Raw genomic sequence first — 57,671 nt, 5'->3', positions numbered from 1 at the left:
AATCCGGTGTTGTAAATTCATTCTTTGCAATACCAACTATAGGACATTTTCCTTCCAATACTTCATACAGATGGCCCCCTAAGCCAATTTTCCCATCATTATCTAAAGTGACATATCCATCAACGATAATTATATCTTCCGGCTTTAATGTTATTTTCTTCAGGAGGCTTACAATACAGGGCAATTCTCGTTTATAAAAGGCTCCGCTTTCATATTCTGAACTTACAGAAGTTTGTTCTATAAAGATCTCCACTTCTTTTTCAGAGGTCCAGTCTTCAAATGCAATACACACGGTATTGGCATAATCCTCATAATAGTAGGTATCAAACGCGTAAATCATATTTCTTTTCTTAAAAAAACTCACCAAAATGCCACAAAATCCCGGACGGATCATGTACAAAACACTCTTTTCCCCAATCCATCGTTCTTACAGGAGTAAGTTTTACATTTTTATATTTATCCGTAAGTCCTAAAGACAGAAGCTCTTTCCAGAATTCGTCGGTATTGGTAACTTCCATAAAAATCATGGTATTATCAACCCAATCTTTGGCATAATAATCCTGAAGATAAAATCCTATCTCTTCACGGATAAACAGTGATAATTTAGGTTCCAGCACAACTTCTTCAAACCCCAGATCTCTGTAAAAGTTTCTGCTGATTTCAAAGTTTTGTGCCCCGATAAAAGGTCTGATGGATTTCAGTTTTGGTGTCATAGTCTTTTTATTTTTCCAGTTTTCATAAGCCATTTCAAACCTGACTTCTCCTTTTCCATGGGTTCCGGCTTCCTTCCATCCAGATTTTTTGTAGAAGATCTCAGCCCTTGTTCCAGGTGAAGTACCCAGCCATACGGAGTCTTTATTTTGTTCAAAATACCAGTCGAGCATGATGTCATGAAGTTTTCTGCCGATTCCCTGATCTTCAAAATCAGGATGTACGAAGAGTGCCCAGATATTATTCTCTTTCAGGTCTGCAATGGAAAAACCAACAATCCGATCTTCTATCTCACATACCCAGCCCTTTCCTCTTTGAAACAGAAACTCACTACAATCTTCATTGGTAACCAATCCGGGATCCGAAAGTGTATTTTCTTTCACTGAATTTCTTACATTCTGTATTTGTCGAATGTCTTCTGGCTTTGCTTCCCGGATTACTATATTCATCGTGATTATTTTTGTTGATAAGCTCAAGGATGTAAAAATATTTTTTTTCTTACCCCTTGAACCAATCCGAAATAAAACTGGTGATTATTTTCTGTCAACTACAATTCTTTCTTCTCTGTTAGCAATGTCCCAGGCTGTCGTAAAAACAAGCTGAGTTCTTTTTTCCAACAATTGATAATCAATCTTTTCAGGATCATCACCTGGCTTATGATAGTCTTCATGAATACCGTCGAAGAAGAATGCTACAGGAATATTATGTTTGGCAAAATTATAATGGTCTGAACGGTAATATAATTGTTCAGGATCATTCAAATCATCATACTTGTAATTAAGTTCCAGATTATTGGTTCTTTTGTTTGCAGCTTCATTAATTACCTTAAGCTGAGAACTTAGCATTTCTGAACCAATTACATAAACATATTGCTTTCCCCTGTTGGCAGGGTCATCACGCCCGATCATATCAATATTAAGATCAACAACAGTATTAGCTAATGGGAAAACAGGGTTTTCGGAATAATATTCTGAACCAAACAGTCCATGTTCTTCTCCTGTAACGTGAAGGAAAAGAATAGATCTTTTAGGTCCTTTTCCTGCTTTTTTGGCCTGCTGAAACGCCTTGGCAATTTCCATTACAGCTACAGTTCCGCTTCCATCATCATCAGCTCCATTGTATACTACTCCATTTTTTGTTCCTACGTGATCATAATGTGCAGAAACCACTACAATCTCTTCAGGTTTTTCACTTCCTTCAATAAAAGCTAAAATATTTTCAGAATCAGGAAGGTTTCCACCTCCTCTTTTTTTCATAAATTCAGACGGCACTTTCTGATAATATGAGCCTAATGCTTTAGGTCCTGAAATGCCCAGGTTTTTATAATAATTAATCATATACTCACCCGCCTTTTTCTGTCCTTTGCTTCCGGTATCACGCCCTTCCATATCATCTGCAGCAATCACATACAGATTTTTCTTTAAATCTTCAGCATTGATTACTTTATATGCATTGTCAAATGCTTTGCTATGTTTTGTGGATACAGGATGAGAAGTACTCCCGTCAGATAGGTTTGCCGTTCCACAACTGGTCATTACAGCCATGGCAAATAACGGAATAAGTATTTTTTTCATAAAGAATAAATTTCTTAAAAATAATAAATTTTATTGAATAGCAACATCAATAAATCGGACAATAGAAGACAAAACCCAATATAAACCTAAATATCCATTGATTTTAAATTAAATATGATATTAAAATTTTATTATATTTGATTTAAATACAAAATAGGTGGATAAAATTTATGGATTTACTCATTATTCCTTTTTCACGGAAATGTCCGAACTGGCAATCAGGCACGGAAGTTTTGATCTTTCTCTAGGACTCCCCGATTTTGATATTGATGAACGCCTGAAAGTATTTTTAAAAGAAGCTGCAGAAAAGGATACTCACCATTATGAGCCTCTTGCCGGAAATCCTCTTCTGATTGAAAGCATTGTCCGTTTCAATGCCAAAAGGGCTAACAGTATTTCTACTACAAATAAAGAAATCACCATTGTTCCCTGTGCAACCTTTGCTTTATATACTTCTCTCAAATCTATTCTGAATCAGAATGATGAAGTCATTATTATTCAGCCGTCTTATTACACTTATGGGCCTGCTGTTGTGATGAATGGCGGAATACCTGTCTATTATGATCTTGATAGCAACTTTGCAATCAACTGGGATGTATTCAGAAATTGTATTAGTGAAAAAACTAAAGCGGTTATTGTCAATTCTCCCCAGAATCCGACCGGAAAAGTATGGAAAAAAGAAGACTGGAATCAACTTTACGAATTGATCAAAGACCGTGATATTTATTTAATTTCCGAAGAAATATATGATACTTATTGCTATGATGAAGCAGAGCATTACAGTTCTTTCATCCATCCTGAACTCAGAGAAAAGACTTTTTGTATTTTTTCTTTTGGCAAAATGTTTCATACTTCCGGATGGAAAGTGAGTTACATGCTGGCTTCTGAAGCTTTAACTAAAAGATTCCAGTGTCATCAGCAGTACATCTCTTACAGTGTCAATGCTCCGGCACAATATGCTGTGGCAAAGTATCTTGATCTATTTGATCCGGACATCAGTAAAAAAATCATGCAGAAGAAAAGAGATATTTTTAATGAACTGATTAAAGAAACGCCTTTGCAGGTAGAACAAAAATCGGAAGGAAGTGTTTTTCAGGTTGTTAATTTCAGGAATATTTCAAAAACGATGACAGATGTGGATTTTTCAAAATGGCTTACGATTGAGAAAAAGGTTTCCTGTCTTCCACTTTCTGCTTTTTATAATTCCAGAAATAATTCTGATTATATCAGGTTTAGTTTTGCTAAAAAAGATGAGTTGATTATTCAGGCTTTGGAGCATTTGAAAAGGAATCTTTGATGTTTTTGCTGTTGTTTTTCCCACAAATCGCACAGATTTTCACAGATGATTGTGGATATTTTATTTGTGCAGGTTTTATTTTTAAGGGTAATCAATAAAAAAGCACCGCCAGGGCGATGCTTTTCTAGTTTTTTTTGATTGATTTTAAAGAGCTAACACTCTTACATCAATTCTTCTGTTTTTTGCTTTACATTCGTCAGTATCATTCGCTTCACATACAGGATGCTGTGATCCGTATCCTTCTGCTTCAATTCTGTCTGCCGAAATACCTAACTCAAGAAGTTTCAATTTTGCTGTTTGCGCTCTCAGATTAGATAATTTGATATTGCTATCTTCATTACCACTGTTATCTGTATATCCTCCTAATTTTATTTTCAGATCCGGATAGGCATTTAAAATTTCAGCCAAAGTATTCACCTGGAGTACGGATTCTGCTTTCAGATCACTTGAACCTGTTTCAAAATAAAGGTTTTCAATGGTGTACCATTTATTCGGGTCTAATGCAGATTTGTCTTTTTGTTTAACTACATTATAAAGCTGATAAAGCTGACTTCCATCTCCAATGGCAATTGTTTTTCCACCATCCAGCTTTATTTTCTGAATATTTCCTGTTTCATACACAAAATCTCCACTTTCATTAAGGTGTCCTTTAATTTCTCCCGGAACAGCAGTAATGATTTTCGTATCTCCATTTACACCTGTTGCAGCGGTAGTAATCCCTGTCAGACTTTCAATTTTTGCTTTTCTGTTGGCTTCAATTTTATCTTTATGCAAAACAGCCAAAGTGGGTGCAATCACCAATGAAACGATTGACATTAATTTGATCAAAATATTCATAGACGGTCCTGATGTATCTTTAAATGGATCTCCCACCGTATCTCCTGTTACGGATGCCTTGTGAGGTTCTGAACCTTTGTAGTAGGTCTGCCCATTAATATCAACCCCTTTTTCAAAGGATTTTTTGGCATTATCCCAAGCGCCTCCTGCATTATTCTGAAACATACCCATCAAAACACCACATACTGTAGCTCCAGCAAGGAACCCTCCCAACACTTCAGGTCCGAAAATAAATCCGATTAATAGGGGTGAAATGATTGCAATAGCACCTGGTAACATCATTTTTCTGATGGATGCATCTGTAGAAATGGCTACACATTTTTCATATTCCGGCTGTGCTTTTCCTTCCAGAATTCCAGGAATTTCGCGGAACTGTCTTCTTACTTCTTCCACCATCGCCATCGCAGCCTGTCCTACAGCTGTAATCGCCAATGATGAGAAAATAAATGGAATCATTCCTCCTACAAATAATCCTGCAAGAACGTCTGCTCTGTAAATATCAATCCCGTCAATTCCAGCAATTCCTACAAACGCTGCAAATAAAGCCAGTGCTGTCAAAGCAGCTGAAGCAATTGCAAATCCTTTTCCGGTAGCTGCGGTTGTATTTCCTACGGCATCCAGAATATCTGTTTTTTCTCTTACTTCTTTAGGAAGTTCACTCATTTCAGCAATACCACCGGCATTATCTGCGATAGGCCCAAAAGCGTCAATCGCAAGCTGCATTGCTGTAGTAGCCATCATTCCTGCTGCTGCAATAGCTACTCCGTAAAGTCCGGCACACAGATAAGAACCATAGATTCCACCTGCAAGTACAAGAATGGGGAGCAAAGTGGATTCCATCCCCACGGAAAGTCCACCGATAATATTGGTTGCATGGCCTGTGGAAGACTGTCTCACAATACTGGAAACCGGTCTTTTACCCATTGCCGTATAATATTCAGTAATAATACTCATTAAAGTTCCTACTACCAGCCCTACCATAATGGCTCCGAATACTCCCATTTTAGTAAATTCATGGCCTCTGAGAACCATTTTTTCAGGAAGGATATACGTTACCAGGAAGTAAGAGGCGATAGCGGTAATCACAATACTTCCCCAGTTTCCAAGGTTTAATGCATTTTGAACGCTGGAAGTAGATGAACCTTCGTTATCATTAATTTTTACAAATAAAGTTCCGATCATGGAAAATATAATCCCGGTTCCCGCGATCAGCATCGGTAAAAGTATCGGTGCAAAACCTCCGAATGCATCATCAGAAATTGTTTCTCTACCTAACACCATCGTTGCCAGAACCGTTGCTACATAAGATCCGAAAAGATCGGCTCCCATTCCCGCAACATCTCCTACATTATCTCCTACGTTATCTGCTATCGTTGCAGGGTTTCGGGGATCATCTTCAGGAATTCCTGCTTCTACTTTCCCAACAAGGTCAGCCCCTACGTCTGCAGCTTTTGTATAAATACCACCACCTACTCTTGCAAAAAGTGCAATAGATTCGGCTCCAAGAGAAAATCCTGTAAGAATCTCAATGGTTTTTTCCATTTCATGAGAGTCTACTGTGGCTTCGGGTGCAAAAATCTGCTTAATAATAAGAAATAAAGCTCCTAAACCTAACACTGCCAGCCCGGCAACTCCCATTCCCATTACGGAACCTCCTGTAAAAGAGACTTTAAGGGCTTTTGACAGGGAAGTTCTTGCTGCTTCTGCAGTCCTCACATTTGCTTTGGTAGCGATTTTCATTCCGATAAAACCTGCTGATGCAGAGAAAATAGCTCCAACAGCAAAAGCAATTCCGATACTCCAGTGCGAGTTAGCATTTGTAGATCCCATCACTGCCAGTAAAATAGCAACTACTACAACAAAGTACGTTAAGATTTTGTATTCAGCCTTTAGAAAAGCCATTGCACCGTCTGCAATATGGCCGCTGATTATTTTCATTTTTTCATTTCCGGCATTCTGTTTATTAACCCAATTGCTCTGAAGAAATGTGTAAAGTAAAGCCACGACACCAAAAATTGGCACTAACATAAATAGATCCATAGTTTAATATTTTTTTGGTAATAGAAAATTAAATATAATAAATAATTACTATCAAAGCGTTAAAAATTTTAACAGTATGATGTTTATCATCAAAAAAAATAAAAATACCGCAATGAAATAACAAGGATCTAAATCTATTAAAAACGGTACTGAATAGAGGTTTCAGGAGGAATTATCTGAACTAAAAACCATTGAATAATTTAAACATTTGAGGTTTAGCAGATAAGTGATCTTTCAAATATCAAATTGCTTCACATTCTGTTCGTAATGACGGTTTTATATTCAAATAATTGTTTTAATTAAACAAAAAAAAGGATAAACAGAAACCTGTCTACCCTTTTGTTGTATTGAATTAAGAGAATCTTATCCTCCGAATTTATCTGCATAGTCTGTTTGAGAAGCTTTAATCACTTTTCTTGCGTGCTCAGCTCCATATACTTCCTGGATTCTGCATTTTGCTGGTTCATCCGGTAAGTTTTTATATGTAAGGAAGTAGTGCATTAATCTTTTTACTTCTGCTTCTGGTAATTCAGCAATATCTCTGAAGTGTCCGAAAGCGTGGTCATTAATCATTACTGCAACAATTTTATCATCAGCTTCTCCTCCGTCAATCATTTTGAAACCTCCAATTGGAATAGCTTCCATCAATAAACCTCCGGCATGGATGTTGTGAGAACTTAAAACACAAATATCAAGAGGATCATGATCTCCCATAGTAACATCAGTAGCTCCTGATTCTACAGCCAGTCTCATCACTTCTTTATCACAGTATGTTCTTGGAACAAAACCGTATAAAGCAGGGATAATGTTAGAGAATTTCTGCGGTCTGTCTACCTTTAAATATCCTGTTTCTTTATCTACTTCATATTTAATAGTATCTGAAGGAACAATTTCCACAAATACGTTTACAACATTTGGCGCATCTTCTCCTGCAGAAATTCCGTGCCATGGATGTGCTTTAAAATTTGGAATCATTATTTATCTGTTATTTTTTAAGTTATTATTAAAATTTCTTTTCTTAGATCTTCTATTGTTTCGACGATATAATCGTTACCTTCCATATAGTTCATGATGAAAATCGTTTTGAATTCATCCAGCTGAACTTCTCCTTTCAATCCGTCATAGGTCTTGTGAAGTAGCTCTATGATCGCATTTTTCGAGTCTACAATATTCTTCCAGGAATTTTTTGTGATGTATAACTGTTGTGAAGAGTTATATTCAAATTCTTCGTTAATGGTCTTTTCTGTAAGGAAAATAAACTCATGAACGGCAAGATCTCTGTCAAATCTGTGGATAAGGTTTGACGGCTTCATTCTATCCAGAAAAAGGGTCATTCTTTCGTAGGAATGTGCCTTATTCTCTGAATTCGACTTTACACTAAGCAGTTTGATTTCCTGGTTTTTAAGGGTAATGTACGAGTGTACAAATTGTCTGAGCAAAACCAGAAAAGGAATTGCAATAATCAATGCAAATGCATACGGTAGATATCCTGAGAGACTCGTCATAATTTTAGACTGCAAAATTACTAATTATTTTCCGTCTTCTAAAGAGTTTTTAAATATATCCACTCTAGAACTTTGTATATAAATTAATGCCAGCATAATTATGAGATAAAAGCCCAGCATCATCCTGTTTACCAGAGATGGAAAAACAAGAAATCTTAACATAACTGTGACATAAATAATCGCAAAAAACAATACCTGAGCCTGATTCTTTTTGCTGTAAAAGGAAAATTTATTTGCTAGAATAACAACTATAAAGATCAGCAAAAGCGGAAAGAATGAACCGTTAAACTCCAACATTATATTGCTTTTAATAAAATGAATATACTCTGAGAAGGAGAACGGATCTGGATTTGAAACAGGATAAATCTGAACTTTAGTAAACTGATTCATAAAAAGTGTAGACCAGGCAACCTGATTAAAAGCCTGTATCAAAGCGAAGGATAGAAACAGATATCCATATGATATTAATAAGGGAGCTGTTTTCACCTCTAGTTTTTGTCTGTAAAGATAAATCAGACCATACAGGAATGAATAGAAAATAAAATATTCCGGCCTTGTAAGAATACACAGCATGGCAAAGATTCCTGCAAGAAAGAAATTTTTTCTGATCAAAAATATATAAAAGCTCAAAAGCAGCATTAGGCATGATAAAGTATCTGCAGAAACATGTCTGGTAGATTCCGGAAGAGGCTTGAACATCGAAATCAAAATAACAATAATGAAGGCCAGACTATAATTTTTCAGGATTTTTATCAGAAAGCTGAAAATTAAGATCAGGATGAGCGCATAAGAAATTATCGAAATTAAAGAGGTTGAAGCAGACGCGCTAAAACCCATTTTAAAGAATGACCAGTTGATAAAATTATAAAAAGGTTTTACCACAAAAAGCTGTAATTCTTCTTCGTAGGCTTTGGGATTTTGTGATATAATTTTATAGTAAGTACTCTCCCCTTTTGCTACTTCTTCCACCATAGGGTTTACAGGGCCTAATCCTGCAAAATCGGGATTTTTTTCCCTCAGCTCATCATATACCTTCTTATGAATTTCTTCAATCTTCATATCGGGATATTCCGTTTTATAAATAAGCCCCATATACGCTTCCATATCAGTATTGTAATAATGGTGGGTATACAGATAGTATGACATAAAGCATACATAGATTGAAAATATAAAAACAAGAATATTTCCCCTTTTTTTCATACATGGTATTATAAGAATGCAAATGTAAAAAAACTATCTTTTAAATCTGTATTCTTATAAAAAGCTTTTATGAGAAAGCAAAACTTCTATTAAAGTTCAAATAATGCCGGTCTTTGGGTCACTTCATGATAGCAGACACTATTTTCATCAAAGAAGTGATATACAAGGCTTTTTCTTGTTCTGTTTTTATCTGTATGAGGCTCACCACCGTGAAGAATATTGGCATGCCAGATTAACAAGTCTCCTTTTTTTGCTTTAAAGACTTCCTTTTTCAAGCCCAGTTCTTTTACCTTGTCCTCAAGGAATGTTTCATAAGCTCTGTAGCTTTTCTTTCCTATTTTCAAGGCTGAACCTTCATTATCATAGTCAGAATTCAGGAAATAGGGTAATTTATGGCTTTTAGGAATATAATGCAATGCACCATTGGTCTCATCTACATCTTCTAAAGCTATCCAGACTCCCAGCAGCCCCCCCAAAGGATAAGTTGTCATGTGAATACTGTCTGAATGCGTTTTTTGCTGGCTTCCGTTAATAAAGTTGATACTTTGAAAAAGTTTGGATTTTCCGTTCAGTAAAACAGACAAAAAGTCAAGCAATTCCTTGTCACTTCCAATATTTCTGATGATTTCCGAATGGTGAATAGCAAACATCAGTTTTCCACCATAGATAAACTTCAATGTACCATCTTTCATCAGGTTATCAATCTCCATATTGATTTGGTCTGCCGCTTCCGGTTTCAGGAAATTCCTTAAAATCATATAACCGCGGTCATCATACTGAAGAGCACTTTCTTTATTTTCTTCCGTTAACTTCTTAAAAAAAGGAGTTTCCGTAAGTTTTGAATAATCTACAGTTCTTTCACTGGCAGGGAGATGAGCAAAATCTTTACTCGAAATACTCGAAAAATAATTCTTCTTAATTCCGTATTTTTTATATAGTGGAATATTATGTTTTAACTTATTCTTTTTAAACAAGTTATAAAGCATATATGATAGTTTGTACTGACGAATCTGTTGTAACATAACTGTTTTACTAAGGATTTTATAAAGTTACGGAATAATACTTAATTAGAACCAATCTAAACAATGCTTTTCATCATAAAAAAGATTTCCCTCTCATGATGAGATACCCTAATTTTTTAAAAAGATTCTTTTTTGAATTTTCAATAATTCCGTAAGGTCTCAGCTCCGGGCGGAATCCTCTGAAAAACTCTTCAATATTGGGCAATTCTCCTCCTTCAAAATCAAAAATATGAGTTTCTATATTTTCTTTAAGGATATGATCAATCAAAACAGAAGCACCTGACAGTTTCACGTAATCTTTATCGTTAAAATTACCTAAAAGGGCTACCATATTACAGTCTGTATAAGTAGCAATAACGTTGATAATCTTATTTTGATAATAAAAAGCGGTAAACTTCAGATAATTTGACTTGTGAAAACTTTCAAAAATTCTCATGAATTCACCCAGGTCATCATCTTTACTAAGCCCTATTGTATTAGCTTCAATGAAGGCTTTTGCTTTGTCATAAGAGATCGTGCGGATTTCTGATTCTTTTATAACTTCTTCACCCAGCCGAAGCTTTCTTTTCCTTTTGGGAGAATATCCGGCATATACTTTTTCATAATTATCAGGATACAATAAAAAATTTTTCTTGATTCTGATCTTTGTACGAAGCTGGTTTACATCATTAAACGGATATGCTCTGATCATGTAATTTCTTTCCAGATATTCTAAAAAAGCTTCATTAAGATCAAGATTATCTTTAACAGAAAAAACGCCAAGCTGCTGACAAAGTTTCGGGTTGTGAACAATTTTCATCCCATATTTTCTGACAAAAGGAACAGGCATCACTGCTTCGTAATCTTTATAAACGAGAATTTCCCATGGCATTGTTGAAGTGGTATCTAAAAAATATTTTGTAGCAGAATATTTTCTTTGTTCGGAATTTTCTAAACATTGAGCATATTTTACAAAATCAATTTCATGGTATTTCAATCTTCTAATCATAACAATCCTGCGTCTGAGAAACTAAAATAAGAGTTCTGTGTGACAATAATATGGTCTAAAAGCTGGATACTTAATGTATTTCCTGCTTCTTTTACTTTTTGTGTAATATGAATATCTTCCCTGCTTGGCTTTAAGCTTCCTGAAGGATGATTATGGGCAATGATGATCCCCGTTGAGAAATGATCCAATGCCATTTTATACAGAGTTCTGACATCTACAATCGACTGGCTTATTCCACCCTGTGTCAATTGTGAAACGTGAATCACTTTATTGTTATTATTCAGAAAAATAGCCCAGAATTCTTCTGTTCTCAAATCAGAAAGCTGGTTTCTAAGAATCATATAAGCGTCATTGCTGTTCCCGATAATTGTTTTTTCAGGAATTTCCTGTACAGCTCTTCGTCTTCCGATTTCCAGAGCCGCAATGATCGAAATGGCTTTTGACTCTCCAATGCCTTTAAATTTCATCAGATCTTTAGCAGAAAGTAAGCTCAATTGATGCCAGCTGTTGTTTACAGAGGCTAAAATTTTCCGTGCTAGTTCCAGAGCATCTTCTTCTCTGTTTCCACTTCCCATAATAATAGCCAGCAATTCAGAATCAGAAAGCGAGCTTTTGCCTTTCTGCAAAAACTTTTCTCTGGGTCTGTCATCTTCGGCAAGTAGTTTTATAGCCATGGAAAAATAGATTATAGATGATTTAGGATCAATTAATAGAAAGCATATAGGATCAGGGGTTTCGCCGACTGATCAATATATTTCGCGGTTTCTTTAAGAGCATTTACAGAAAGCATCGGACATCCTAAGCTCAGGCATGCGGGAGTTTGAGATTCAATATCCGGAATACATCCGTATGAGTGCAAAACTATGGCTCTTTGCATGGCATTGCTATTAGTAGAGTCCAGGCCTTTTAAGCGGTATGCTTTTCCAAATTTTCCTACATAGCTTTCTCCAATGGCATATTTTCCTAGAGATGACTGGTAGGATCCTTCAATATTGCTGAATTTCAAAGCATCCGACTTTGGAACTACAGAACCAGAGCCATGGGATACTACAGCCTGTTGTACAATTGTATTTTTTTGCAGGTTATAAATGAAATAACGGTATTTTCCGGAAGGCATCTTAAAATTGATAAAAACAGCCAGTTCCTGATTGTACTCTTTTCCTTTAATATAATTTTTAATCTCTGAAATTTTTGCCTGAGGCACACCTAATGAATTCAACTGCTGAGATTCAGCTTTTGAACAGGAAATTAAAATGAGAAAAAGAAAAATAAAGTGTTTCATCATCTGGTGTGATATACGTCTATTCTATGATCATTCCGTCTTTCATGACGAGCTTGCGGTCTGTAATTTCTGCAAGATTCGGATTGTGGGTCACAATAACAAATGTCTGGTTGTATTTGTCTCTAAGATCAAAAAATAATCTGTGAAGATCATCTGCGTTCTTGGAATCCAGGTTTCCGGTAGGTTCATCGGCAAAAATAATTTTGGGTGAATTGATTAAAGCTCTTGCTACGGCTACCCTTTGCGCTTCTCCACCTGAAAGCTGATTGGGTTTATGATTCAGTCTTTGCTCTATCTTTAAATCTTCAAATAAAGCATAAGCCTTTTCAAGTGCTTCTCTTTCATTTGCTCCGGCTATCTTTGTCGGAAGCAGTACGTTTTCCAGTGCTGTGAACTCCGGAAGAAGCTGATGAAACTGAAATACAAATCCAATATTCTGATTTCTGAACTTTGACAGCTGCTTATCATTCATGTTAATAAATGATTCTCCTGCTATTTCAATTTCAGTGTCATATTTGTTTGATTGAGTCGGATGATCCAAAGTTCCTAAAATCTGCAACAACGTAGACTTACCTGCTCCAGATTCTCCTACGATAGAAACCACCTCACCCATTTTGATGTGAATATCAACACCTTTCAGTACTTCTAAATTCCCATAAGATTTATGGATATTTCTTGCTTTAATCATGATTCAAAAATAGTAATTTGATTTTGAAATTCCATCAAAAAGTACAGTGATAATTTTCAATTATCAAATTGATATAACAAAAAAACCTCCCGGCTTGGGAGGTTTTTTATTTTTAATTCAGAAAATTACAGTAACAATGTTAATGGACTTTCTAAATAAGTTCTTAATGTTTGTAAGAATTGAGCCCCTGTAGCTCCATCTACCACTCTGTGATCACAAGCCAATGAAAGTTTCATGGTGTTTCCAACTACGATCTGACCATCTTTTACGATTGGTTTCTCAATAATTGCTCCTACTGAAAGGATTGCAGAGTTTGGCTGGTTGATGATACTTGTAAATGTCTCAATTCCGAACATTCCTAAGTTAGAAATAGAGAATGTAGATCCTTCCATTTCATTAGCTTTAAGGCCTTTACTCTTAGCTCTTGAAGCCATATCTTTTACGGATGCAGAAATCTGAGTGTACGTCATCTGATCTGTATTTTTCAATACCGGAACTACCAATCCGTCTGGAATAGCTACTGCTACACCGATGTTGATATTCCCTCTGTGGATGATCTTATCTCCTGCCCAGCTTGAATTTACCTGTGGGTGTTTTCTTAAAGCAATTGCTGTAGCTTTAATGATCATATCGTTGAAAGAGATTTTAGTATCTGGAAGAGAATTGATTTCTTTTCTAGCCTCAATTGCTTTATCCATATTAATCTCAACCATCAGATAGTAGTGAGGGGCAGAGAATTTACTTTCAGAAAGACGTTTCGCGATAATATTTCTTACCTGAGAGTTTTGAGTCTCTGTATCTTCACCTTGTACGAAGCTTACCGCAGCAGGAGCAGCACTTACTGCTGGAGCTGAAGCAGCCGTTTTCGCAGCTGGCTGATAATTTTCAATATCTTTTTTAACGATTCTTCCGTTTTCACCAGATCCCTGAACACTGTTGATATCAACCCCTTTATCCTGAGCCATTTTCTTAGCTAGCGGAGAGATTGCTACTCTATCAGAAGATGAAGAGTTGGCAGCCGGAGCAGCTTTTTCTTCTGTCTTCGCTTCTGCTTTTTGTTCAGTTGGTTTTTCAGTAGACTGAGCAGCGGTTTTTGGAGCTCCTACAGCTGAAATATCAGTTCCTGCAGGGCCAATAATTGCCAATACAGAGTCTACGGGAGCAGCACCTCCTTCTTCTACACCTTGCTTCAATAGTACTCCATTGAATTCAGATTCGAAATCCTGTACCGCTTTATCTGTTTCGATCTCAGCAAGAAGATCTCCTTCTTTTACTGTATCGCCTACATTTTTGTGCCATTTAGCTACTTTACCTTCTGTCATTGTATCAGAAAGTCTTGGCATTGTAATAACTTCTACTCCTGCCGGAACTTCTGCAGCAGCAGATGCAGCAGTTTCTGCTTTAGGCTGTTCTTCTGATTTTTTTTCTTCAGTTGCAGCAGTGGGAGCAGCAGCTCCACCTGTTAATCCTGAAATATCTTCTCCTTCATTTCCGATAATAGCTAAAACAGAGTCTACAGCAGCAGCACCTCCTTCTTCTACACCTACGTATAAAAGGGTACCTTCTATTTCAGATTCGAAATCCTGAACTGCTTTATCAGTTTCAATTTCAGCTAAAATATCTCCTTCTTTTACTTTATCTCCTACTTTTTTATGCCATTTTGCCACCTTACCTTCCGTCATAGTGTCGGACAGGCGGGGCATCGTAATTACTTCTGCCATAATTTATTTTAATTTGAAAATTTAGCAATCTGAAAATTTGAAAATTAAAAAAGGACATATTCTATCACACTTTCAAATTCTCAAATTGTCAAATTAACTCATTATCTTTTAGTTTTCTAATTTGTCTAAGAATGGATAATCTTCCTGAGCATATACATATTCGTAAACTTTCTCAGCATCAGGATATGGAGAGTTTTCCATGAATTCGATACATTCATCAACGAAGTCTCTTGACTTGTTGTCCATCATTTCCAATTCAGCTTCTGTAGCCCATCCGTTTTCTAAAATTCTGTGTTTTACAAGCTCAATTGGGTCATCATTTTTATGAATAGCAACTTCCTCTTTAGATCTGTATGGCTCAGCATCAGACATAGAGTGTCCTCTGTAACGGTAAGTTCTTGCTTCAATGAATGTAGGTCCGTCTCCTCTTCTTGCTCTTTCAATAGCCTCATAAGCAGCTTCAGCTACTTTTTCAGGATCCATTGCATCTACAGCAAGGCAAGGCATTTCGTATCCTAATCCTAGTTTATAGATATCTTCGTGGTTGGCAGTTCTTTTTACAGAAGTTCCCATTGCATATTGATTGTTTTCTACAACAAATACTACAGGAAGCTTCCAGTTCATCGCCATGTTGAAGGTCTCATGTAAAGAACCTTGTCTAGCAGCTCCATCCCCAAAGAAACAGATATTCACTGCTTTTCTGTCGAAATATTTATCTGCGAAAGCAATACCAGCTCCCAAAGGAATTTGTCCTCCAACGATACCATGTCCTCCGTAAAAACGGTGTTCTTTACTGAAAATGTGCATAGATCCACCCATACCTCCGGATGTACCTGTCGCTTTACCACAAAGTTCAGCCATGATTCTCTTAGGATCTACTCCCATCGCCATTGGATGGATGTGACATCTGTAAGCAGTAATCATACTATCCTTTGTAAGATCCATTGCATGTGTAAATCCAGCAGGGATAGCTTCCTGACCGTTATACAAATGTAAAAAACCTCTGATTTTTTGTTTTAGGTAAAGAGAACGGCATTTGTCTTCAAACCTTCTCCACATTGTCATATCTTCATACCACTTCAGGTATACCTCTTTAGAAAATTCTTTCATGTGTTAGCTCTTGCTTTTTTATGATGAAATAGTTGAGCAAAATTATGAAAAAAACTTTGTTTTTATTCTATACATAGATAACTTTTCGTTTTTTCTGCAAAATCTATTTGCGGGCTGAGTGGATTATTCTTAATTTTCGACCCTTCCAGCTCCCGATACAACAGTATTCTGTCTACTGATTTTCTAATACAGCATTTATAGAATCAGCCTATTGATGTGGATTTTATGAAATAATAAATAGAACTGAAATATCAAAAATTGATTACCCTTTCCTCATTACTTCTTTCATCTTTAATTATTATTAACATAACTTTTGGGTATTTCAACGGTTTCTTTTCAGGAAAAAAGTCGGTAATTTTTACAGTCTATCTTAATTTTACGAAAGGATTTAATAATACTTTAAAACAGTCTTTATTCTATATTAATATACTTGTACACAACAATTAAATCCTTTTCCTTGCTCATTTTGCTCCTGTATGACTTCTTGTTTTTTGAGGTTATAATGGTATATTTGGTTTTTAAACTAGATTATGGAAGAAAAGCAGTCTTCATTATTACACAAAATTTCAAAAGTCATTTCTGATTTTTTTAATCCATTAGTCTCTCTGATTCTTTATTTTGTATATATGAGTATGAAGGAGTACAGCCTTCAAGATTCTATTCTTTATTTTCTTCCTATATTATTAATGGTCATCATTCCGGTTGTTATATGGCTGGTATGGAATGTAAAAACAGGAAGATATACCAATATGGATGTTTCCAACCGGGTTCAAAGGAAGACATTGTATATATTTATTGCAGCCTGTGTAGTCGCTTATCTTGCTTTTAATTATATCAAAAACGGATATATTGATCTGGTCATGCTGTTTATTTTGGTTCTTCTTTTTGCCCTTCAGATCAGCAATCTTTTCATCAAAAGTTCCATGCACACTGCGTTCAATGTATTTGTAGCAGCATTATTTTTCACCCTGGACTGGAAAATGGGTCTGGTATGGCTGGGGATTGCTATTTTAGTCGGAATCACCCGTGTTATTTTAAAAAGACATACCGTAAAAGAAGTATTTATGGGCGCTGGAATAGCTTTTCTGGTATCTTTTATCTATCTTTATTGCAATATTCAATTTCAACATTAGAATACTCTATGAAAATAAATCATCTTACTGCCGCAGAAGAAAACTTTATGAAGCTGTTTTGGAAAATGGAATCTTTCTATCTGAAGGACGTTATGGAGCAGCATCCGGAACCGAAACCACACCAGAATACGGTTTCCACTTATTTGAAAATATTAGTTGAAAAAGGCTATCTGTCTACTGTAAAAGAAGGAAGAATCTTCAAATATACTGTGCTTGTTCCTTTGGAAGGGTACAAAAAATTTTTACTGAAAGAACTTTCGCACAACTTTTTTAATAATTCCGGGAAAGAAATTTTGGAACTTTTATTAAGCGAAAAATTAATCTCGCAGGAAGACATGAAAGGTCATTTTGATCTTAAAATTGAAATAAAACCAGCAAAAATTGAAGAACCTAAGTTTGAAATTGCTGAAGAAATCCTAAGTCCGAAAAAGGAAAAGAAAACTAAAGCAAAAGAGAAAGATAAGGACAAGGATAAAAAGAAGAAAAAGAAAAAGGATTAACCTAAACTCCAAAAACACCAAATCATGAAAACAAAATTCCAGGAAACTTTAAGCCGGGCTAATGAAGTCATTTTCCGATATCCTATGATTCTGGCAATGGCTTTATTAGCTTCTGTTGGCGCCATATGTATTGCTGAAACAGAACGCAGTGAAATTACCTCTTACATCAAATTCACCATTTGCAGCTGTCTCGGAATTTCATTGATGTTTGCCCTAAAAATGCTGTCACAGAGAATTGGAAGAGAATTATTACTACAGGTGTCCGGAATTATTTTTCTTATAGGCTTTTACTTTATCTTGCCGGATAAAAAGAATGGTTTTACGGAAGTTTATGCCTATATTATTGCAGTTACCGTACTACTCTCCCACTTATTGGTATCTTTTGTCCCGTTTCTTGAAAAAGACAGAGAACTCCGATTCTGGCAATACAACAAAAATCTTTTTATCAATATCTTTCTCACTGCCGTATTTACAGGGGTTCTAACAGGTGGTGTTGAATTAGCAATCCTGGCCATTGATAAACTTTTTGATTTTAATTTCCATGATAGACTTTACAGAGATACATTCTTTGTTCTGGCTATTTTCGGTAGCAGTTTTATTTTTCTTTTATTTAATGATAAAGGACTTAATAATCTTGAAAAAGACGGAACCTATCCTGTTGTTTTAAAGTTTTTCACTCAGTTTATTTTAATTCCGCTGCTGCTTATTTATGTAGCTATTCTTTATTTCTATTCAGCTAAAATACTGATCAACTGGCAGCTGCCAAGAGGTTGGGTTTCTTACCTTGTTTTAGCTTACAGTGTTGTAGGTATCCTAGCATTATTGCTGGTACATCCGCTAAAAGAAGAAAATGCAAAATCCTGGGTTAAGATATTTTCGAAGGTCTTTTATTATACCATTGTCCCTTTAATTGTATTACTTTTCACAGCTATTTTCACCAGAATTCTGGAATACGGCTATACAGAACCTAGGTATTTTGTGCTCCTGCTTGCCCTGTGGCTGCTAAGCATTGTTATTTACTTTATTTTCAGTAAAAAGGCTACCATAAAATTTATTCCGATCAGCTTATTTTTGTTTGGAGCTTTTGCTTTGATTTTCCCTTATCTGAATGCTTTCAGCGTTGCCAACAGAAGTCAGAAAACGCAATTAATAAAGATTTTAAATGAGAATCAGCTCATGAGTGCCAATACAATTAATTTCAACAAAAAAGTTACCGATACGATCCGTAATGAAATTGCAGACAAATTTGAATTTCTGGCTGAAAGAAAACAAAATGAATTTTTATCTACTTTACTGAATGAAAAAGATCAGGCTGAATTAGCAAATAATATTGCAGCCGGAACATTTTATAGTGTAAGATATGATATTCAGAATAAATTCTCGGATGTAAACGTCACCGTTAAAAACAGAGCATACGAAATGAACAGACTGGTTCTTGTTCCGGAAAAACAGGTAGTAGAACTCGGAAATTACCAATATTTAATTTCTTTCCACCGCTATAGCAGAGATCCGCAAAAACTGAATAACGATGAGTTTGAACTTACAGATGAACTGACTGATAATTCATCATTAAAATTAAGCTTAAACTCAAAAGAAGAAGTAGATTTTGGACCACAGATTATTAAGCTGCTGAATGAAAATAAAAACAAAACCGGAAATATAAAAGTTCCTGAAATTGCTATGGAATCTGATTTAGGTAAATATCATGTTAAACTTGTTTTCAGTGAAATTACCCGTGAGAAATATTCTGAACAAGATACTGCCAGCATTTATTACGAAAGTGTTTATATATTGATAAGATTGAAATAGTTAAAATAAAAAGAGGTTACCTTATGGATAACCTCTTTTTTAATATATTGCCTTTATTTATCTGTTAGTTCCAGAACTCCAAAGTGGAGAATTCCTTCCATAGATAACAAGGTTTCCGTCATTTTGCACAGTAAGTTTAACAGATCCTCTGTTTTCAGTATTTGAGCTCCATACTGATCTATTATAAGAATCGTAAACGACCAGGTTTCCATCACTTTGGAATTCAGCTCTGCTTCCTTTATTATCTGTTCCTGTCGCCCAGATCGGGCTTCCATTTCTGCCAGCTAAGACAAGATTACCATCGTCCTGAAAAACTAAATAATAACTTCCATCTGAAGAATATAATTTTTCATCTTTACGAAATCTATAACCCGTTGAAACATAATCCCTACTGCTGTAACGATCGCGATTTCTCCAGCCATTATTGTTTTTGATACCACCGCTTTTAGATGCCCATAAAGGGGTAGAGCCATTATAAATAACAAGATTACCATCATCCTGAACGGATAGCTTGTTAGCTCCTTTACCTTCAGTATTTGAGGCAAAAGCAACTCCATTTCCACGTGTATACACTACCAGATTACCATCATCCTGAAAAATTGCTCTTACTCCTCTGTTAGCAGTTCTTGATTCCCATGCAGGAGTACCGGATCTGTTATAAAAAACCAGGTTTCCATCATTTTGAAAGATCAGATAATACTCATTATTATCTGCCCAGTACTTTCTGTCCTGCCTTATTGTTTGTCCTGTATAAATACTTTGTGCATTGATTAATAAGCCGCCAAACACCATCATTAATCCTAATAATTGTTTTTTCATTATAATTACTTTTTGATTGATTGATAATTTTCTAAAACTATGCCAAAACATTTCAATATCTCAATACAAAATTCTAATCAAATGAATTATAGGAAACTAAATTCCATAAAAAAAGCGGCTTAAAAGCCGCTTCATATTTTTTTACCAACGGTTTCCTCCGCCGTTACCTCCACGGTTGTTTCCACCACCGTATCCACCACCGTTTCCACGGTTGTTTCCGTAACCACCACCTCTGTTGTTGTCAAAGCTTCTTCTTGGCTTCTCTTCTCTTGGCTTAGCTTCAGATACGTTTAAAGTTTTTCCGTTAAATTCTTTTTGGTTAAGAGCTTCAATAGCTTGCTTTCCTTCTTCATCACCCATCTCTACAAAACCGAAACCTCTGGAACGACCAGTTTCTCTGTCTGTAACGATTTTAGCTGATGATACGTCACCAAATTCTGCGAATAGATCGTGCAACTCATACTCTTTAGTTGCGTAATTGATGTTTGAAACAAAAATGTTCATTTTAAATAAATTAAAAAATTAATAAAAATTTGGTATATAAAAGAAAAACAACATAAATTAATGAACAAATATTGATTCCAAATATAAACGTATGCAAGATACAATTAAAAATTTCAAATCAAAGCTTTTTTTAAATATTTCTCACATTATGTTGAATCCAAAGAAGAAAAAAGCAAGCAAAAACAACATAAAATACTGATTAACAGATAATTACATATAAAAATATTTTATCATAAAATTAGTTAAAAATTAACAATAAAAGCCAAGTCTAACCACTCACAATCAAGCTAATAAGATTGAAAATGTTATAATTACGATCTCACTTACTATCCTATTCTTCATGAAATCTTAAATTCCAAGCCAAAATATGAAATCACACACTACAAATTATACCAACACACTCATTGAAGTTGCCGAAGACTGCCCTGTTTCCCAGGCACAGATTCCTCCTGAAAAAAAACAAAAAACATTGGCCAATCTTCAATATGAGAAAATTATAAAAAATCCTTATACATATTCTTCAGACGATATTGTTTTTGAATGTTATGCAATTAAAAATGATATTTCAGAAAATGAAAAGCAAGAAGAGAGGAAAATATTCTTTTCAAAAGGGCAACCTTGTCTCCGCTGTTCTCCTTTAGCTAAGAAATACGGATTCGGAATTCATCATAATTCAGAAGGAAAGGTTGCTTTATTGCCTATGGAGAGTAAGGAATATCATGCATTATTAAATGACAGTTCAATTACAAAAACCAAAGCAATGCGTTCCAAAAGAAAATGATTGAGAAAATGAATGATTCTTTTCAGATCAATAAATATGAATCTTTTGAATACATCAGCTTTTAACACTAAATTTGTACTGCAAATTATTAAAAGACATGAACTACCATACCAGAAAATGGGTAAAACCCGAAGACTTAAATCCTAACCATTCACTTTTCGGAGGAAGACTCCTTCAATGGATAGATGAAGAAGCTGCACTCTATGCCATTATTCAGTTGGAAAACACAAAAGTAGTAACCAAATTTATCTCTGAAATTAATTTCGTAAGTTCCGCCAAGCAGGGAGATATTATAGAAATAGGAATTGAAGCATCTCATTTCGGATCCTCTTCTATTACGTTAAGATGTGATGTAAGAAATAAAATGACTCACCAAACTATTATTACGGTAGAAAAAATCGTTATGGTAAACCTTGATGCTGATGGTAATCCTGCTCCTCATGGTAAAACCCAGATTGAATTCGTAAAAGACAGGCTAAACAACAGTCTATGAAAATTTTCATAAAAAATATGGTCTGCAACAGATGCATCGCTGCGGTAGAAAATATCTTCCGCAATGCAGATGTAAAAATAAGCGCAGCCTTATTGGGTGAAATAGAAACTGAAACCGAAGTTTCATCTGAAAAAATGCAGATCATAGAAAAAGAACTGTTAAATACAGGCTTTGAAAGGATCATGGATTCTGCACATCAGATTGTAGAAAAAATCAAAAGCCTGATCATTGTAAAAATTAGCGATCTTGATATCGCAGAAGATTTTTTGCTATCAGAATTTTTAAGTTCAAAACTTCATAAAGATTATAGCGCGCTCTCAAAAACATTTTCACAAAACGAAAATATCACATTAGAACAATTCTTCATTCTTCAGAAAATTGAAAAAGTAAAAGAACTTCTTCTGTACAATGAATTTAATCTTACTGAAATTGCAGGAAAGCTTGGCTATAAAAGCGTACAGCATCTTTCTTCCCAATTCAGGAATGTAACCGGGTTCACCCCAACTGAATTCAAAAAATTGAAAGAGCATAACCGTAAAGCGCTTGACAATCTATAAGTTTTAGAGTTTGAGGGTTTGAGAGTGAAGGAGTTAAATATTTGTATTTCATTTACCAACACTCAAACCCTACAACTCTCCCACTCTAACACTCTCCAACCCTAAAACTCACACTAGCCTAATTTTATAACTATTATCCTTAAATTTATAACAACCTTAGTTTTCCATTTTGGAAATTTGTAGTATAAATTTAAGAATCATGGACCAACAGTATAAAATACTCGGAATGACCTGTTCCGGCTGCCAGAAAAAGATATCAAACCAACTCAACAGTATTGAAGGGATTAAAGCCGATGTAAACCTGGAAAATAATACCGCAACAATTACTTCTGATCATGGAGCAAAGCTTTCAGTTTTAAATGATGCTTTGGCAGAAATAGGAAAATACAGACTTGAAGATCCTAATACTCCAGAAACAGCATTTGTAAAACCTCAGGATCGTGTATCTCCGTCTTCTGTATACTATTGTCCAATGGAATGTGAAGGAGATAAAGTATATTTCAAGCAGGGAGAAAGATGCCCTGTCTGCAAAATGTACCTGGTTCCGATTGAAGAAAAGCTCGCAAAAGATCCTAATCATAAACCAACTTACTCATCGACAAATCTTCCTGAAAGTTTTAAAGACAGTTACGGAAAACACTATTGTCCTATGTTTTGTGAGGGTGATAAAGTGTATGATGAAAAAGGAGAATGCCCGGTTTGTCATATGGATTTAGAGACGATCACTGAAGAACTTTCACAAAAAGCAGCTTCACAACACCAATACTCCCACTCCCATTCTCACAACCATCATGATCACCACCACGGCCATAATCATGAAGCTCCTAAAGTCACTGATGATATGGCAGGTAAGTATTACTGTCCCATGTATTGTGAAGGCGATAAAACCTATGACTCTAATGTAGGATGCCCAGTTTGTGGAATGGACCTTGTAAAATATCCTGAAAAGAAAACCGCAAAATATACCTGTCCAATGCACCCGGAAATCATTCGTGATGAACCAGGAGACTGCCCGATCTGTGGAATGGATCTCGTAAGAATGCCTGACAGCAGTGATGACGAAGAAGATGAAACCTACAACATATTAAAAAGAAAGTTCATCACTTCATTAGTATTTACCATTCCGGTTTTTATTCTTTCCATGGGTGGAATGTTGATCAATTTCCCTTTCTCACATCAGATTCAGGGGTTTATTGAGCTTACTTTAACGCTTCCAGTCCTATTTTATTCCGGATGGTTTTTGTTAAAAAGAGGCTGGGTTTCTTTCAAAACATGGAATCTCAATATGTTCAGTCTTATTGCTTTGGGTGTAGCAGCTGCATTTATTTTCAGTATTGTTGCTTTAATTTTCCCGGACATTATTCCCCATGAAATTCGAGGTCACAATCATGAAATCCCATTGTATTTTGAGGCGGTCTGTGTGATTTTAACCCTTGTTATTTTAGGCCAGCTGATGGAAGCTGCAGCTCATAAAAAAACAGGAAATGCTATCAAAGAATTAATGAATCTTTCTCCGGACGAAGCCAATCTTATAGTAAACGGTGAAGAGAAGAAAGTTCTGCTTTCTCAGGTGAAAATAGGTGATTTATTAAAAGTAAAACCAGGTGAAAAAATTCCAGTAGACGGAAAAATCACTGAAGGAAATTCTATCGTTGATGAAAGTATGATTACAGGAGAACCTATTCCTGTAGAAAAAAATGTAGATGATAAAGTATCTTCCGGAACGATAAACGGCAATCAGGTATTCATCATCAAGGCGGAAAAAGTAGGTGATGAAACCCTGCTTTCACAGATCATTAAGATGGTTAATGAAGCCAGCCGCAGCAAAGCTCCCATCCAGAAGCTTACCGACAAAGTTTCAAAAGTATTTGTTCCTGTAGTAATCCTTATTGCCGTGCTTACTTTTATTCTGTGGCAGTTTTTCGGGCCGGAAGGAAAAAGAAGTTTATTTGCTTTCGTGAATGCTGTAGCTGTTTTAATTGTAGCATGTCCATGTGCTCTTGGCCTCGCAACACCTATGTCATTAATGGTAGGTATTGGAAAAGGAGCTAAAAATGGAATCCTGATTAAAAATGCAGAAGCCCTTGAGCAAATGAACAAAGTAAATGTTCTGATTACTGATAAAACAGGAACTTTAACGGAAGGAAAACCTTCAGTAGAATATATTGAAACAGTGAACGGAGATCAGAATGAGATTTTAAAACTAGCTTTTTCTTTAAATCAAAATTCTGAACATCCACTTTCCAACGCTGTTATCAAAAGAGCAAAGGAAGGGAATGTAACGGCTGAAAAAGTAGATCAGTTTGAAAACATTTCCGGAAAAGGAGTGAAAGGAAATATCAACGGTAAAACAGCTTATTTAGGAAATGAAAACCTATTAACCTCACATCAAATTGCTATTCCTGAAAACTTGAAACAGAAAGCTGTAGAAGTACAGTCAAAAGCACACACCATTTCTTACATCGCACAGGATCAGCAGGTGCTTGGATTCATAAGTTTTACGGATAAAATCAAAGAAAGCTCAAAAAAAGCCGTGAAACAACTGATGAGTGAAGGAATAGACGTAATCATGATGACCGGAGATAACGAGCACACAGCAAAAGCTGTTGCTGATGAATTAGGCATCAAACATTTCAAAGCCAATTGCCTTCCTGAAGACAAACTGAACGAAGTAAAAAAACTACAGCAACAGGGTAAAATTGTAGCGATGACCGGAGACGGAATCAATGACTCTCCTGCCCTTGCTCAGTCTGATGTAGGAATTGCCATGGGAACAGGAACCGATGTTGCTATTGAAAGCGCAGAGATCACTTTATTAAAAGGAGATATTTTAGGTGTTGCAAAAGCACAACTTTTAAGTGAAAAACTTCTCAAAAATATTAAAGAAAACCTGTTCTTCGCATTCATCTATAATGTTTTAGGCGTTCCGGTTGCGGCAGGATTATTGTATCCATTCTTTGGAATTCTATTGTCACCAATGATTGCAGCCGCAGCAATGAGCTTCAGCTCTCTTTCTGTGATTCTGAATTCATTGAGACTAAACTCCGTGGATCTGGATATAAAATAATTATCATGAAAAAAGAAAATCTTTACATAGGATGTTCAGGATTTTATAATAACGACTGGAAAGGGTCTTTATATCCTGAAGATGCTAACAGTAAAGATTTTCTTTCTTTATATTCAAAAACGTTCAATGCTGTAGAAATCAATTCTACTTTTTACAGAAAGCCAACTTCAAAAACATTATTGAAGTGGTATGATGACACTCCTGAATCATTCAGGTTTTTTATTAAAATCCCAAAATCCATTACCCATCAAAACAGGCTGGAAAATTCCAAAGAAGAAATCTCAGCTTTTTGCAGTCATATTCAAAACAGTTTGAAGGATAAGCTTTCCGGTTTTCTATACCAGCTCCCTCCTTCTTTTAAAAACACTCCGGAAAATACAGAACGTATTATTAATAATACGGATCACAGTTTTCTAAATGTGATTGAGTTCCGTCACAATTCATGGTGGCAAAAAGAAATCTTTGATCTTTTAAAAAATCTTAATACGATCTTTTCAGGCGTAAGCTTTCCCGGTGATCTTCCTGAAGATATAATTATTAATCATCCAGACATTCTTTATTACAGACTTCACGGGAAACCCATTCTCTATAAATCAGAGTACAACAAGGATTTTATGGATGAACTTGTGGAAAAAATTAAAAACAGCGGAAAAACGGTCTATATATTCTTCAATAACACCTGGGGAACCGCCGCTATCAAAAATTCATTGTATTTAAAAAGTTTTTTAGAATAAAACCACCTGATATAGTTAAAATAAAATAATTCTCCATGATATGAAGAATATTGAAACCTTAACAAATATAGAAAAAGACTATCGTTTTGCCATTTATAAATGTTAATAAATAAAGAAACAAAAATCATAAGATTGCAATTTGACCGTTAATGGAAATCTCCCTTAAAATAAAGTTCTTAAAATAAACTTAAAAAGGAAAAAGCCTGCACAGCATGGCATGTAATTTGTTAATTTTCTGGTGTTATTTTTAACGATTTTTAACAATTTAAAATTCCATTATTTTTATGAGAAAAATTTTTGCGGAAAAGTCAAAAAATGTGACTTTTCTCGGGATGTTTGCATTGGTGAGTGCATCTTCAGTTTTATTAAACAGCTGTAATTTCAAAAAAGAAGTGAGTGACCCCGTCGTCAGTTCACAGGAACATCCTTCCGCAGAAATAGTCCCCAAAATGGACGATGAAAGCGTAGACCCGGATAAAAGAGTGATCTACCTTACTTTTGATGACGGCCCCAATCAGGGAACCGAAAATCTATTAAAAATCCTTGACAAAAGAAACGTTTGTGCAACCGCTTTTCTGGTGGGTAAACATGCTTATGGAAGTAAAAGACAGAAAGATGATCTACTGCTTCTAAAGCAAAATCCTCTTATAGAACTAGCCAACCACAGTTTCACGCATGCTCACAATAAATACACAGATTTTTACAGAAATGCAGACGCTGTAGTACACGATTTTGATATTGCTAAAGACAGCCTTAAGCTTACTGATAAAATCGCCAGAACTCCGGGAAGAAATATCTGGAGGCTCAATAATATTAATGTAACAGATATTAAAAGTTCCACTGCGGCAGCAGACGGTCTTAAAAAGGCCGGCTATAAAATAATCGGCTGGGATCTTGAATGGAGACCTTCTCAGAAAATGACTTTAAAGGGAAGTCATGAAGCTATGATTAAGAAAGTAGACAGTATTTTCTTTAACGATCTTGAGAAAACATCAAGACATCTTGTTTTCCTGACTCATGATCAATACCTCAGAGATGCAGATTCTATCAACGAACTGGATCTTTTTATTGAAAAGCTGCAGAAAAGCAACAAGTTTGTTTTCAGAAAAATTTCGCAGTACCCTAAGATCAATGAGGTTTTGAATTAATCATACTGTGAAAAGTACAGTGTAAAATATATTAACAACTAGCAACTGTCAGAGAATTTTCGGAAATTTGCATATATGAGTATTAAAGAAAATTATAACACTATAAAAAACCAGCTGCCATCCAATGTCCAGCTGGTTGCTGTTTCCAAAACACACCCGGCTTCTTCGGTACAGGAAGTATATGATCTAGGGCAAAAAGTCTTTGGAGAAAATAAAGTACAGGAATTGATGGAAAAATTCCCTCTCCTGCCTCAGGATATCCAATGGCACCTTATTGGCCACTTACAAACCAATAAAGTAAAATATATCGCTTCTTTCATCGATACCATACAAAGTGTGGATTCTGAAAAATTATTGGCAGAAATCAACAAAGAAGCAGGAAAAAACAACAGAACGATAAAAGTCCTTCTGCAGGTAAAAATTGCTGCTGAAGAAACCAAATTCGGTCTTGAAATCTCCGAAGCCAAAGATCTTTTCCAGCAATATACAGATGGCAATTTTCCTCATGTGGAAATTACCGGTTTAATGGGAATGGCAACCTTCACAGATGATGAACAGCAGGTCAGAAATGAATTTTTAATCCTGAAGGGGCTTTTTGATGAATTAAATAAATCAAAAACAATAAATACCTTATCAATGGGAATGAGTGATGATTTCCCTATAGCCATTGAGTGTGGTGCTAATTCTGTGAGGGTTGGATCTGCAATTTTTGGCAGAAGAGACTATTCAAAATAGATATTTAGGTATAGTTTTTGCTAATAATTGAAACAAAAAATTTAAATTTGCAACTATGCAAAAAATCCTTATAGTAGAAGACGAAAAAGCAATCTCGGGAGTACTTCACAGTATTCTTTCTGATGAACTCACCGATTATGAATTTGTTATCGCAGAAGACGGCCTTGAAGGTTACAAACAGGTAGAAAAAGAAGATTTCGCATTGGTGATTTCTGATATCAAGATGCCTAAGGTTTCAGGAACCGAACTTTTAAAGCAAAGTCTCGCACTAAAACCAGAAACTACTTTTATTATGATCTCAGGCCACGCAGATATTGATTCTGCCGTTTCCTGTTTGAGAGAAGGTGCATACGATTTTATTTCCAAGCCAATTGATATCAACAGATTGATCACAAGTGTGAAAAATGCTTTGGCTAAAGAAACTCTGAAGAAAGAAAATAAAAATCTTCAGACTGAAAACAAAACTTTAAAGAGAAAAGTAAGCAAAAAATATCAGATGATTGGTGATTCTCCTGCTCTTCAAAAGATTCAGGATATGATCGAAAAAGTAGCAGCTTCTGATGCCAGAGTTCTTATTACAGGACCTAACGGTGCCGGAAAAGAACTGGTAGCTCATGCTATTCACAACCAAAGTGACCGTTCAAGAGGACCTATGATTGAGGTAAACTGTGCTGCCATCCCATCTGAACTTATTGAATCTGAACTTTTCGGACACGTAAAAGGATCTTTTACAGGAGCTATTAAAGATAAGCAGGGAAAATTTGAGCAGGCAAACGGAGGTACAATCTTCCTTGATGAGATTGGTGATATGAGTCTTATTGCTCAGGCTAAAGTATTGAGAGCACTTCAGGAAAGCAAAGTTTCTCCTGTGGGAAGTGATAAAGAAATTAAAGTGGACGTAAGAGTAATTGCGGCTACCAATAAAAATATGCAGAAAGAAATTGAGGAAGGGAAATTCAGAGAAGACCTTTACCACAGACTTTCTGTAATTGAAATCTACGTTCCGCCATTGGATGAAAGAAAGGGAGATATCAAAATGTTGGTTGAACATTTTTCAGGTATGATTGCTGATGAGCATGGTACAGCTGTAAAAAAGTTTGATGATAAAGCTATTGATGCTTTAAAAGCTCTTTCATGGACTGGAAATATCAGAGAATTAAGAAACGTTGTTGAGAGGTTGATTATTCTTGGTGGAAATACTGTTTCTGAAGGTGACGTTGCAAGTTTTGTAAGGAAATAATAACGCTATTATTTACAATATTATAAAAATTTGCAGTGTTACCACTGCAAATTTTTTTTTGCCCTATTAATTATAAACTATATGAATCTTAAAATATTATGAACTTTTTAAACAAAAACTATACGAAAGAATGCCTGACTTTGGCTCTGCCTGTGATGCTAACCCAGGTAGGGCAGGTTTCGGTCAACTTATTCGATAATATTATTGTCGGAAAACTTTTAGGTGCTGATGCACTGGCATCTGTATCATTGGGGAATGCAGTGTTTTTCTCCATATTTGTATTAGCCCTGGGCTTTTCATTTGCTATTCCGCCATTGGTTTCGGAAGCACACTCGAAAGAGGATCATGCTACGATTAATTCGGTATTCAGCCACGGTTTTATTATCAATATGTCTGTTGGGATTATCCTGATGGTCATATTGCTGATGGGAATGCCACTACTCTATCATTCCGGACAGCCAGCCAAAATCATTCCGGATACTGTAAGTTTCCTAAGTATAATGGTGGTCAGCATGATTCCGTTTATGGCATTTCAGACGCTTCGTGAGGTTTCTGAAGGGCTTTCCTATACAATCGGAGTTACTAAAGCAACCATTATTGCGAACATTATCAATATTGTTTTAAACTATGTCTTTATCAAAGGACTTTGGGGAATTCCTCCAATGGGCGTAAAAGGATCTGCTTTAGCAACCCTGATTTCCAGAGTTTTCATGGTAGTTTTCCTTTATTTTGTATTGCTTAAAGAAAAAAGAACAAGACGTTATATCAAGGATTTCTCTTTAAAAATCCAGGTTTTCTCAAAGAAAATGTTTGATAAAATGGTAAAATTAGGATTGCCCACTGCTTTACAGATGTTTTTTGAAGTAACCGCTTTTGCCGGAGCTGCGTTTATCTGTGGATTGATCTCTGCTCATGATATTGCTTCTCACCAGATCGCTTTAAGTATGGCTTCTTTCACCTTCAACTTGTGTGTTGGGTTCAGTGTTGCTTCTACTGTAATGATCGGAAGAAAGCTTGGAGAGCAAAATTTTGTTGAACTTAGAAAAGTAGGAATCAACAACCTAAAGATTGCTTTTATTTTTATGTGTATCTGCGGATTGGTGTTTATTTTAGGAAGAAATATCCTACCAACGTTCTTTACGAAAAAAGAAGAGATTGAAGTAATCAGCCTGGCATCAAAACTGATGATTATTGCTGCTTTATTCCAACTTTCTGATGGGATTCAGGTAACGGCGTTAGGAATGCTGAGAGGATTACAGGATGTAAAAACTCCGTCTATTTATACTTTTATCGCCTATTGGGTAATTACTATTCCTTTGGGATATTTCTTCTGTGTCACTTTAGAAATGGGAGCATTTGGAATGTGGATCGCACTCGGATTGGGATTAACGGTCTCAGCTGTTTTCCTGGTGAAACGATTCTTAAATATGTCTGCTAAAAGAGTAAAGCAGAATTCATAAAAAAACAAAATAGCTGTTTCAAATTTGAGACAGCTATTTTTATATTCTCTCGTTTTTTTGCTTAACCGCAGATTTCACGGATGAGCACAGATGATTGTGTATAATTCTATTTTAAAGATTAAATACTTATAAACCCGTTTTACAAGTTTACCTTTTCACTTTCTCCACAATTATAATTAATCTATCCTTTTTCCTAAAATCTTCAGGCTTCTTTCCACCCCATCCAAAATGGCTACATTAGGAAGACTTCCCCAATCTTCAAACCCAAAATGCCTGAACAGCTTCAAACTTGGTTCATTATGAAGGAAAATAAGTGCTACAAGGTTTTTTACTCCAAATTTTCCGGCGTTATCAATACAATACTGAAGAATGGTTTTACCATACCCTTTTCCTCTGCAGGTTTCATCCAGATAAATGCTTACCTCTACCGTGCCATTGTATGCAGCTCTTTCATGAAATGAACTGAAACTTACCCATCCAACGACCTGATCCTGATCATCTTCAACCACCCAAAGAGGTCTTGTTTGAGGGTTATGTTCTTCAAACCATTTTAGTTTACTTTCTACAGAGACTTCTTCCATATCTGCAGTTACCATTCTTGAGGCAATTGTTGAGTTGTAGATGGCTACGATTTTATTTAAATCTGCCAATTCAGCATTTCTGAACTTTAATGTTTCCATGAATATTATAATTCAACTTATTCTAACACAAAAATACTAAATTTTAAAATTACCCCTATAAATTTAAAATATTTTATCTAAATTTTAATATTAAAACAAAACACCCCCTTAAAACAACATCGATATTAATGCAAATTGATTTTAATGTTTTATTTATTGGAAAATCACAAAGGCGCGATAGGTTTAAACTTTTGGTGTTTTTAAGGCGCAAGGATTTTATCTTCGATAAAATTGAATGCTGATGATTTTATTGCTCGCAGATTGAAAAAATTAAGCGACTCTTTATTTGCTGAAAATCTGATATCGAGCAAAGTTGAAATATTATTGTGTCTTCGCGAATTCCAAATGTTTTATTTTAAATCCTTTAAAATTCTATTTAAGCTTCTCAAGGTAATTCCCAAATAGGAAGCCATATCTTCTTTTGAGATTTGAATTCCTTGTTTTGCCTGCATATTCAGGAGTTGCGTTAACGTATGCTCTACGGTATATAACTGTTGATAAGATGCCCTGCTTGAAGTATTGATAATTCTCTGTGCAAATGAATCCAGCAATAAGTGATTGAGAGCAAGATCATTTTTAATCAAAGACTTAAAATAAGAAATAGATGTTTCATAAACCGTTACTTCTGATACGGCTTTCACACTGCACAAACAGTTGATATTTTTAATCAACTCAACTTCTCCAAGGATTTCACCGCTTCCCAAAAATTCAACAATATATTCTTTCGCGTTTTCTTCGGTGAGATAACATTTGGCAATACCTTCTTTAATAAGCATAACCTTTGAGGGCAACTGATCCTGTATCAATATATTCTCATCTCTGGAAAAAGACTTTAATACAACTTCTTCCCTACCCTTTTGATTAGTGTAAAGTTCATCAAAATAGCTTAAAAATGCCTGATTTGTTCGTAACATATAGATCCGGGACAAATGTCCTTTGCTTATTGAGTTTTTATACTGAATTTTGAGATCAGAAAATTACAAAACAAAAATGAATAATCATATTACTACGATTGCCTTTGATGCGGATGACACACTTTGGATCAATGAACCTTATTTTCAGGAAGCAGAGAACGAATTTTGCAGACTGCTTGAAGACTATCTTCCACAGCATTCGGTATCACAGGAATTGTTTAAAACAGAAATGCAGAATCTTCATTTATACGGTTACGGAGTGAAAGGATTTATGCTTTGTATGATTGAAACCATCGGCAGAGTATCGAATAATACAGCATCATTGGAATTGGTCAACAAAGCGATTCAGCTTGGCCAGGAACTTCTTCAGAAACCTATTGAACTTCTGGAAGGTGTTACGGAAACTCTTGACAGCTTAAAAGGAAAATACAGGCTTGTTGTCGCTACAAAAGGAGATCTTCTGGATCAGGAGCGTAAACTCAAAAATTCAGGATTACAAGATTATTTCCATCATATTGAAATCATGAGTGATAAAAAAGAACACGATTACGAAAAGCTTTTGAAACATCTGGACTGCCAACCTGAAAATTTTCTTATGCTCGGAAATTCTATCAAATCGGATATTTTACCGGTATTGGAAATCGGAGGATATGCGGCACATATTCCTTATCATGTGACATGGAGTCATGAACAGCATGATATTAATCTGGAACATCCAAATTTTATGGAGCTTAAAAGTATTAATGAAATTCTGAAGCATCTTTAATTTTTAAAACCATTAAGTTTTATTAAGAGGATAAGATCATTAAGATAAGCTTCGCTTTAAGCTTTAATACAACTTCCTTATTATATTTTTTAATCAAAAAAAAGAGACTGTTTGTAATTAGCAGTCTCTTTTGTTATTTATTTCTTTAAGCACTTTTCAAGAAACTGATCCTGTTCCCACAAAAGGTGTAAGATATTTTCTTTAGCCTGATATCCATGGGCTTCTTTTGGAAGAAGAACCATTTTTACCGGAGCCCCCAGGTTTTTCAATGCCTGGAAGTATCTTTCCGTCTGCAAAGTAAATGTTCCCGGGTTGTTATCTGCATCACCGTGAATCAGAAGAAGAGGAGTCTTCATTTTATCTGCATTCATGAATGGAGACATCTTGTTATAGATCTCAGGAATATCCCAATAGTTTCTCTGCTCACTTTGGAACCCAAATGGTGTTAAAGTTCTGTTGTAAGCCCCACTTCTGGCAATTCCGCATGCAAAAAGATCAGAATGCGTAAGAAGGTTCGCAGTCATAAATGCACCATAAGAATGTCCTCCTACAGCAACTTTCTTTCTGTCGATATACCCAAGGTGATCAACAGCATCAATTGCAGCAGCAGCATTGGCTACCAATTGTGGGATAAATGTATCATTAGGTTCTGTTTTTCCTTCACCAATAATCGGGAAAGCGGCATCATCAAGAACAGCGTATCCTTTCGTTGTCCAGTACACGAAAGATCCGTAATAAGGGAATGTAAAATCGTTCGGGTTTTGAGTGTTCTGCCCTGCTGTATTTTTATCTTTATATTCTGTAGGATAAGCCCAGATCAACAATGGAAGTTTCTCTTTTTTGGCTTTCCTGTCATAATTGGCAGGAAGATAAAGGGTTCCGGTTAAGGTAACTCCATCATTTCTCTTATAAGTAATTACTTCTTTGTAAACATCTTTGATGCTTTCAAAAGGATTTGCGAAGTTGGTTACCGCTTCTTCCTTATTAGATTTGATGTTCTTTTTGAAGTAATTTGGATAAAGACTCGGTGACTGTTGGGTAGTAAGAATTTCACCCTTTGAAGCATTAAGGATATCAATAATTTCTTCCTTTCCGTTCTTTATATTGGAAGTATAGAGTCTTTTCTTTTTCAGTGATTTCACATCCATTTCATCAATAAAAGGATGCTGACCATCTTTCGTAAATCCATCTCCGATAAGATAGGCTTTTCCGCCTTTCATATCGATTACATATCTTCCGTACTGGTTTTTCGTAGTGTTAAAATTTCCGGGATCACTGTAAACATCCTGATAATTTCTATCATCGAAAACTTTAGATTCTCCGTTGTTGGTGTCTATCAAATAAGATTTTGTGTTTCTTGTATCATACCAGCCTTCAGAAACAATGGCATAATGATCATTGGTCCAGGTTACGTCATCATATCTCTGCTTTGTTTTGAAGAAAGATTTAGGAGTCGCTGTAAACGGAGCTTCCCATGTAAATACTTCATCTCTGTAATCTGCTGTTTTAGACTGATCTCCTCCATCCAACGCTTCAGCAAAAGTAAGAGTAGCCGGAGCATCACTTCTCCAGGTCATATCTCTTTTTCCGGTTCTTACGGATGAGAAACCTTTTGGCATAATTTCATTCAAAGGAACTTCATTTACTGTTTTTACAGCATTTCCTTTCATATCATACACTACTGTAGTTGATGGGAATCTGTTCAACGGAACAATATAGGAAAACGGTTTTTTGATGGTTGTAGCCATCAGGTAATTTCCGTCTGGAGAAAAACTTAAGCCGGCATACATGTCCTGATCTTTCAGTTTCTTAAGATTTCCCGTAAGATCTACGTTATAGATTTCAGAAGCAGTAAGCGTTTCAAAGTTTTTTTCGTCCTGAGGATTTTTCAAAAGATCCTGATACGTTCTGTTTTGAGAAACTTTACCATCTGCTGTTGAAACAATCGGGCCTGTTGGAAGATCTTTGCTTGCATCAATGAGAGCAGCTCTATTTTGAGGAATTGCTCTGATCAGGAAGCTTTGAGAATCATTATACCACACATAAGGCATTCCTAAATTGGCATTCAGATTATCAGCCGTAATTTTTTTGGCAGAAGCAGTTTCCATATCCACTACCCAAAGTTCAACTCCTTTAGCTGTTGTATTGGTAAATGCCAATTTTTTTTCATCCGGAGAAAATGAAACATAGGTAATTTTTGGATTGGATGGCAGATTTTTTACCTGAATCTCATTTTTATCATTGATCTTTCTGATCTTCAGATTATTTGAATAGGTAGTACTGCTTGAAATATTGGTAACAGGATTAATTCTTAATCCTCCAAGTTTCATTTCCTGCTGACTAAGGTCTTCCAGTGTTTTATATGTTGGACGATAGGTAAAAACCACCCAGTCTTTTTTGCTGTTCATCAGAACGCTTGGCGGTCTTTGATAGTCTGCCAGTTTTAAAATCTCTGCAGAGGGTTTCTGGTAAGTGATATTCTCCTGTGCATCATAAAAATTGAGAAATGCCAGAAGGCAGATGGTCAGTTTTATCTTCATATAAATTCATTTTCTACGAATGTAGTGAATTTTGCAGGATTGATAAAATTAAATAAATAAGACACTTTCCAGTGTTATATTCGTTTTTTTATTACATTTACCTTACAAATTAAAATAATATGAAAAATTTAAAAAAATTATCAAAGAGCAATCTGAAAACGATCAATGGAGGAAATGCTCCATTATGTGATGCAGGCTTTATGGCTTGCAGAGTAAGAGACGAAAACGGAAAACTGATCTGGGATTGCTTACCTCACTGCAATTATTAAGAACAAACAAGGCGCTTCAGAAAATGAAGTGCCTTGTTTATTATATTTTGTTTTTATAGTAAGATTACCAGTCCGAAGCTCTTTTTCTTCTCTCAATCATATGATCTACTGAGATCTTTCCGGCTCCGATTACCATCAATAAAAGATAAACGGAAAGATAAACAAGAGGCATTTCTCTTTTTTCAAAAGGATCTGCACCATGTACTACAAAACCTGCAATGATCATTGTAAAGATTAAAAATCCAAGAGAAACCCTTGTAAAAAGCCCTAATATAAGGAGTATTGAACATACAAATTCAGCAAAAACCGTAAGAATCAGTGATATTTGAGGACCAAGTCCCATAAAATCGAAAAACTCGATTTTACCGCCTGCCAATAGCATCTGAAGTTTTGGAAAACCATGAGAAAGCATTGCAAAACCTACAAACACTCTCACCACCAACAAAATAATATCTTTAGGTATTGAGCTCGAATTTGAATTATTATAGTTCATGTACTAAAAATTTATACTAAGGTAATAAAAATCTTTTAATACAACGGGATTCCGGCCGTTTTAGTTTATCTGTAACCGAAATTCTTAAGATCTCTGTCGTTCTTTCTCCAATCTTTTTTCACTTTTACAAATAGATTGAGATGAATTTTTTTGGTGAAGAATTTCTCAAGGTCCATTCTTGCTTCAGTTCCCACTTTTTTGATAGCTTCCCCTTTGTGTCCGATAATAATTCCTTTCTGGGTATCTCTTTCTACATAAATAATAGAATCTATGAAGATTATTCCTTCTTTCTCCTTGAACTGTTCGGTTACTACTTCCACAGAATATGGGATTTCTTTATCATAATTCAGAAGAATTTTCTCACGAATTGCTTCGTTTACAAAAAATCTTTCAGGTTTATCCGTATACTGATCTTTGTCGTAATAAGGAGGATTCTCGGGAAGTAATGATTTTATTTTAGGTAAAATAACCTCTGTATTAAAGGCGTTCAATGCAGAAATAGGTAAAATTTCAGCTTTAGGAATTCTGGCATGCCAGTCTTCAACCAGTTTTTCAAGACCTGCCTGATCCGTCTGGTCTACTTTATTTAATAGAAGAAGTACGGGTACAGGGATTTTATTCAGTTTATCAATTAAAAATTCTGACGGTTCTGCTTTATCGGTAACATCTACAATAAATAGAAAAACGTCAGCATCCTGCAAAGAGTCCTTTACAAAATCCATCATTTTTTCCTGCAGTCCGTATTTAGGATCCAATACTCCAGGAGTATCAGAAAATACAATCTGAAGGTCATCTTCATTATAAATTCCAAAAATTCTGTGACGGGTTGTCTGAGCTTTCTGCGTTACAATCGCCAACTTCTCTCCCATTAATTGGTTGAGTAAGGTCGATTTTCCCGCATTGGGCTTTCCAACTATATTTACAAATCCAGCTTTGTGCATAAAAATAATATTACGAACTGCAAAGTTAGTAAAACAAAATTGGTCTTTACGGTTAATCTTAATTTTTAAAGAAAAAAGAGAGTTATACAATCTTAAATGGCTGTGATAAAAGAGATTTTAAAATAAGCCCAAAACAAGACATCAAAAAAAATCAGATTATTTTGTATTGCATTACTTAAAACTAATATTTTTGAATATTAGAATTCATCTTTATGAATATAGACCAGATTCTTGACAAGGTTTACCTTCTTCCTGAAGCATCAAAAAATAGTTTAAAAGAGCATATCACAGAGGTTTCGCATCCTAAAGGCTTTTGTCTGATGGAAGCCGATAAAGTGATTCCTTATCTGTATTTTATCCGAAAAGGAATTGCAAGAGCCTATTCTTCAACGGCTGATAATGATATCACTTTTTGGTTCGGAAGTGAGGGACAATGTATTCTCTCGATGAAAAGCTATGTAGAGGACAAACCCGGCTATGAAAGTATTGAATTGCTGGAAGACTGCGATCTGTACAGAATGGAAACAGAAAATCTCAGAAAACTGTTTAATGAAGATATCCATATTGCCAACTGGGGAAGAAAACTGGCAGAAGCAGAGATGATAAAATCTGAGGAATTAATTATTTCCCGACAGTTCAAGACTTCACTGGAACGTTACAAAGATATTATGGCTTATCAACCTGACTTGCTTAAAAGGGTTCAGCTGGGTTATATTGCGTCTTATCTTGGAATTACACAAGTGAGTTTGAGTAGAATACGGGCTGAGATAAAGTAATTTCAGTTTTGAGGCTGGAAGAAGGAAGATGGAAGTTATTGTTTCGTATAACAATTTTATTTTTCTATAGAAAGTTCTTAGATTCATTAATAATTAAAATTGAATATCCCTCTTTAACCGACTATCATAACTTCTACCTTCCAGCACCCATCTTCCTTTCTTAAAATCGCCTTCATTTTTTAACAATTGTAAAATTTTTTCTCACATCAAATTCTGAAATTTGCAGTAGTAAAATTTTAAAAAATGAATTGGTTAGTATTAGTTATCGCGGGATTATTTGAAGTTGCCTTCGCATCATGTCTGGGAAAGGCAAAAGAAACATCAGGAACGGAGATGTACCTGTGGTATACCGGCTTTTTGATAACAATGACAATCAGTATGCTTTTGCTGATCAAAGCTACTCAAACTCTGCCTATCGGTACTGCTTATGCGGTATGGACGGGAATTGGGGCTGTCGGAACTGCTTTAATGGGAATTATCTTCTTTAAAGATCCTGTAAGCTTCTGGAGAGTGTTCTTTATTGTAACACTTATTGGTTCTGTTGTAGGATTAAAAGCTGTATCTTCCTCACATTAGAAAGTGCATAAACTTCTATCTATATTTAAAAATGGAAACCGTCTTTGTAGTGAAGGCGGTTTTTTTACTTATTTTATTATCATGATTAAATTGAAGCCGTAAAGAGAAATTCTTTTATATCTTTACCGTAAACTTTTAACTCATGAAAAAAATACTATTCCTTTTAGCAGGTAGTTTACTGACTGCCCAGCAAACCTCTGAATTACTTTCCAATACGTGGTATATTTCCAAAATGGTAACAAGCAGCGGACAAACAACCAACACTCCCTTAATTGATAACGGAGTTCCAGCTACTACATTCAATTCAGCCGGAGGAACAAGCTATGTTATTAATTCCAAATATTATAATACTTCCATGATGAGCTTTGGAGTGATGCCCGGAGGTAATAATCTTATTAAAACAGCGAGTTCTTGTACCCTTTTATTTTATAACGGAGGAAATGCAGCACCTGTTCGTGCCTACGATCAAAAAAACTGTGACGCGTACGTTTTAGGAGCTTACGGATCTATATACAGTTACCAGATTACAACCAGTGGCAACGTAAAGACTTTGATAATAACAGATCCTTCAGGAAACAAAATCTATTATAACAACACCGCACAATTGAGCACTAAAGAAACGGAAGCTGTAAAGAAAACTTTCAAAACGTATCCCAACCCTGTAAAAGAGGTTTTAAACATTGAAAATATTGAAAAAAGCCTTTCGCTTAAAATATACGATATGTCAGGGAAGCTGGTATTTGAAACAACCACTAACAGCAGTAAAATATCAATTGATACGAGTAGCTTACCAAAGGGACAATATGTTGTAATGATAGAGAATTATAAGTCTAATTCTTTCATCAAAGAGTAAAAAAGAACATTTCATTCATATAAAAACCCGCTTCAATAGTTGAAACGGGCTTTATTCTATTTTTTATAAACTATCGGTAAGATTTCGTTATATCTTAATCCGTATTTTTTTATTTCTTCTTCAGAGAATTTCTGTGAATAGAAGTTCTTTTCTATTTCGAAGCCTGCTTTTTTTAGGCGGTCAAAATAATCCATTCCATACCAGCGAACATGATCATACTGTCCGAAATGTTTCTGGCGTTCTTTTGGATCTTTAATGGTAAAATCTTCATAGGTTTTCTCTAATGAATTTTTCATCGGAACCTGAAGAATTCCCCATCCGCCGGGCTTCATTACCCTGTACAGCTCGCTCATTGCTTTTGCATCATCTTCAATATGTTCCAGAACATGGTTACAGAAAACGATATCAAAACTGTCATTTTCGAAAGGTAAATCCAGGATATCAGCCTTCACATCCACAATGGGAGAATACAAGTCTGCTGAAATATAATTCAGATTACTCATTCTCTTAAATTTCCTTAGAAATTCCTGTTCGGGAGCAATATGCAGAACTTTATAATTTTTGATAAAAAAATCAGTTTCGTTCTGAAGATACAGCCACATCTGACGGTGTCTCTCCAAACTTAAGGTTCCCGGAGACAGTGCATTTTCTCTTTGTTTTCCATATCCGTAAGGAAGGAATTTCCTGTAAGATCTTCCATCAATAGGGTCAAAGAACTGATCTCCTTTGAAAAACTGATAAATAAGCGGTCTTGCCCAGATGCTCATTTTAATAAGCATTGGACGCGGAATTTTATTCAGTAAAAGCTTCGTTACCTTTTTCATTAAAAATCCAGTTGGAACTGCTTTTCTTCATCACTTACAATCCCTAAAGCCTCGTATACATAATCAAATGTTGAAAGCAATACCGGCTTACCATTGATCACCGCTACATCATGTTCGAAATGAGCAGATGGCATATTGTCTAAAGTAGTTACTGTCCAACCGTCATTATGGAACTTCACTTTTTCAGTTCCCATATTTACCATTGGCTCGATAGCAATTGCTAAACCGTCTTTGATTACTTTTCCGCTTCCCTGTCTTCCGTAGTTTGGAACTTGTGGATCTTCATGCATTTTTCTTCCCAATCCGTGCCCTACAAGCTCTTTTACCACTCCATATCCTTCTTTTTCACAATGTGTCTGGATAGCATGGGAGATATCTCCTATTCTCTTTCCTCTGACAACCTGTTCAATTCCTTTGTATAAAGATTCTTTGGTAACCTGTAGTAATTTTTTAACCTCAGGTTTCACTTCCCCGATTTCAAATGTATAGGCATGATCTCCTACGAAACCGTTCAGAATAACTCCACAGTCTACAGAAAGAACATCTCCTTCTTTTATGACGTCATTATTTGGAAAACCATGAACTACCTGCTCATTCGGAGAGATACAAAGAGAATTTGGAAACCCTCCATAACCTAAGAATGCAGGTTCAGCACCATGATCTTTGATAAAATCATGCGCCAGTTTATCTAAATATAAGGTTGTAATCCCCGGTTTAATTTCTTTTGCCAACATTCCCAATGTTTTAGAAACCAGTCGGGCACTCTCCTTCATCAGACGTAATTCGTCTATCGTTTTTAATTGAATCATTGTATATAGATGTTAGATATTAGATGTTAGAAGCTAGATTACAGCATTATGCGTATTTCTATATTATAACAATCTATAAACTCTTTCTGATAAAACAGAAGCTTTGATTTGATATTAAAAAACTAACTTCTAATATCTGGCTTCCAATTTCTATATCTTACCAGAAAAGTCCTTTTTTCTTTTCTTTTTTAAGTTTTGAATAGGCAAGAACTTCTTTTCCTTCTACACGGAATTCTATTCTCTCCTGAATAATGTTGTAGATCTCACCCCATCCTGGGAATCCACCAAGGTTTCTGTCATCAATAAACCAATCTGCATCTAATTTTCTGGATTGAGTTTCGGAATCAAAAACTTCTCCTTCAAAGCTTGAATTCACTGCATAAAACTCTACCCCGTTTTTCTGGCAGAATTCTACTGCTTCATCTAAAGCTCTTCCGTGTCTGTATGTCCAAAGAATAAGTCTGTAACCTTCAGCCTGAAGTCTTTTTAATGTTTCGAAAGCAAAAGTTTTTGGTTTCCCAATTGCCGGGTAAGCATCATCAACAATAGTTCCGTCAAAGTCAACAGCAATCTTTTTATTATTTAACATTTTGTTCTTTTTTTAGCTTTGCAAAGATAAGAAATAAAAAGAGTGCCCAAAAGAAAGGCACTCAATAACTTTTATATTTTAAAGAATAATATAGATTCTTATTAACTTTTTACCCAGCTAAACTGAAACTGAAGATCCGGAGTAGAGACTCTGTCTGTGATCTTCTGAAGTCTTGCAGGAAGCTTCATCAAGTATTCCTGAGCTTTTTCTGCTTTTTCTGTAAGTCCTTTTACGTGTTCAATTTTCCATTCATCTAAAAGGTCTTTCATAATATTGATATAATCATTACCTGTGTACACCATACATCTTTGTGCAGCATCTGAGAAATGCCCCCAAAGCTCTCCTGCTTTTTGTCCGGACTGTCTCATCAAGTGAGCAGGCATTACAATTTTCTTACGCATCATATCCTCAAATGCAAGAATCATTTCTGAAGGGTCTACTTCAAGGATTTTCGCTACGAAGTGTTTGTATGCTTTAGCGTGTCTTGCTTCATCTGCAGCAATTACCCCACACATTTTTGCTAATTTCCCGTTTCCGGATTGTTTTGCCAATGTACCTACTCTTCTGTGAGAGATATTGGTAGCTGTTTCCTGGAAACTTGTATAAATGAAGTTTCTATACGGGTCCATACTTGTTCCCAAATCAAAACCATCATTAATAAGATATTGAGTCGTGATTTCCACTTCTCTCATGTTTACTCTTCCACACAGATAAAGATATTTATTTAATAAATCTCCGTGTCTGTTTTCTTCAGCAGTCCATGCTCTTACCCAATTTGCCCAGCCTAATTTTTCTTCCTGATTGATACCGTCAACACCCATTAACCAAGATTCATAAGAAGGAAGTGCTTCTTCTGTGATACAGTCACCAATCAATGTTACAAAAAGATCGTAAGGCATTTCACGGGCAAAAGTCTGAATTTCTTCTAAGTCATGTTTAAAATCATCGCTTGAAGGATCTGGTAAATAATCGGAAGGCTGCCATATTTTTTCAATTGGCGTTAAAAATTTATCAAGAAAAGAACCTACTTCCTTTTCCAATAATCCCATTACTTCTTTCCTAACAAGCTTTTGATACATTTTACTATTCAGTTTTAATTTACAAAGATATGATTTATTTGTTATTTAACGCATAATAAAGTATGCAACTCATACTTTATCTGATATAAATCATAAAAAAAATGCCGCAGCATAAGCATAACGGCATTTTTTAAACAATATTATTGAATTTTAATTAACTAAAACTTCTCCAGACATTGCATCTGGTATTTCAACACCCATTACTTTAAGGATTGTAGGGGCTACATCACCCAATTTTCCAGGTTTTAAATTCCATGTATGGTCTTTATCCATTACAATAAATGGAACAAGATTCGTTGAGTGCTGAGTATTAGGTGTTCCGTCCGGATTCTTCATTACATCTGAATTTCCGTGGTCGGCAAGAATGAAAACAGCATATCCGTTTTCATAGGCAGCGGTTGCTACTTTTTCGATGCACTGATCTACCACTTCAGCGGCTTTTACAGCAGCTTCAAAAACTCCCGTGTGCCCTACCATGTCTGTATTGGCAAAATTTAAACAAACAAAATCAGCCGTTCCCTGTTCCAGCTCTGGTACAATGGCGTTAGTAATATCATAGGCTGACATTTCCGGCTTCAAATCGTAAGTAGGAACGTCTTTCGGGCTTGGACACAACAGTCTTCTTTCGCCACTAAACTCCTCCTCTCTTCCTCCTGAGAAGAAGAAAGTAACGTGCGGATATTTCTCTGTTTCTGCAATCCTGATTTGAGATTTTCCATTCTTTTCTAGAATTTCGCCCATGGTTTCCGTCAGCACATTTTCATCGAAAACTACCTGTACATTCTGGAATGTTTTATCATAATTCGTTAATGTGATATAATAAAGGTTTAGCTTTTTCATATCATACTCCGGAAAGTCCTTCTGAGAAAGCACTTCTGTAATCTCTCTACCTCTGTCTGTACGGAAATTGAAGCAGATTACTACGTCATTATCAATGATTTTTGCCAACGGTACTATATTTCCAGTAGCAGTAGTATTCATTAAAATGATTGGCTTAAGGAATTCATCGGTAACATTATTATCATAAGAAGCTTTAATAGAAGCTAAAGCATCTGTTGATGGCTCACCTACTCCCTCCACAAGGGCATCATAAGCAAGTTTTACACGTTCCCATCTTTTATCTCTGTCCATTGCATAATATCTACCTACTACTGTTGCCAGTTTTCCTGTAGTAGCATCCATATGTTTCTGAAGCTCATCAATAAATCCTAATCCAGAGTGTGGATCACAGTCTCTACCATCGGTAAATGCATGAACAAAAACGTTCTCATTCAAACCGAATTCTTTTGCAGCGGTCAGTAATCCTTTTAAGTGATTAATATGGGAATGTACTCCTCCATTGGAAACCAATCCGATGAAGTGTACTTTTTTATTTTCTTTTTTGGCATATTCAAAAGCGTCCTGGATCACTTTTTCTTGTCCCAGTGTTCCATTTTCAACGGCCATGTTCAGTTTTACCAGATTTTGGTAAACCACTCTTCCGGCTCCCAAGTTCATGTGTCCTACTTCAGAATTTCCCATCTGTCCGGCTGGTAAACCTACAGCAAGTCCACTCGCTTCAAGCGTAGTATGTGGAAATTTTTGGTAACAGCTGTCTATGAATGGTGTGTTTGCTTTATCTATTGCAGAAACGTCAGGGTTTGTTCCTAATCCCCATCCGTCAAGAATGGCCAGTATTGCTTTTTTCGACATTTTGTAAAACTTTTGTTAGACAAATTTACCTAATTTCCTAGGAATAGAAGAATTTAAAGCCTCGAATTTTATTGATTACTGATGATCAGTCAATTGAACTGTGTCAAGGTTTGAAACCTTGACACGGGTAAAAATTTTAAATTTCGTTGATTATTTCCGTTCATTAATCCGTAAATCTTTTTAATTTTGCGGTATGGATTTAAGAGATCAATTGAAGAATCTTTTTCCTGATCATGACGAGCAGGATTTTGAGATGCCTGAAGAAGAATTCAAGCAGAAGGAGCCTTTGGTATGCAAATTTGAGAAAAAAGGAAGAAATGGTAAGCCTGTAACGATCGTTGAAGGCTGGGAAGGCAGTGAAGAAGACCTGAAAAAAATCTCAAAGAAAATAAAAACCACCTTGGGTATAGGCGGCTCTGAGAAGGACGGAACGATTATCATTCAAGGGGATAACCGTGATAAAATAATGAATATCCTTAAAGAAATGGGATATAAAACAAAACGTGTTGGCGGATAGTTCTAGAAATAGATCTGGGTGTCCGGCAATAAGGTTTTTAAATTTTCAATAGTAGATTTTTCTATAGGATTTCCTGTAAGAATCAATGTTTTCAGATTTTTAAGCTGTCTGATTTCTACAGGAAGATCTTTCAAATTATTATTGGCCAGATTCATGCTGACGATACTTTTCAACCCTTTTATTTTGGGTGAGATTTCTTTAATATTATTTCCACTTACATTCAAAAATTCAAGATTTCTTGATTTGAAAAGGTTTTCAGGAAGTTTATTGATAGCGTTCTGTTGTAATTCAAGATATTTTAAATTTTCAGGAAAGGACAGATTTCCAAGGTCATTGATCTGATTATCCGAAAGGTTCAGAAATTTCAGATTTTTGATTTGATCCAATCTGTTTGCAATAAAGCTGATCTGGTTTCCCTGAAGGTTAATTTCTTCCAGCGAGGGAATTTCCATAAGGGCTTCAGGAAAAGTATTCAGATTGTTGGCATCAAAATGGACTACTTTTAAGTTCTGAAGTTTTGCAAGATTAGGATTAATACTTGTCAGACTATTCAGATTCATTGAAAAAGAGGTTAGCTTCTTAAGGTTGCTTACCTCATCAGGAATGTATTTAATACTGTTTTCATTGACATTCAAAATTTCTAATTCTTTCAGGGCAAAGAGTTCCTGATCCATTTTCTCAAGCTTATTTGCCATGATATTCAAAAAGAACAGTGAATCCAGCTTTACAATCTGAGGGGGAATATTAAATAATCCCTTCTCTCTGAAACTCATACTGTAGACAGTTTTTTCACTCTTTAAAGCATCTTCAACATTGGTAAAAGTAGGATACTTCACCGGATCAATCTGTGCTTTGATCTGAGAAAGTGAGATTATGGAAATGAATAAGAAAAGCTTTTTCATAAAGATAAAAGATCTGCCAGCAACCGAGGCTGCCGACAGACAAGAATTATAAATAATTTATTTCTTTAAAAGTTTAACTGTTTTCTGGAAACCTCCTTCAGCTTCAATATTTAAAACTAAAACTCGGGATCCTTCCAACTGTTGTGTAAAATCAAGATCCAATACTTTGTTGACACCGTTGAATTTCTTCGTGTAAACGATTTTCCCATCCATGCTGTAAGCTGTCACAGAAATATCTTTCAATCCTTTTGGTGAATTGATTTTCACAATTCCTGAAGTTGGGTTTGGAGCTACTGTTACTGTACTTTCTGCAGTATGGTTTTCGATAGTTCCTAAAGATCCTTCAATCCCTAAGTTGTTTTTAAGAGCAATTACAATCGTTGCAGATTTTCCTTTATAATCGATGGTATTTCCTGTTGCATCCACATCTGTAGAAATGGTTGAATCCGGATGTTGAATAGAGAAGAAACCAAATTTGTGATCAGGTGTAAATGTCAATCCTGTAGGTTCTGAACCAGCCGGCATAGAAGCAAATAATCTTACTTTAGGATTGGCCTGAGTATGATCAGGAGCAATTACCCAGATATAGTTTTTACCTCCATCCTGAAGTACCCAAAGGTTTCCAAGTTCATCGAAAGTAAGGTTGTCATTACCATCTCCCCAAGCTTCAGATTTCATCCCTTGAGCAGTATTGAAAGAATATACGGAAGAACCTCCTCCTACAAATGTTTCTACCTGAGAAGCTGTGGTTCCGTTATCCTGAAGACGGTATACTCTGTCTAATCCTTTGGCTGTAAAATAGATTTTCCCATCCAACGGGCTGATGTCAACATCTTCCACTCCGTTGAATTTTGTTCCTCCTACCGATTGAGCATTGTTATTAGTATTGTTTTGGTCTGCTTTTGTTTTATTCGGAACCTGAACCCATGTTGCTGTAGTTCCTACCGGATCTCCCGCAGCAGTCAATCCCTGATCTAATTTCAGAACATAAAGATTTCCTGAAGAAAGGTCATTTGGAGTATCCAATACATATTTGTACACCATGTGTGTTCCACCATCTTCTCCATAATAAGCTGTAGTTCCGGCATTATTAACGACTACATTTTCATGGTTCATGATTCCCATCTGCCATAGCTTGCCTTTGGAACCGTCGGGATTCTTGGAAATAACCTGTGCTGTTGCAGGATCTATTTCTACCAGCCATCCGTAGTCTTTATACCCGTCGGCGTTCACATCATTAGAAGTAACAGATTCTTCTGCTGTCACGATCGTTCCCCAAGGGGTAACTCCTCCTGAACAGTTTCTGATAGTTTGTACTAAACTTGGATCAGAAAAACTTACTGCTCTTGATTTTGTCAGCTGCCAAAGCTTTGAAGTCGCATTATAATTGATTTCCGCCATGGTAACTCCTCCAGGATTCGTTTCATGGTTTACAGAAAGATATCCGTTTGTACTACTTCCTGCTTTTGCAACATACCCTGTAAAGTCATTCTGACCTCCTACAAATCCTCCACCTTCAGTATAGCTGTCTCCTTCTTTTAAGATAAGTTGGTATTTATGTTCAGCAGGGATAATCAGTTTATTGGTCTGTGCTGTAGGAACAATTGAAGTAAAGCAGCTGATGTGTGTTCCGTTACAAGTTACAGGTGTAGTTGTATTGGTGGTTGTTTTAAGGTAAGCATCAATTCTTAAATCTGAACTGGTGGTACTTCTGTTATGCAATTCAACAGAAATTCTATTAACACCGTTTACAAATTTCGATTTTGGAATGGAAAAAATATTATAAACATTTTCTGCCGCCCCATCAATAGTGGTGGTTGAAAAAGTATTGAATGTCACAGTACCCGCAGGCATATTGTCTCTTACTACTTCTTCTCCGTTAAGGTATACAATGATACCGTCATCCCTCATTACACCAAGCTCCATATTGTCAGAAAGCGTAGAAAGATCCACTGTGAAATCTTTAGCAAAATAAGCTGTAGTAAGCCCTGAATTGATTGTCGTTGTTACAGGATCTCCATATCCTAACGGACCATTTCCAGCTGTCCATGTTGAAATGTCATAAGTCTGAGCATTCCATCCTGCCGGCTGAGCCTGATTGTTATCTTTGTAACTCCATGACGCATTTTTATTGAATATAAATGTCTGCGCATGCATACCAGAACTGGCCAGTACAGCCAAAGCTCCCATTGTTAGTAGTTTTCTCTTCATTTTTATTTGATTTATTAGACGTTGCAAAACTATTTTTTTAGAACTTCTCCTCTGTTAATAGGATTTTAAATATAGATCAGCAAATATTAACTTATCAAAAACGTAATGTTAAGGGGATTAACTTTTTGTTAAATGATGTGGGTTGCGGGGTTAAAGAATTCGAGTGTGGGAGGGTTTGAGAGTTGGAGGGTTTTAGGGTTGAAGTTACGAGGTGCGGGGTTTCGAGATGTTGGATGCGAGGTGAGATATGAAAAGATAATTATGTGATTCAGGGGTTCGAGTTTTGAGTTGCGAGATGCGGAATGCGGGATTCGTGCGGAAGTTTGAAAATAAAAAAAACTGTTTAAAATTGATACATGAATAGAGATTACTCAAGGACATCCAAAAATTATCCATCATATAGCTCGAATCACACACGCCGCCCTAACTCCACTCTCCACTCTCCGACACTCAAATTCTCGAACTCTCGAACCTCGCAACCCGAATTTCTACCCTCTCACTCTAAAACCCTAAAACTCTCCCACATTCAAACCCTCAAACCCCGAAACTCGCTTACTTCACTTTACTCACATCCGTAAGAGCATTCAGAAAGGCTATAATCTGTTTGATTTCTGTTTCGGTAAGGTTTAATTTATCAGGTGCTAAGGTTTGATTTTTCATTTTCAATCCTAATCCTTCTCCTCCTCCTTCGTTATAAAAATCCAGTACTTCTTCTAGTGTATTGAAGGCTCCATTATGGAAATAAGGTTTCGTAATAGCAATATTTCTAACTGTTACTGTTTTGAAAGAGTAATCATAAATCCATGATTTTTCTTTCTTTACAGGGCTGTTCCCTCTTCCTAAATCCTCATCAAGCTCTACAGGAAGCTGTTTGATGGGCTTCGTGGTAATTCCTAACACTTCGGATTCATTTTCATTAAAAAATGGTGGTACCAATCCGGAAAAATGAGGGGCAAAATGGCAGGTTGCACAATTGGCTTTTCCCATAAACAGGTTGAATCCTTTTTTCACATCATCGGAAACATTTTTTTCATTCCTCATAAAACGATCGAAATCACTGTCAAATGAGTATAGTGAAGCCACGTAAGAGCTTAATGCTTTTGAAAAATTTTCTTTACTGATTTTTCCGTCTTTGAAAGCATTTCGAAACGCTTTTTTATATTCAGGTTTCGTTTTTAATTTCTGAATAATACTTCCATAGCTTGTATTGAATTCCTGTTCATTATAAATAACGTGCTCCGCCTGCTGTTCAAGATAGAATGCACGAAGATCATAGAAAAATCTCTTGGCAAAAACAGCATTATATAAAGATGGAGAATTTCTCAAAACTGTTTTCCCTTCAACATTGCTTTGTGATTTTGCTTTAAGATCTGTAAAAGCATTTTCCTGAAGATGGCATGTAGCACAGCTCATTTTTCTGTTACCACTTAAGTTCTGATCATAGAAAATAGATTTTCCAAGATTTCTGAGATCCGAATTATCTTCTGAGGACTTTAATAAGGTATAAAAATACGGATCCAGAAAATCGCTGCTGAAAAAATTCTTATTTCCAACATTCCATCCTGAAAATTCTTTAAGATCATCCGGCCTTCCATCCCATTTTCCCAATTCTTCATACAACGGCTGTATGTATTTTTTGTAAAACTCGATCCTGTCAAAAGTTTCAAAATCTGTATTTTTTGAAAGATAGCTGATAGCATCTGTTAAGATCTGATTTGCTTTTTGTGTATTATAGTTTTTAAAATAAAGATCATCATTGATGTATTTCTGCATTCCTGAAAGAGCATGGCTTGTTTCTTCAGAAATATTCAGAGAACCCGGCGTATCAAAACCTGATACACCAAGTGAGTAGATCCTGATCAATTCTATACGTAAAGGCAAGGTTTTGTTGTTTCCTTTGCTCAAACCATTTTTTAAAGCACTTAAATAAAACCCGGAATAGCTGTTGTATAAAAAGGTAGTAATAGTCTTAATCTTTTCTTTTTCATTTTCTGCTTCATCTGAGAATATAAGCTCATCCAGCACCTGCAATCCTTCTGGAGGAAGTGTATATGATGATGTACCCGCAGCTTCGATATGAAACAGAGGGGCTGCGTTAAGATGGGTTTTGGTAAATTCAGGATAATGGTATGCAATATAGAATTCTATTTCTTTGAATGAATTTCTTGTACTGCTCAATGATTTCTGCAACTCTTCAAGGGGAATACGGTCTTCTGAGAACTTATCAACATCTGATTTCAGCTGTTCAAGCTTGGTTTTAAAATCAGACAAGCCTTTATTGACAAATGTATTTTCGCTTTCTTTTCCTTTATAAACAGGATTAAAAGACATTACTGCAAATCCTATCAGAAGGACGATTACAAGCAGTGGATAAGATCTCATGAATTTTTAGCGGCAAAAGTATTAATCCGATGTTATCCCAGTTTTAATAGCAGATTAAATAATGTTTATATTTCCGGTACAATATTTTTCACTAATTTTAAACCCCGAAATCAAATTCATTATTCTGAATAAGGCGGTTCTTCGAAATACCGGAAAATAATGGCGGGAGATTATTGGGAGAGGATTTTTTTTAAATTAAATTCAACACATCAAAAAAACTAAAATAGGATTATGAAAACAAAACTATGGTTTGCTGTTGCGGCAAGTTTCCTTTCTATGACAGCATTTTCGCAGAAAAAGAAGCAACCGGAAAAACCAGCAGAAAAGCCGCAGGAAATGGCTGTATATGCAGAGAAAAGAGGTTCTGATTATTATTTGGTCCGCCTGGAAAAGGATAAAAACATTCCCAATGTTTATGTATATTCTAACGGTATAACCAAACCCTATAAAAACTATACAGATCTGAAGGATATTGTTGTAGAATTCCCTGGAATGATGACTTCCAACAATTCTACCAAAGAAGAACTGATTTCTATTCTTAAAAAAGATGATCATTTCTACGAAATCACTTCACAGAGGAAAGATCCTAAAAACATTGAAAAAACTGTCATTACGGTATATGAAGTAATGAATGGTCAGAAAAGGATTGTAGAAGAATACAATGACATCTACGAGGTTATGGCATCTCCTTATAAAGAAGCTATTATGATTAATTAAAAACAAAAAAATATACATATTATGCTAAACAAACTTGCTGCCTCAGAACTTGTTCTGAATGAAGACGGAAGTGTATACCACCTGAATCTTCTTCCTGAAGATATTGCTGATAAAATTATCCTTGTAGGTGATCCAGACAGAGTAGCTAAAGTTTCAAAATACTTTGACACGGTAGAGATCAAAAAAAATAAAAGAGAATTCTATACCCATACAGGAACCCTTCGTGGAGAAAGAATCACTGTTATGTCTACAGGTATCGGAACGGAAAACATCGACATCGTCATGAACGAATTGGATGCTTTGGTGAATATTGATCTTCAAAACAAAGAATTCAAAACTGAGCACAAGGCTCTTGAACTATTCCGTATGGGAACTTGTGGAAGTGTAAATCCTGATGTACAGGTAGACAACATGTTGGTTACCCAGAATGTAGTAGGTTTAGACGGATTGATGCATTTCTATCAGGACTACAACTTCGAAAATGAGTTTTCTAAAAGCTTCTTAGAAAAATTCCCTTACGAAAAAATCAAGCCGATGCTTTATTTCTCAGACTGGGCAGCAGAAATGGGCGACTATTATAAAGATGCCAAATATCACGGAAATACAGCAACATTCCCTGGATTCTATGCCCCACAGGGAAGACAGCTTCGATTAAAAGCAGTAGATGATAAATTCTTAGAAACCCTAAATGATCTTGGAATCACCAATTTTGAGATGGAAACATCTGCTATTTATGCCCTTTCAAAATTATTAGGACACAAGGCCATTACCGTAAATAACGTTATTGCCAACAGAAGACGTGGAGAGTTCTCCGCAGACCACCATGCTTCTGAGAAAAACCTTATTGAATGGGTATTGGAAAGAATTATTAAGTAATTATTTTATTTACATACAGATAAAAACCTCCGGAATAGTTTCGGAGGTTTTTTTATTACAGGTGAAATATCCTAGGATCCGGATATTGAAATATATACTCCAGCTCTGAAACCAGCTTTGATGATAACACCTTCTTCCCTTTCACCTCAAACTCTTCATTATCTGTTATATCTTTCTGGGTATTAATCACCTGGCTTTTTGCCGGATGAACCGGAGCGGTCACATTATATAATTTTGTATTAGCTTTCCTTTCGATCATTTCTGATATAATCCCACTGATATCAGCATAATGAATATGATTCACTGCATAATCCAGATTACTCACATTATAGTTTTTCAAGAGTCTGTTATCTCCCATGAGGCCGCCAAGTCTTAGAATATTAAGCTGAGGATATTTATTTCTCAGCATTCTTTCACCCGATACTTTTTCCAGAGGAATGTCTTCTTCTGTAAATTCCTGAGGCAGATCAGGATAAACCCCTGTAGAACTCATCAGAAACATTTGTCCTTTAAAATCTCCGATAAAAGCTGATAAATTCTGAATTCTGTTGTATAAAGAACTTACGCAACAGCTCTTTTCAGAGACCGGAATTGTAATAATCAAAACATCAAGATCTTTCATCTCAGACCATTGGGAATAAGATTCTGTAAGCTGATAGTCAGGGAAAGAAGCTATTATAGCATCGATTCCTTTATTATTGAGTTGATCTGCTTTGCTTTCCGTTGTAGTTGTTGCTGATATGGTATATTTCCCTGAAAAGGAAGAAGCTATTCTCTCCCCTAGCCAGCCATACCCTATAATTCCTATTTTCTTCATATTTCGATAGAGATATTCATTTTAATAGTACAAAAATAGCCTATTTACAGGTGTAAAGTATTTTATATAAGAGAAATTTCAATTAAATTCATACTCAATATAGAAGCAAAAAAGGAATCCCAGTTCGGAAGTCCTTCACACTATATCAACTATAATAAAAAACCTATTATTTAAAACTCATTGATCATCACATAGAAATGTCCGGAGTACAAACTATTGGCACTTCCTGAGATATTAGTGAGATTAACCGTAATATTTGTTGCAGAAGTCAGTCTTGGATTTGAGATAGAAAATGAAAAATTTCCTGTAAAATCTCCTGCCGGGGAAACCACTACTACAGCTTTTGTAGAATCTGGCTAATAATTAATAATAAACTTCACCAAATTTCGAATAAAAAATAACTGTTATTTTCTCGTAAAACAGTCTTTTAAGTGATCATTTACCATTCCGGTCGCCTGCATATGGGCATAAATTACCGTAGAACCTACGAATTTGAAGCCTCTTTTTTTAAGTTCCTTTGAAATAAGATCCGAAATTTCTGTAGTAGCAGGAACAGCGGATAATGATTCCGGGCTGTTATCAATGGGTTTCCCGCCTATAAAATCCCATATGTATTGGGAAAAACTTCCAAATTCCCTTTGAACTTCCAAAAATTTCTGTGCATTACTGACCGCTGCCAGAATTTTCAGTCTGTTTCTTATAATTCCGGGATTGTTCATGAGTTCCTCGATCTTCTTATCAGAATAGGCAGCTACTTTTTTATAATCGAAATCATCAAAAGCTTTTCTGAAATTGTCTCTTTTAGACAAAATAGTATACCAGCTCAGTCCCGCCTGAAAACTTTCAAGAATAAGGAATTCAAATATCGTTTCATCATCATATACAGGTCTTCCCCACTCTTCATCATGATACTTTCTGTAGAGATCATCTTTTTCGCACCATCCACAGCGAATTTTTTCCATAATTATCAAATTTATATATTAAAGATACTACCGATTTGGAAAAAGATAACAAAATATTATGAAAAGTTTAACAACCTATCCTGATTTTAGGAATGGTTATTGTTTAATTACTAGTACCAAACTAAAATTTATAGTATTATGAACAATTCAGAGTATAACAAAGCGGAAAATGCAGTAAACAATGTAGAAAATTCTTTACAAAATGCAACGGATAAAGCCAAATGGAAAATCAATGAATTGGCAGACAAGGCCAAAGATTATATCAATGAGAAAAGGGATAATGATCAGGAGGCCAGCCAGGAAGACTGGTTAGACAGGGTAAAAGCTAATGTATCCGATGCATGGGAGGACATCAAAGATAAAGCAGATGAGGCATGGGAAAAAACCAAAGATGCAGCAGAGGATGTAAAGGCAGAATGGAATAAGAAAACCAATTAGTATTTCAGTCATATAAATATTTTCAATAAAATGGAGTCTTAAATTAATAAGGCTCCATTTTTTATTATGTCATAACCACAATTATTGTTACATTTGTAGTATAATAAACATTAAAAAATTATGTCATACGGTTTACTTAAAGGCAAAAAGGGAATTATTTTTGGAGCCCTTAATGAACAATCTATCGCATGGAAAGTTGCTGAAAGATGCCATGAGGAAGGTGCTGAATTCATTTTATCTAATGCTCCTATTGCTTTGAGAATGGGAGAACTTAATGGTTTAGCAGAAAAAACAGGTTCTGAAGTAATAGGTGCTGATGCTACTTCTATAGAAGATCTTGAAAAACTTTTTGATGCCGCTGTTGCAAAATTTGGGAAAATCGACTTTATCCTTCACTCTATCGGGATGTCTATCAACGTAAGAAAAGGAAAACATTATACAGAAATGAACTACGACTGGTTGGAAAAAGGCTGGGATATTTCCGCTGTTTCTTTCCACAAAGTAATGCGTGTGGCTTGGGAAAAAGACTGCATGAATGAGTGGGGAAGCATTTTGGCACTTACTTATATTGCTGCTCAGAGAACATTCCCGGATTATAATGATATGTCTGACAATAAGGCGTATCTGGAAAGTATCGCAAGAACTTTCGGGAACTATTGGGGTGAAAGAAAAGTACGTGTAAATACAGTTTCTCAGTCTCCTACAATGACTACTGCAGGTAGCGGTGTGAAAGGTTTCGGAGGATTCCTTGGATATGCAGAAGATATGTCTCCACTAGGGAATGCTACTGCTCTTGAATGTGCAGACTACTGTGTAACACTATTCTCTGATCTTACTAAAAAAGTAACAATGCAGAACCTTTTCCATGATGGTGGTTTCAGCAGTTCAGGAGTTACTCAGAGAGTAATCAGTAAATATGATACTGAATAATTAGCAGAAAACTTATTTTTTCAATACAATAAAGGAGCAATCCTATCAAATATCAGCAATGCATTCATGATGCATTGCTTTTTTTAATATAATCAAAACAATAAATAAATAATTTTCAATAAAAAAACGAATTAAAGTAATAATTTCAATATTTAATAACATTATTTTCAATATATTCGTTAATATATTGAAATATCCGTAAATTAGCACTGTTAAATAATCTATTTATGGAAAAAAAATTTAAATCTTGCGCAGCAATACTACTTATTGCTTCGTCCTCATTCTTTAATACTTCAAATGCTCAAACTTGCCCAAGTTGGGGTCCGTATCTCGAAGGTTTTGATATGGCCAACTCCGGTGAACTCTGGTATTCTGAAGTAATGGCAGACAATACCTGTAAAAAGGTAAACACCTATTATTCTACCCTGAATTTTTCTCTGGGCCCGCGTGGCGGATATGCAGGAATTCAGTACAAACAAAACGAAATCTATAACAACATTTTTTCAATGTGGGATTTGCAGGAAACCAACACACCACAGTGTACTACAGAATACGCTGCACCCAATACCCTTGTAGATGGTTTCGGAGGGGAAGGAACAGGTCTTCACACCGACAATCCTATGCCATGGACTCCCGGAACATGGTATGCCACTGTCGTGAGAAGATGGTCTACCGGTGACGGAAAAACCAGAATCGGATTCTTTATGTTTGATTATGGTACAGGAAAATGGAAGCATTATGTTACTATTGTTACTCCTGAAAACGATGCAAAATTTACAGGGACCAAGTTAGGAGGCTTTGTAGAAAACTGGAATCCAACAGCCAGCAAAGATACCCGCTGTGGATATTTCAGAAACTTCTGGAGTATGAATGCACAGGGAAGCTGGTCAAAACCTTTACGATATACTGCTTCAGCAGGAACAGGATCGTGGGGAGCAGAAACAGCTTTCAACAATACAGCAATTAAGGTAACTTCGTGTGGTACAACTCCTGCACCTGCTGGTAGTTCAATAACATTCAACGGAATTACTCAAAACGGTACAAAGCCTTCAACAGCAACACCCATTACTGTAACTACTGTTACTCCATCTTATAATACTTCTAATAATTCAGTAAACGTAAATTGGGCTAACTCAGAAAACACGAGCCCGCAGTTATCTTATAAAGTTTCACTATATACTGAAGCCAGCTGGGCAAATTCTTATACTCCAGTAGCAGTGGTTACGGGTATTCGACCAGATCAGAGAAGTGCCCAGGTACCGCTTCCTGCGAACTCCCAACCGGGAAAATATTATGTAAGTGTTGTACTGGAAGATATTTTTAAACAAACTTCCAATTTTGGATATAATAATCTGACAATAAGCAATATTATAACACCTCCCACTATTGACCCCAATGCTTATTACCGCATAAAATGTGTAGGAAGTGACCAATACATTACCCCAGCTAATTACAGTACTGCCTCCAATACCAAAATGGTTCAATACCCTTTTAACAGTAATACTGCTCAACAATGGAAACTGGAAAAAACCGGAAATAATTACATCATCATCAATCGTGCTTCAGGTTTAGCTATTGATATCCCAGGATCCAATATAACCAATGGTACTACGCTGATACAATATCCAAAACACAGTGGTAATAATCAACAATGGATATTAAAACCTTATACCTCTAATAAAGTTGTTATAGGAACTGCATTATCCAATATGAAATCAATGGATAATCCTGGCAATTCCCAAACCTCAGGAACTAATATAGACATCTGGGATCAAGACATGAATGGATCAGCAGGTGCTAATCATCAGTGGGTGCTTGAACAGGTAACAAGTGAGACATCCAAAATTTCTGCAAAACAAGAGATTACATCTACCGCTTATCCAAATCCAGTAAAACAAGGAGAAGATCTTACCATCAATCTTCCTGAAAACGGAAATATTTATGAATTGACGATCATCAACGCCGAAGGATTAACGATAAAATCCCAACAAGCGAAAGCGGGTAATACGACTATCTCTACTTCAGGTATGAGAACAGGAGTCTATTTTTATAATGCTAAAAACAGTAACGGAACTGTTTCCGGAAAGTTTTCAGTACAATAACTTCTATATATTTATAAAGATATATGACATGCGAATCGGGGGGGGCGGCGGGGGCGGCCCG

The 57,671-nt window shown here is 35.7% G+C and carries 56 protein-coding genes (1 of these 56 running past the window's edge); 24 read left to right on the top strand and 32 right to left on the bottom strand.

Features of this window, described 5'->3' with window-relative positions; translation table 11 throughout:
- The 3 genes from ACM6F9_RS07645 to ACM6F9_RS07635 all read right to left on the bottom strand — a co-directional run.
- Positions 1–340: the 5' portion of an endonuclease V gene (locus ACM6F9_RS07645; protein WP_414845159.1), read on the bottom strand. Its footprint begins 161 nt before the window's first position; the window shows 340 of its 501 coding nt (coding positions 1–340); the start codon lies at positions 338–340; the stop codon falls past the left edge of the window.
- A 10-nt stretch (positions 341–350) separates the two neighbouring features.
- Entirely contained in the window at positions 351–1,160 is an 810-nt protein-coding gene (locus ACM6F9_RS07640; RefSeq protein ID WP_414845158.1) for a GNAT family N-acetyltransferase, read from the bottom strand.
- 84 nt (positions 1,161–1,244) lie between these two features.
- Positions 1,245–2,285 carry a M28 family metallopeptidase gene (locus tag ACM6F9_RS07635; RefSeq protein ID WP_414845157.1) on the bottom strand — a complete coding sequence of 347 codons (1,041 nt, stop codon included), beginning with the start codon at positions 2,283–2,285 and terminating at the stop codon, positions 1,245–1,247.
- 157 nt (positions 2,286–2,442) lie between these two features.
- Between ACM6F9_RS07635 and ACM6F9_RS07630 the strand changes: the two genes are divergently transcribed.
- Positions 2,443–3,582 carry an aminotransferase class I/II-fold pyridoxal phosphate-dependent enzyme gene (locus ACM6F9_RS07630; protein WP_414845156.1) on the top strand — a complete coding sequence of 380 codons (1,140 nt, stop codon included), beginning with the start codon at positions 2,443–2,445 and terminating at the stop codon, positions 3,580–3,582.
- A 144-nt stretch (positions 3,583–3,726) separates the two neighbouring features.
- Here ACM6F9_RS07630 and ACM6F9_RS07625 read toward each other — a convergent pair whose 3' ends face one another.
- The 11 genes from ACM6F9_RS07625 to pdhA form a co-directional block, all read right to left on the bottom strand.
- Positions 3,727–6,459 (bottom strand): sodium-translocating pyrophosphatase, encoded by a 2,733-nt coding sequence (locus ACM6F9_RS07625; RefSeq protein WP_414845155.1) that lies wholly within the window; start codon positions 6,457–6,459, stop codon positions 3,727–3,729.
- Positions 6,460–6,822: 363 nt separating this feature from the next.
- Positions 6,823–7,434 (bottom strand): inorganic pyrophosphatase, encoded by a 612-nt coding sequence (locus ACM6F9_RS07620; RefSeq protein WP_149831792.1) that lies wholly within the window; start codon positions 7,432–7,434, stop codon positions 6,823–6,825.
- 17 nt (positions 7,435–7,451) lie between these two features.
- Positions 7,452–7,964 carry a hypothetical protein gene (locus tag ACM6F9_RS07615; protein ID WP_414845154.1) on the bottom strand — a complete coding sequence of 171 codons (513 nt, stop codon included), beginning with the start codon at positions 7,962–7,964 and terminating at the stop codon, positions 7,452–7,454.
- A 24-nt stretch (positions 7,965–7,988) separates the two neighbouring features.
- Positions 7,989–9,164, bottom strand: a complete 1,176-nt coding sequence (locus ACM6F9_RS07610) for a hypothetical protein (protein ID WP_414845153.1) — start codon at positions 9,162–9,164, stop codon at positions 7,989–7,991.
- Between the two features lie 89 nt (positions 9,165–9,253).
- Positions 9,254–10,150, bottom strand: a complete 897-nt coding sequence (locus ACM6F9_RS07605) for a phytanoyl-CoA dioxygenase family protein (RefSeq protein WP_414845152.1) — start codon at positions 10,148–10,150, stop codon at positions 9,254–9,256.
- Positions 10,151–10,259: 109 nt separating this feature from the next.
- The gene (locus ACM6F9_RS07600) at positions 10,260–11,174 is read right to left on the bottom strand and encodes a hypothetical protein (protein WP_414845151.1); all 915 of its coding nucleotides are present in this window, start codon (positions 11,172–11,174) and stop codon (positions 10,260–10,262) included.
- Complete coding sequence (gene radC / locus ACM6F9_RS07595) at positions 11,171–11,848, bottom strand: RadC family protein (RefSeq protein ID WP_414845150.1); 678 nt, start codon at positions 11,846–11,848, stop codon at positions 11,171–11,173. The genes ACM6F9_RS07600 and radC overlap by 4 nt, the downstream gene beginning before the upstream one ends.
- 32 nt (positions 11,849–11,880) lie before the next feature.
- A complete protein-coding gene (locus tag ACM6F9_RS07590) occupies positions 11,881–12,459 on the bottom strand; it encodes a murein L,D-transpeptidase catalytic domain-containing protein (RefSeq protein WP_414845149.1) in 579 nt (192 codons plus the stop codon).
- 16 nt (positions 12,460–12,475) lie between these two features.
- Complete coding sequence (locus ACM6F9_RS07585; RefSeq protein ID WP_076597724.1) at positions 12,476–13,144, bottom strand: ABC transporter ATP-binding protein; 669 nt, start codon at positions 13,142–13,144, stop codon at positions 12,476–12,478.
- A 125-nt stretch (positions 13,145–13,269) separates the two neighbouring features.
- Positions 13,270–14,865, bottom strand: coding sequence for a 2-oxo acid dehydrogenase subunit E2 (locus ACM6F9_RS07580; RefSeq protein ID WP_414845148.1), 1,596 nt, complete (start codon positions 14,863–14,865; stop codon positions 13,270–13,272).
- Between the two features lie 108 nt (positions 14,866–14,973).
- Positions 14,974–15,975 (bottom strand): pyruvate dehydrogenase (acetyl-transferring) E1 component subunit alpha, encoded by a 1,002-nt coding sequence (gene pdhA, locus ACM6F9_RS07575; protein ID WP_414845147.1) that lies wholly within the window; start codon positions 15,973–15,975, stop codon positions 14,974–14,976.
- 530 nt (positions 15,976–16,505) lie between these two features.
- Between pdhA and ACM6F9_RS07570 the strand changes: the two genes are divergently transcribed.
- Genes ACM6F9_RS07570 through ACM6F9_RS07560 form a run of 3 tightly spaced genes read left to right on the top strand, consistent with a single transcriptional unit; the run spans position 16,506 to position 19,417 of the window.
- The gene (locus ACM6F9_RS07570; RefSeq protein WP_414845146.1) at positions 16,506–17,108 is read left to right on the top strand and encodes a phosphatase PAP2 family protein; all 603 of its coding nucleotides are present in this window, start codon (positions 16,506–16,508) and stop codon (positions 17,106–17,108) included.
- A gap of 8 nt (positions 17,109–17,116) precedes the next feature.
- Complete coding sequence (locus ACM6F9_RS07565) at positions 17,117–17,608, top strand: BlaI/MecI/CopY family transcriptional regulator (protein WP_414845145.1); 492 nt, start codon at positions 17,117–17,119, stop codon at positions 17,606–17,608.
- 24 nt (positions 17,609–17,632) lie between these two features.
- Positions 17,633–19,417 carry a DUF4153 domain-containing protein gene (locus ACM6F9_RS07560; RefSeq protein WP_414845144.1) on the top strand — a complete coding sequence of 595 codons (1,785 nt, stop codon included), beginning with the start codon at positions 17,633–17,635 and terminating at the stop codon, positions 19,415–19,417.
- A gap of 57 nt (positions 19,418–19,474) precedes the next feature.
- Here ACM6F9_RS07560 and ACM6F9_RS07555 read toward each other — a convergent pair whose 3' ends face one another.
- Together ACM6F9_RS07555 and ACM6F9_RS07550 are read right to left on the bottom strand one after the other, a co-directional pair.
- The gene (locus ACM6F9_RS07555) at positions 19,475–20,236 is read right to left on the bottom strand and encodes a hypothetical protein (RefSeq protein ID WP_414845143.1); all 762 of its coding nucleotides are present in this window, start codon (positions 20,234–20,236) and stop codon (positions 19,475–19,477) included.
- Positions 20,237–20,377: 141 nt separating this feature from the next.
- Positions 20,378–20,740, bottom strand: a complete 363-nt coding sequence (locus ACM6F9_RS07550; protein ID WP_040999136.1) for an RNA recognition motif domain-containing protein — start codon at positions 20,738–20,740, stop codon at positions 20,378–20,380.
- 367 nt (positions 20,741–21,107) lie between these two features.
- On the opposite strand from ACM6F9_RS07550, the gene ACM6F9_RS07545 reads away from it, so the two are divergent.
- The 9 genes from ACM6F9_RS07545 (at position 21,108) to ACM6F9_RS07505 (ending at position 30,955) form a co-directional block, all read left to right on the top strand.
- Entirely contained in the window at positions 21,108–21,521 is a 414-nt protein-coding gene (locus tag ACM6F9_RS07545) for a DUF6157 family protein (RefSeq protein ID WP_414845142.1), read from the top strand.
- A gap of 97 nt (positions 21,522–21,618) precedes the next feature.
- On the top strand, positions 21,619–22,014 hold the full coding sequence (locus ACM6F9_RS07540; protein WP_089691186.1) for an acyl-CoA thioesterase: 396 nt from the start codon (positions 21,619–21,621) through the stop codon (positions 22,012–22,014).
- A complete protein-coding gene (locus ACM6F9_RS07535; protein ID WP_414845141.1) occupies positions 22,011–22,571 on the top strand; it encodes a helix-turn-helix domain-containing protein in 561 nt (186 codons plus the stop codon). Before ACM6F9_RS07540 ends, ACM6F9_RS07535 begins: the two co-directional genes overlap by 4 nt.
- 199 nt (positions 22,572–22,770) lie before the next feature.
- Positions 22,771–25,638 carry a heavy metal translocating P-type ATPase gene (locus tag ACM6F9_RS07530; protein WP_414845140.1) on the top strand — a complete coding sequence of 956 codons (2,868 nt, stop codon included), beginning with the start codon at positions 22,771–22,773 and terminating at the stop codon, positions 25,636–25,638.
- Positions 25,639–25,643: 5 nt separating this feature from the next.
- A complete protein-coding gene (locus ACM6F9_RS07525) occupies positions 25,644–26,372 on the top strand; it encodes a DUF72 domain-containing protein (protein WP_414845139.1) in 729 nt (242 codons plus the stop codon).
- 284 nt (positions 26,373–26,656) lie between these two features.
- Positions 26,657–27,520, top strand: a complete 864-nt coding sequence (locus ACM6F9_RS07520; protein WP_414845138.1) for a polysaccharide deacetylase family protein — start codon at positions 26,657–26,659, stop codon at positions 27,518–27,520.
- Positions 27,521–27,595: 75 nt separating this feature from the next.
- Positions 27,596–28,255 carry a YggS family pyridoxal phosphate-dependent enzyme gene (locus ACM6F9_RS07515; RefSeq protein ID WP_414845137.1) on the top strand — a complete coding sequence of 220 codons (660 nt, stop codon included), beginning with the start codon at positions 27,596–27,598 and terminating at the stop codon, positions 28,253–28,255.
- A gap of 55 nt (positions 28,256–28,310) precedes the next feature.
- Positions 28,311–29,495 (top strand): sigma-54-dependent transcriptional regulator, encoded by a 1,185-nt coding sequence (locus ACM6F9_RS07510; protein WP_414845136.1) that lies wholly within the window; start codon positions 28,311–28,313, stop codon positions 29,493–29,495.
- A 98-nt stretch (positions 29,496–29,593) separates the two neighbouring features.
- Positions 29,594–30,955 carry an MATE family efflux transporter gene (locus ACM6F9_RS07505; RefSeq protein ID WP_414845135.1) on the top strand — a complete coding sequence of 454 codons (1,362 nt, stop codon included), beginning with the start codon at positions 29,594–29,596 and terminating at the stop codon, positions 30,953–30,955.
- A gap of 176 nt (positions 30,956–31,131) precedes the next feature.
- On the opposite strand, the gene ACM6F9_RS07500 is transcribed toward ACM6F9_RS07505, so the two are convergent.
- Both ACM6F9_RS07500 and ACM6F9_RS07495 read right to left on the bottom strand, forming a co-directional pair.
- Positions 31,132–31,635 carry a GNAT family N-acetyltransferase gene (locus ACM6F9_RS07500; protein WP_414845134.1) on the bottom strand — a complete coding sequence of 168 codons (504 nt, stop codon included), beginning with the start codon at positions 31,633–31,635 and terminating at the stop codon, positions 31,132–31,134.
- Between the two features lie 350 nt (positions 31,636–31,985).
- Positions 31,986–32,549 (bottom strand): Crp/Fnr family transcriptional regulator, encoded by a 564-nt coding sequence (locus tag ACM6F9_RS07495; protein WP_414845133.1) that lies wholly within the window; start codon positions 32,547–32,549, stop codon positions 31,986–31,988.
- Between the two features lie 76 nt (positions 32,550–32,625).
- On the opposite strand from ACM6F9_RS07495, the gene ACM6F9_RS07490 reads away from it, so the two are divergent.
- Positions 32,626–33,315, top strand: coding sequence for an HAD family hydrolase (locus ACM6F9_RS07490; RefSeq protein ID WP_414845132.1), 690 nt, complete (start codon positions 32,626–32,628; stop codon positions 33,313–33,315).
- 137 nt (positions 33,316–33,452) lie between these two features.
- On the opposite strand, the gene ACM6F9_RS07485 is transcribed toward ACM6F9_RS07490, so the two are convergent.
- Entirely contained in the window at positions 33,453–35,855 is a 2,403-nt protein-coding gene (locus ACM6F9_RS07485; protein WP_414845131.1) for a prolyl oligopeptidase family serine peptidase, read from the bottom strand.
- 119 nt (positions 35,856–35,974) lie between these two features.
- Here ACM6F9_RS07485 and ACM6F9_RS07480 point away from each other — a divergent pair, with 119 nt between their 5' ends.
- The gene (locus tag ACM6F9_RS07480) at positions 35,975–36,124 is read left to right on the top strand and encodes a bacteriocin-like protein (protein ID WP_414845130.1); all 150 of its coding nucleotides are present in this window, start codon (positions 35,975–35,977) and stop codon (positions 36,122–36,124) included.
- Between the two features lie 64 nt (positions 36,125–36,188).
- Here ACM6F9_RS07480 and ACM6F9_RS07475 read toward each other — a convergent pair whose 3' ends face one another.
- Complete coding sequence (locus tag ACM6F9_RS07475; protein WP_414845129.1) at positions 36,189–36,617, bottom strand: DoxX family protein; 429 nt, start codon at positions 36,615–36,617, stop codon at positions 36,189–36,191.
- A gap of 65 nt (positions 36,618–36,682) precedes the next feature.
- The gene (gene era / locus ACM6F9_RS07470) at positions 36,683–37,558 is read right to left on the bottom strand and encodes a GTPase Era (RefSeq protein ID WP_129036560.1); all 876 of its coding nucleotides are present in this window, start codon (positions 37,556–37,558) and stop codon (positions 36,683–36,685) included.
- 212 nt (positions 37,559–37,770) lie between these two features.
- Here era and ACM6F9_RS07465 point away from each other — a divergent pair, with 212 nt between their 5' ends.
- From ACM6F9_RS07465 to ACM6F9_RS07455, 3 genes are all read left to right on the top strand, one after another.
- Positions 37,771–38,334 carry a Crp/Fnr family transcriptional regulator gene (locus ACM6F9_RS07465; RefSeq protein ID WP_129036561.1) on the top strand — a complete coding sequence of 188 codons (564 nt, stop codon included), beginning with the start codon at positions 37,771–37,773 and terminating at the stop codon, positions 38,332–38,334.
- 243 nt (positions 38,335–38,577) lie between these two features.
- Positions 38,578–38,910: a DMT family transporter gene (locus tag ACM6F9_RS07460; RefSeq protein ID WP_414845128.1), complete on the top strand. Its 333-nt coding sequence runs from the start codon at positions 38,578–38,580 to the stop codon at positions 38,908–38,910.
- A 142-nt stretch (positions 38,911–39,052) separates the two neighbouring features.
- Complete coding sequence (locus tag ACM6F9_RS07455) at positions 39,053–39,763, top strand: T9SS type A sorting domain-containing protein (RefSeq protein ID WP_414845127.1); 711 nt, start codon at positions 39,053–39,055, stop codon at positions 39,761–39,763.
- 56 nt (positions 39,764–39,819) lie between these two features.
- Here ACM6F9_RS07455 and ACM6F9_RS07450 read toward each other — a convergent pair whose 3' ends face one another.
- The 5 genes from ACM6F9_RS07450 to gpmI all read right to left on the bottom strand — a co-directional run bounded on the left by ACM6F9_RS07450 (position 39,820) and on the right by gpmI (position 44,756).
- Positions 39,820–40,587 carry a class I SAM-dependent methyltransferase gene (locus ACM6F9_RS07450; RefSeq protein WP_414845126.1) on the bottom strand — a complete coding sequence of 256 codons (768 nt, stop codon included), beginning with the start codon at positions 40,585–40,587 and terminating at the stop codon, positions 39,820–39,822.
- Positions 40,587–41,396, bottom strand: a complete 810-nt coding sequence (gene map, locus ACM6F9_RS07445) for a type I methionyl aminopeptidase (protein WP_414845125.1) — start codon at positions 41,394–41,396, stop codon at positions 40,587–40,589. The genes ACM6F9_RS07450 and map overlap by 1 nt, the downstream gene beginning before the upstream one ends.
- A gap of 157 nt (positions 41,397–41,553) precedes the next feature.
- Positions 41,554–41,985 (bottom strand): BT0820 family HAD-type phosphatase, encoded by a 432-nt coding sequence (locus ACM6F9_RS07440; protein ID WP_414845124.1) that lies wholly within the window; start codon positions 41,983–41,985, stop codon positions 41,554–41,556.
- A 101-nt stretch (positions 41,986–42,086) separates the two neighbouring features.
- The gene (locus ACM6F9_RS07435; RefSeq protein ID WP_414845123.1) at positions 42,087–43,064 is read right to left on the bottom strand and encodes an acyl-ACP desaturase; all 978 of its coding nucleotides are present in this window, start codon (positions 43,062–43,064) and stop codon (positions 42,087–42,089) included.
- A 150-nt stretch (positions 43,065–43,214) separates the two neighbouring features.
- On the bottom strand, positions 43,215–44,756 hold the full coding sequence (gene gpmI, locus ACM6F9_RS07430) for a 2,3-bisphosphoglycerate-independent phosphoglycerate mutase (RefSeq protein ID WP_414845122.1): 1,542 nt from the start codon (positions 44,754–44,756) through the stop codon (positions 43,215–43,217).
- Positions 44,757–44,949: 193 nt separating this feature from the next.
- Between gpmI and ACM6F9_RS07425 the strand changes: the two genes are divergently transcribed.
- The gene (locus ACM6F9_RS07425; protein WP_414845121.1) at positions 44,950–45,273 is read left to right on the top strand and encodes a translation initiation factor; all 324 of its coding nucleotides are present in this window, start codon (positions 44,950–44,952) and stop codon (positions 45,271–45,273) included.
- A 2-nt stretch (positions 45,274–45,275) separates the two neighbouring features.
- On the opposite strand, the gene ACM6F9_RS07420 is transcribed toward ACM6F9_RS07425, so the two are convergent.
- The 3 genes from ACM6F9_RS07420 to ACM6F9_RS07410 form a co-directional block, all read right to left on the bottom strand.
- Positions 45,276–46,175, bottom strand: a complete 900-nt coding sequence (locus ACM6F9_RS07420) for a leucine-rich repeat domain-containing protein (protein WP_414845120.1) — start codon at positions 46,173–46,175, stop codon at positions 45,276–45,278.
- Between the two features lie 57 nt (positions 46,176–46,232).
- A complete protein-coding gene (locus tag ACM6F9_RS07415; protein ID WP_414845119.1) occupies positions 46,233–48,386 on the bottom strand; it encodes an alkaline phosphatase PhoX in 2,154 nt (717 codons plus the stop codon).
- Positions 48,387–48,938: 552 nt separating this feature from the next.
- Complete coding sequence (locus ACM6F9_RS07410) at positions 48,939–50,768, bottom strand: cytochrome-c peroxidase (RefSeq protein WP_414845118.1); 1,830 nt, start codon at positions 50,766–50,768, stop codon at positions 48,939–48,941.
- A gap of 231 nt (positions 50,769–50,999) precedes the next feature.
- Here ACM6F9_RS07410 and ACM6F9_RS07405 point away from each other — a divergent pair, with 231 nt between their 5' ends.
- Both ACM6F9_RS07405 and ACM6F9_RS07400 read left to right on the top strand, forming a co-directional pair.
- Entirely contained in the window at positions 51,000–51,485 is a 486-nt protein-coding gene (locus ACM6F9_RS07405; RefSeq protein ID WP_414845117.1) for a hypothetical protein, read from the top strand.
- A 21-nt stretch (positions 51,486–51,506) separates the two neighbouring features.
- Positions 51,507–52,361, top strand: coding sequence for a nucleoside phosphorylase (locus tag ACM6F9_RS07400; protein ID WP_414845116.1), 855 nt, complete (start codon positions 51,507–51,509; stop codon positions 52,359–52,361).
- A gap of 55 nt (positions 52,362–52,416) precedes the next feature.
- Here ACM6F9_RS07400 and ACM6F9_RS07395 read toward each other — a convergent pair whose 3' ends face one another.
- The 3 genes from ACM6F9_RS07395 to ACM6F9_RS07385 form a co-directional block, all read right to left on the bottom strand.
- Positions 52,417–53,178: a hypothetical protein gene (locus tag ACM6F9_RS07395; RefSeq protein WP_414845115.1), complete on the bottom strand. Its 762-nt coding sequence runs from the start codon at positions 53,176–53,178 to the stop codon at positions 52,417–52,419.
- A gap of 170 nt (positions 53,179–53,348) precedes the next feature.
- Positions 53,349–53,510 carry a hypothetical protein gene (locus tag ACM6F9_RS07390; RefSeq protein WP_414845114.1) on the bottom strand — a complete coding sequence of 54 codons (162 nt, stop codon included), beginning with the start codon at positions 53,508–53,510 and terminating at the stop codon, positions 53,349–53,351.
- 72 nt (positions 53,511–53,582) lie between these two features.
- On the bottom strand, positions 53,583–54,140 hold the full coding sequence (locus ACM6F9_RS07385; RefSeq protein WP_414845113.1) for a DNA-3-methyladenine glycosylase I: 558 nt from the start codon (positions 54,138–54,140) through the stop codon (positions 53,583–53,585).
- 138 nt (positions 54,141–54,278) lie between these two features.
- Here ACM6F9_RS07385 and ACM6F9_RS07380 point away from each other — a divergent pair, with 138 nt between their 5' ends.
- From ACM6F9_RS07380 to ACM6F9_RS07370, 3 genes are all read left to right on the top strand, one after another.
- Positions 54,279–54,578: a hypothetical protein gene (locus tag ACM6F9_RS07380; RefSeq protein ID WP_047384507.1), complete on the top strand. Its 300-nt coding sequence runs from the start codon at positions 54,279–54,281 to the stop codon at positions 54,576–54,578.
- 120 nt (positions 54,579–54,698) lie between these two features.
- A complete protein-coding gene (locus tag ACM6F9_RS07375; protein WP_047375319.1) occupies positions 54,699–55,508 on the top strand; it encodes an enoyl-ACP reductase in 810 nt (269 codons plus the stop codon).
- Between the two features lie 227 nt (positions 55,509–55,735).
- On the top strand, positions 55,736–57,610 hold the full coding sequence (locus ACM6F9_RS07370) for a DUF3472 domain-containing protein (protein ID WP_414845112.1): 1,875 nt from the start codon (positions 55,736–55,738) through the stop codon (positions 57,608–57,610).
- Positions 57,611–57,671: the final 61 nt, after the last annotated feature.

The sequence above is a fragment of the Chryseobacterium sp. IT-36CA2 genome, assembly GCF_949767875.1.
GTDB lineage: Bacteria > Bacteroidota > Bacteroidia > Flavobacteriales > Weeksellaceae > Chryseobacterium.
Note: the sequence above shows the minus strand (reverse complement) of the source record. Positions and strands in the feature narration are given on the sequence as shown.

Coding starts and splice junctions, on each gene's coding strand:
- ACM6F9_RS07540 (WP_089691186.1), top strand. CDS start 21,619: ATGAACTACCATACCAGAAAATGGGTAAAACCCGAAGACTTAAATCCT.
- ACM6F9_RS07570 (WP_414845146.1), top strand. CDS start 16,506: ATGGAAGAAAAGCAGTCTTCATTATTACACAAAATTTCAAAAGTCATT.
- ACM6F9_RS07395 (WP_414845115.1), bottom strand. CDS start 53,178: ATGAAGAAAATAGGAATTATAGGGTATGGCTGGCTAGGGGAGAGAATA.
- era (WP_129036560.1), bottom strand. CDS start 37,558: ATGCACAAAGCTGGATTTGTAAATATAGTTGGAAAGCCCAATGCGGGA.
- ACM6F9_RS07525 (WP_414845139.1), top strand. CDS start 25,644: ATGAAAAAAGAAAATCTTTACATAGGATGTTCAGGATTTTATAATAAC.
- ACM6F9_RS07555 (WP_414845143.1), bottom strand. CDS start 20,236: ATGAAAAAACAATTATTAGGATTAATGATGGTGTTTGGCGGCTTATTA.
- ACM6F9_RS07440 (WP_414845124.1), bottom strand. CDS start 41,985: ATGTTAAATAATAAAAAGATTGCTGTTGACTTTGACGGAACTATTGTT.
- ACM6F9_RS07405 (WP_414845117.1), top strand. CDS start 51,000: ATGAAAACAAAACTATGGTTTGCTGTTGCGGCAAGTTTCCTTTCTATG.
- gpmI (WP_414845122.1), bottom strand. CDS start 44,756: ATGTCGAAAAAAGCAATACTGGCCATTCTTGACGGATGGGGATTAGGA.
- ACM6F9_RS07585 (WP_076597724.1), bottom strand. CDS start 13,144: ATGATTAAAGCAAGAAATATCCATAAATCTTATGGGAATTTAGAAGTA.
- ACM6F9_RS07590 (WP_414845149.1), bottom strand. CDS start 12,459: ATGATGAAACACTTTATTTTTCTTTTTCTCATTTTAATTTCCTGTTCA.
- ACM6F9_RS07475 (WP_414845129.1), bottom strand. CDS start 36,617: ATGAACTATAATAATTCAAATTCGAGCTCAATACCTAAAGATATTATT.
- map (WP_414845125.1), bottom strand. CDS start 41,396: ATGATTCAATTAAAAACGATAGACGAATTACGTCTGATGAAGGAGAGT.
- ACM6F9_RS07535 (WP_414845141.1), top strand. CDS start 22,011: ATGAAAATTTTCATAAAAAATATGGTCTGCAACAGATGCATCGCTGCG.
- ACM6F9_RS07615 (WP_414845154.1), bottom strand. CDS start 7,964: ATGACGAGTCTCTCAGGATATCTACCGTATGCATTTGCATTGATTATT.
- ACM6F9_RS07625 (WP_414845155.1), bottom strand. CDS start 6,459: ATGGATCTATTTATGTTAGTGCCAATTTTTGGTGTCGTGGCTTTACTT.
- ACM6F9_RS07550 (WP_040999136.1), bottom strand. CDS start 20,740: ATGAACATTTTTGTTTCAAACATCAATTACGCAACTAAAGAGTATGAG.
- ACM6F9_RS07425 (WP_414845121.1), top strand. CDS start 44,950: ATGGATTTAAGAGATCAATTGAAGAATCTTTTTCCTGATCATGACGAG.
- ACM6F9_RS07460 (WP_414845128.1), top strand. CDS start 38,578: ATGAATTGGTTAGTATTAGTTATCGCGGGATTATTTGAAGTTGCCTTC.
- ACM6F9_RS07480 (WP_414845130.1), top strand. CDS start 35,975: ATGAAAAATTTAAAAAAATTATCAAAGAGCAATCTGAAAACGATCAAT.
- ACM6F9_RS07640 (WP_414845158.1), bottom strand. CDS start 1,160: ATGAATATAGTAATCCGGGAAGCAAAGCCAGAAGACATTCGACAAATA.
- ACM6F9_RS07370 (WP_414845112.1), top strand. CDS start 55,736: ATGGAAAAAAAATTTAAATCTTGCGCAGCAATACTACTTATTGCTTCG.
- radC (WP_414845150.1), bottom strand. CDS start 11,848: ATGGCTATAAAACTACTTGCCGAAGATGACAGACCCAGAGAAAAGTTT.
- ACM6F9_RS07465 (WP_129036561.1), top strand. CDS start 37,771: ATGAATATAGACCAGATTCTTGACAAGGTTTACCTTCTTCCTGAAGCA.
- ACM6F9_RS07520 (WP_414845138.1), top strand. CDS start 26,657: ATGAGAAAAATTTTTGCGGAAAAGTCAAAAAATGTGACTTTTCTCGGG.
- ACM6F9_RS07560 (WP_414845144.1), top strand. CDS start 17,633: ATGAAAACAAAATTCCAGGAAACTTTAAGCCGGGCTAATGAAGTCATT.
- ACM6F9_RS07500 (WP_414845134.1), bottom strand. CDS start 31,635: ATGGAAACATTAAAGTTCAGAAATGCTGAATTGGCAGATTTAAATAAA.
- ACM6F9_RS07450 (WP_414845126.1), bottom strand. CDS start 40,587: ATGAAAAAGGTAACGAAGCTTTTACTGAATAAAATTCCGCGTCCAATG.
- ACM6F9_RS07635 (WP_414845157.1), bottom strand. CDS start 2,285: ATGAAAAAAATACTTATTCCGTTATTTGCCATGGCTGTAATGACCAGT.
- ACM6F9_RS07420 (WP_414845120.1), bottom strand. CDS start 46,175: ATGAAAAAGCTTTTCTTATTCATTTCCATAATCTCACTTTCTCAGATC.
- ACM6F9_RS07545 (WP_414845142.1), top strand. CDS start 21,108: ATGAAATCACACACTACAAATTATACCAACACACTCATTGAAGTTGCC.
- ACM6F9_RS07490 (WP_414845132.1), top strand. CDS start 32,626: ATGAATAATCATATTACTACGATTGCCTTTGATGCGGATGACACACTT.
- ACM6F9_RS07620 (WP_149831792.1), bottom strand. CDS start 7,434: ATGATTCCAAATTTTAAAGCACATCCATGGCACGGAATTTCTGCAGGA.
- ACM6F9_RS07600 (WP_414845151.1), bottom strand. CDS start 11,174: ATGATTAGAAGATTGAAATACCATGAAATTGATTTTGTAAAATATGCT.
- ACM6F9_RS07375 (WP_047375319.1), top strand. CDS start 54,699: ATGTCATACGGTTTACTTAAAGGCAAAAAGGGAATTATTTTTGGAGCC.
- ACM6F9_RS07605 (WP_414845152.1), bottom strand. CDS start 10,150: ATGCTTTATAACTTGTTTAAAAAGAATAAGTTAAAACATAATATTCCA.
- pdhA (WP_414845147.1), bottom strand. CDS start 15,975: ATGAAAGAATTTTCTAAAGAGGTATACCTGAAGTGGTATGAAGATATG.
- ACM6F9_RS07510 (WP_414845136.1), top strand. CDS start 28,311: ATGCAAAAAATCCTTATAGTAGAAGACGAAAAAGCAATCTCGGGAGTA.
- ACM6F9_RS07530 (WP_414845140.1), top strand. CDS start 22,771: ATGGACCAACAGTATAAAATACTCGGAATGACCTGTTCCGGCTGCCAG.
- ACM6F9_RS07495 (WP_414845133.1), bottom strand. CDS start 32,549: ATGTTACGAACAAATCAGGCATTTTTAAGCTATTTTGATGAACTTTAC.
- ACM6F9_RS07580 (WP_414845148.1), bottom strand. CDS start 14,865: ATGGCAGAAGTAATTACGATGCCCCGCCTGTCCGACACTATGACGGAA.
- ACM6F9_RS07565 (WP_414845145.1), top strand. CDS start 17,117: ATGAAAATAAATCATCTTACTGCCGCAGAAGAAAACTTTATGAAGCTG.
- ACM6F9_RS07515 (WP_414845137.1), top strand. CDS start 27,596: ATGAGTATTAAAGAAAATTATAACACTATAAAAAACCAGCTGCCATCC.
- ACM6F9_RS07400 (WP_414845116.1), top strand. CDS start 51,507: ATGCTAAACAAACTTGCTGCCTCAGAACTTGTTCTGAATGAAGACGGA.
- ACM6F9_RS07610 (WP_414845153.1), bottom strand. CDS start 9,164: ATGAAAAAAAGGGGAAATATTCTTGTTTTTATATTTTCAATCTATGTA.
- ACM6F9_RS07415 (WP_414845119.1), bottom strand. CDS start 48,386: ATGAAGAGAAAACTACTAACAATGGGAGCTTTGGCTGTACTGGCCAGT.
- ACM6F9_RS07385 (WP_414845113.1), bottom strand. CDS start 54,140: ATGGAAAAAATTCGCTGTGGATGGTGCGAAAAAGATGATCTCTACAGA.
- ACM6F9_RS07485 (WP_414845131.1), bottom strand. CDS start 35,855: ATGAAGATAAAACTGACCATCTGCCTTCTGGCATTTCTCAATTTTTAT.
- ACM6F9_RS07380 (WP_047384507.1), top strand. CDS start 54,279: ATGAACAATTCAGAGTATAACAAAGCGGAAAATGCAGTAAACAATGTA.
- ACM6F9_RS07455 (WP_414845127.1), top strand. CDS start 39,053: ATGAAAAAAATACTATTCCTTTTAGCAGGTAGTTTACTGACTGCCCAG.
- ACM6F9_RS07435 (WP_414845123.1), bottom strand. CDS start 43,064: ATGTATCAAAAGCTTGTTAGGAAAGAAGTAATGGGATTATTGGAAAAG.
- ACM6F9_RS07410 (WP_414845118.1), bottom strand. CDS start 50,768: ATGAGATCTTATCCACTGCTTGTAATCGTCCTTCTGATAGGATTTGCA.
- ACM6F9_RS07505 (WP_414845135.1), top strand. CDS start 29,594: ATGAACTTTTTAAACAAAAACTATACGAAAGAATGCCTGACTTTGGCT.